This window comes from Nocardia sp. (assembly GCF_025465275.1).
GTDB lineage: Bacteria > Actinomycetota > Actinomycetes > Mycobacteriales > Mycobacteriaceae > Nocardia.
On record NZ_JAODNK010000190.1, the window covers coordinates 1 to 41,368 of the forward strand.

A 41,368-nucleotide genomic window follows, 5' to 3' on the forward strand; every position below is an offset into this window, starting at 1 on the left:
CTGCACCCGGAGCGAGGGCATCGGGAGCAGGTCGACGAGTCGCTGGAATGCGCGAGATAGCACGCGTCGATGGTAGCGGGAGCGTATTCGGGCCGATCACCGGCCCTACTACAACGCGTCGTTAGTCTGAGGAGCCGGTCAGTCGAAACGGAAGAAACGCGTCGCCAGCCAGCCGCTCACACTGCCCCAGGCGGCCAGCACGGCAATGCCGTACCAGTCGATGCTCTTGCGCAGCGCCTGATTCAGGCACTCCGACAGCGCACTGGAGGGAATGATCCGGGCAATCAAATTCACCACGTGCGGAATGTCATCGGACATGACCACCAGGCTCGCGGTGCCCAGCATGATGAACCAGAGAATATTCGCGAGCGCGAGCACGATCTCCGCCTTGAGCGTGCCGCCCAGCAGCAGGCCGAGCGCACCGAAAGCGACTGTGCCCAGCGCGATCACGACCGCGCCGAGCGCGAGACCGATGATCGAAGGCCGCCAGCCGAGCGCAACACCGATGGCGCCCAGCAGAATCGACTGCAATACCACCACGATGAGCACGGCCGCGCACTTGCCCGCAACGATGCCCCAGCGTGGCAAGGGTGTTGCCCCAAGGCGTTTCAGCGCACCGTAGCGGCGATCGAATCCGACGGCGATGGCCTGCCCGGTAAATGCGGTGGACATGACCGCCACCATCATGACCGCGGGCACGACCCGATCCACCCGATGCGCGCCGAGACCGCTCATCGGCAGCAGCGTGAGACCGATCAGCAGTGTGATCGGAATGAACATGGTGAGCAGCAGCTGTTCGCCATTGCGCAGCAACAGGATCAGTTCCATGCGCGTCTGCGAGATCAGCATCTTGGCGCGGGTGGTGGGCTGCGGCGCCGGCGTGAACGTGCCCGGTGCGAAGCGGTTCGTGGTCTCGGTCATCCGCGGATCTCCCGGCCGGTCAGTTCGAGGAAGACGTCTTCCAAGCGCCGCTGGTCGATGCGAATGTCGGTGGGCAGCACATTGATCTGTGCGCACCACGCCGTGACGGTCGCGAGCACCTGCGGGGTGATATCGCCGTGCAGCTGATAGGAGCCGGGCGTGGCCTCCTTGGGCGTGAAGCCTTCCGGCAGCGCCGCGGCCAGCAGCACGAGGTCGAGATTCGGTGGTGCGGTGAAGGCCAGCCGGCCCTCCGCACCGTGCGAGGTCACCTCGCTGGGCGTGCCCTGCGCGACAATGCGGCCGTGGTCGATGATGACCAGCTGATCGGCCAGCTGTTCGGCCTCGTCCATGAGATGCGTGGTGAGCAGCACGCTGACACCGTCGCGGCGCAGGGCGTCGATGAGCTCCCACACGAGATGCCTTGCCTGCGCATCCAATCCGGCGGTCGGCTCATCCAGGAAGACGATCTCGGGGCGGCCGACCAGCGCACAGGCCAGCGCCAGTCGTTGCTGCTGACCGCCGGAGAGCCGCCGGTAGGGTGTGCGGCGCGCATCCTGCAGGCCGAGCGTCTTCAACAGCCAGTTCGGATCGAGCGGATGGGCCGAGTACGAGGCGACCAGATCCAGCATCTCCCCGGCGCGCGAACCCGGATACGCCCCGCCGCCCTGCAGCATGACGCCGATGCGCGGGCGCAAGCGGTCGGAGTCGGCGATCGGGTCCAGGCCCAGCACCCGCACGGTCCCGGCATCGGGCGAGACGAAACCCTCGCACATCTCGGTGGTGGTGGTCTTGCCGGCGCCATTGGGGCCGAGCAGCGCCAGCACTTGCGCGCGTTCGAGTACGAAGCTGAGACCGTCGACTGCGGTGGTATCGCCGTAGCGTTTGACGACGCCGTCGACTCTGACGGCGGGTTCCGAAGCTGCGGTCACGAGGACACACCGTAGGCCGTGGGCTGCTGTGACGGAGCCGACACCCCCGGCTGATTGCGCCACGGCAGCACATTTCGGGTGAGGAAGATCAGCAGTACGCCCACGAGCACGGTGGCGATCGCCGACTCCACGATCTGGAAGACATAGAAGTCCGCGCCACGCGGCATGAGGATCACGCTCACCACCGCGGAGAACGCGACCGCGGGCACCCGGAAGGCGGGCCGGTTCGCCCAGGCGGCCAGCGGCACGATCGCCCACAGCAGGTACCAGGGCTGCACCACCGGGAACAGCAGCACGATCGCGCCGAGCGAGACGCCCATGGCGCCGACCGGGTGCAAGCGCCCGGTCCAGGCGGCGACGAGCATGCGGATCGTCACGAAGACGGCCACCGCCCCGGCGATCGGCCGGGTGATGCCGAGCAGCGCAGTGGTGTGGTCACCGAGGCCCAGCAGTACTCCGCCGAATCCGGTGACAATGCCCAGCGCGGTCGGCACCGACATCCAACTGCGCACCGTGGTGGCGGCATTGAGTGTGTGAATCCAGCCGAAACCGAGCCCGCTCGCAAAACTCACGAACAGCGTGGTGGCTATGGCCATCGCACCGAGCAGTGCTCCGGCTATGAGGACCGTGCGTAAACCGCCACGCCAGCGTTTGGCCAGGGCCATGGTCACGAAGCCGAGAGCGATAATCGAAGTGATCTTGATCGAGGACGACAGCGTGATGACCACGACGCCGAACACCAGCAGCGTCCACGCACGTCTGTCGAACGGATGCGTGTCCTCGATGGCGCGCAGGCAGAACTCCGTACCGGCCAGCATCAGCCCGAGCATGAGCGCGTCATTGTGCACGCCGCCGACCAGGTGGAACAGCACCAGCGGGTTCGCCGCACCCAGCCACAGCGCGCTCACCGGCGCGACACCGCAGCGCCGGGACAGTCGCGGCAGCGCCCAGACGATCAGCGCCACACCCGCGAGCGCCAGCAGCCGGTGCAGCCACACCCCGGCAATGATGTTGTCCCCGGCCAACTCCGAGATGCCGCGTCCCATCCACAGGAACAGCGGACCGTACGGCGCGGGCGTCTCGCGCCAGATATTCGGCACATTGTTGGTCAGGACATTATTGAGCCCCAGGCCATCCGCGGGCCCGACCGCATAAGGGTCCAGTCCACGCGCCGCGATCTCACTCTGCGCCAAATACGAGTACACGTCATTGCTGAACATGGGCGGCGCGACACTGAGCGGAATGATCCACAGCAGCAGCGTCCGATCCAGCTGCGACCGGGTGAGCCGGTGCCGTGGATGCCCGCCCCAGCCGCCGACCGCGAAGCGGCCGAGCAGCAGCCAGGCCATCACCACCAGCACCGTGCCGATCATGCACATGGCCAGCGTGGAGGTGTGCGCCCGCGCGAAGAATCCCAGCACCCGCATACCGGACGTCGGATTCTGATGCACCGGTTGTGCGCCGACTCCGAGCGCCGAAATCGCCATGATCACGGCCCCGGTCGCGCCCAGCATGCGGATCCGGCTCAGCTGCAGCGTTTCCCGCCGGTCCAGCCCCGGCACATCGGTTTCGATGCTGTGCAGCACGGCAATGGTGTGGTCGGCGGCCGGCACGTCGAGGCCGAGGGCCCGGCGACCCAGTTCTCTTACTCTGCGCCCCGCGCCGTCCGCTACTGCCACAGCCGCAAAGACTAGTAGGGAGTGCCGCCGCCGACTCCGATCGCCCGGCCGTACCGGGTGACGGTGTCGCAGACCGCGCCATATCGGGTTGATCCTGCGCTGTTCGGGCTGCCGGTGTCGGACCGCACTCATACGCTTGATGCATGGTTTCCGAGTCGAAGCGGCGAATCGAGGTGGCGGCGGCGGGGCTACTGGCCCGGCACGGCTATCACGGATTCGGCCTGAAGAAGCTGAGCGAAGCGGCCGGGCTGCCGTACGGATCTATCTACCACCACTTTCCGGGGGGAAAGGAGGAAATTGCCGTCTCTGCCATTACCGGTACCGGAGTGCTGGTGGGGCGCATGATCAGTGAGGCTCCGGCGGATGTGTTCGGCACGGCGGCAACCCTGTTCGACTTCATGGCCGCGAAACTCGCTGCGTCCGAATGGACAGACGGTTGTCCGGTCGGCACGCCCGCGCTGGACGGTGGCAGTGATGTGGAGGCGGTGCGCACCGCGTGCGTTGCTGCATTCGATGCCATGACAGCGGGTTTCACGCAGCTGCTCACCGATATGGGCCTGCCGCCGGGGGAGTCGTACGAGTTGGCCACCACGGTGGTCGCCGCCTACGAGGGCGCGACCCTGCTCGCCCGGGTCCGGCGCTCGGACGAGCCATTGCACACCGTGTCCGCCGCACTGGCCCGCTTGATCCGCCTGAGTCTCGCCGAAGTCGCCGTTGTCGAGCAGAAATCACCCTAGGAGGGGGTTGCCTAGAACGATCGTTCTAGCGATGATCGGTGTATGAAGCGACTCATGCTGGACGGTCCCGGCGCACTGCGCTGGGAAGACTGCCCCGAACCCACCCTCGATGCGCCCGATCAGGCCCTGGTCCGGCCGATCGCCGTGGCCACCTGCGATCTGGATCCCGCTGTCCTGCAAGGGCATTTCCCCCTCCCCGGCCCCTACCCCTTCGGTCATGAAGGGATCGCCGAGGTCATCGCCGTAGGCGAAGGCGTCCGCACCGTGACCCCCGGCGACAGAGTGGTCGTCCCGTTCCAAATCTCCTGCGGTGTCTGTGCGCCCTGCCTGCGCGGCCGCACCGGCAACTGCACCGCCCACACCCGCATGTCCAGCTATGGCCTCGGGTTGATGGGCGGCCTCGAATGGGGCGGTCTCTGGGCCGACCTCGCCCTGATTCCGCACGCCGACGCCATGCTCGTCCCGCTGCCCGCCGGCATCGACCCCGTCGCGGTGGCGAGTGCCAGCGACAATATCCCCGACGCCTATCGCGCTGTGGCCCCGCAACTTTCCGCCGATCCCGGCGCCGAAGTCCTCATTCTCGGCGGCTCCGCCGCCACCTCCATCGGCCTCTACGCCGCCGGTCTCGCGGTAGCCCTCGGCGCCTCCCGCACCGTCTACCTCGACACCGACCCCGAAAGACTGGAGATCGCAGCCGAACTCGGCGCCGAGTCGATCGAAGGCGACTCGACCACCCGAGTCGGCCGCTTCCTCATCACCGTCGAAGCCGCAGGCGGCGCCACCGCCCTCCGCGCCGCCATCAACGCCACCGCCGGCGACGGCTGGTGCACCAGCGTCAGCGTCCAAGCCCAGGACGTCCCGCTCCCACTCCTCGGAATGTATTCGCGCTGCTGCACCTTCCACACCGGCCGCGCCCACGTCCGCCCCGCAATCCCGCACGTGCTGGACCTGGTCGCCACCGGCCGCTTCGACCCATCCGTCGTCACCACCCGCACAGTGCCCTTCGAGGACTCCCTGGACGCACTCCTGGAAGCACCCAGGAAGCTGGTCGCCGTCCGCTGACCTGTGGAAGAAGTAGTCGCGCAACCCTTTTCGGCTACGAGGCCAGGCCGCTGATGCCGTCTCCCAGGGATTTGGCGCTGAGCAGGGCGAGTAGGACCGCCATGATGACGTATTGGTTGCGGACGGTCCAGGTCTTCCAGCGGTCGAGGGTGCCGGCGCCGGTGGTGTGGTTGAGGAAGTGCACTGCCAGTGGGATCAGTACGACCAGGGAGGCGATGGCGACGAAGATTGCCGCGGCGCCGATGCGGCCGCCGATATGTGAGGTGGAGGATGCGGTGGTTACGGCGCCGGCGGCGACCTGCATGACGTTCTTCGGATTGGCCACCACCAGCACGGCGCCCAGGATCAGGCAGTTGCGGGTGGTGAATTCTCGTACTCGCTGCAGCCGCGGGGGCAGCGAATCCGGGTCGGCGGCTCGGGACAGTCGCAGTTGCTGCAGTGCCATCAGAGCGATGAGCACGCCGAGGGTCAGCCGGAACCACGCCACCCAGGTTGCGGGCTGGCCATTGTGTTCGGCTCCGGCTCCGGCGCTGATCAGCAGCAGTGCCGTGAAGATGGCGGTGATGGCCAGCACCCAGCCCAGTACGAACGCCAGCGCGTTCTGCCGTCCCCGGGGGGCGGAGACGATGAGGATCACCGCGATCAGCGCCAGCGGACTGATGGCGACGCCGACCGCGTGACTGAGAAACTGACCGACCGCGTGTCCCATATGGAGTCTCCTGCTGTGCCGTACTGCTCGGAAGTCGAGCCCGAGCGTAGCTATATATTTGCTGATTCAGTTGAATGTCAGCAGGTTTCATCCGTTTCGGGTGAGCCCGTACGGATCGGTGTGTTTAATTCCGCGGCTGTGGCGAATTCCTCGCGAATTCCGTTACCACTTCGGAGGGGTCAGTGCCCGATTCAGTGGTGTGCAAAGCCTCACATCCCCAGGTCCAGCGAAGTCAGGTGACCCTTACTGGAACGTGGGATGGAATTCGGTCACACTGGTGTTGTGAAAACCGTGGGTTTGCGGAATGCGAAAGCAGAAACCGGGCGCCAGCTGGGCGCCCGGGCTGCTGTTGTGTCTGCACCGGCGGGCGAGGGCCACACCCGCGAGGCCGTGATCAAACTACTGCTCGAGGACGGTCCGATCACTGCGACCGCCATCGGCAAGCGTTTGGGCCTCAGCCCGGCGGGAGTGCGCCGGCATCTGGACGCTCTCATCGAATCCGGCGAAGCGCGGGCCGCCCGGTCGGCGGCCTGGCAGCAGCAGGGTCGCGGGCGTCCCGCCAAGCAGTATCAGTTGACGGCCACCGGCCGCGGCCGGCTGGGCCATGCCTACGATGACCTGGCCGGCGCCGCCATGCGTCAGCTGCGCGAGGTCGGCGGCGACACAGCCATCGTCGACTTCGCACGTAAGCGGGTCGCCACGATTGTCGCTGGAGTCGAGCAGCTCTCCCGGCACACACCCGAGGCGACGATCGACAAGGCGGAAGAGATCGCGGACGCGTTCTCCGAGGCCGGGTTCGCCGCTTCCACCCGGAAAGTCGGTGCGGGAGTACAGATCTGCCAGCACCACTGCCCGGTATCGCACGTCGCCGAGGAATTCCCGGAGTTGTGCGCCGCCGAGCTGGAGGCTTTCAAACAAATACTCGGCACGCATGTGCAGCGGCTGGCGACAATCGCCAACGGCGATTGCGCGTGCACGACACACGTCCCGCTGACGCTGCTGCCGACACAAAACTCGAATATCGCTGAAACCCCCGTTGCCCAGCCCGCAACGTCTTCTACACACGACTCCGGAAGGAGTGCCGAATGACGACAACGACCGATCAGGTGCAGCCGCTGTCCCAAGAGGAGACCATCGCCTCCATTGGGACGTACGGGTACGGCTGGGCCGACAAGGATGTCGCCGGTGCCAGTGCCAAGCGCGGCCTGTCCGAGGAGGTCGTGCGCGACATCTCGGCGAAGAAGAGCGAGCCCGAATGGATGCTCGACTTCCGGCTGAAGGCCCTGCGCATCTTCGACAAGAAGCCGATGCCGAGCTGGGGTTCGGACCTCGACGGCATCCACTTCGACAACATCAAGTACTTCGTGCGGTCGAGTGAGAAGCAGGCTGCCACGTGGGATGACCTGCCCGAGGACATCAAGAACACCTACGACAAGCTGGGCATCCCGGAGGCGGAGAAGCAGCGTCTGGTGTCCGGTGTCGCCGCGCAGTACGAGTCCGAGGTCGTCTACCACTCGATCCGCGAGGATCTCGAGAAGCTGGGCGTCATCTTCCTGGACACCGATACCGCGCTCAAGGAGCACCCGGAGCTGTTCCAGAAGTACTTCGGCTCGGTCATTCCGTCGGGCGACAATAAGTTCTCCGCGCTGAATTCGGCCACCTGGTCGGGTGGTTCGTTCATCTACGTCCCGCCGGGCGTGCACGTGGACATCCCGCTGCAGGCGTACTTCCGCATCAATACCGAGAACATGGGTCAGTTCGAGCGCACCCTGATCATCGTCGACGAGGGTGCCTACGTGCACTACGTCGAGGGTTGCACCGCGCCGATCTACTCCTCGGATTCGCTGCACTCCGCCGTCGTGGAGATCATCGTGAAGAAGGGTGGCCGCTGCCGGTACACCACGATTCAGAACTGGTCGAACAACGTCTACAACCTGGTCACCAAGCGGGCCAAGGCAGAGGCGGGCGCGACCATGGAATGGGTCGACGGCAATATCGGCTCCAAGGTCACCATGAAGTACCCGGCCGTGTGGATGACCGGTGAGTACGCCAAGGGTGAGGTGCTCTCCATCGCGTTCGCCGGCGCCGGCCAGCACCAGGACACCGGTGCGAAGATGCTGCACCTGGCGCCGCACACCTCGTCGAACATCATCTCGAAGTCGGTGGCGCGTGGTGGCGGTCGTGCGTCCTACCGTGGCCTGGTTCAGGTCAACAAGGGTGCGTACGGCTCGAAGTCGACCGTGAAGTGCGATGCGCTGCTGGTGGACAACATCTCTCGCTCGGATACCTACCCGTACGTCGATATCCGCGAGGACGACGTGACCATGGGCCACGAGGCGACTGTCTCCAAGGTGTCCGCGGACCAGCTGTTCTACCTGATGAGCCGCGGCCTCACCGAGGACGAGGCCATGGCCATGGTGGTGCGCGGCTTCGTGGAGCCGATCGCCAAGGAACTGCCCATGGAATACGCCCTCGAGCTGAACCGCCTGATCGAGCTGCAAATGGAAGGAGCCGTCGGCTGATGACGGTTGAGAATGTTGCCGTTGCTGCCGAGGCTCGTCCTCCGGCATTGAACAAGGGCGAGGTCTTCGCCTCGTTCGACGTGAACCAGTTCGAGGTGCCCTCGGCGCACGACGAGGCGTGGCGGTTCACCCCGCTGCGCCGGCTGCGTGGCCTGCACGACGGCAGTGCCGTTCGTGACGGCCAGGCCGTCGTGGAGGTGACGTCCATCGAGGGCATCACCGTCGAGACCGTCGATCGCACCGATGCGCGCCTCGGTGTCGCCGGTACGCCGACGGATCGTGTTGCCGCGCAGGCCTACTCGGGTTTCGAGCAGGCGACCGTGGTGTCCATCGCCGCGGAAACCGAAGTGGCTGATGCGGTTACGCTCACGGTCACCGGTCCGGGCGAGGGCAAGACTGCTTACGGGCACACCCAGGTCCGCCTGGGCAATTTCGCCGTCGCGAATGTGGTCATCGACCAGCGCGGCAGCGGAACCTACGCGGAGAACGTGGAATTCGTGCTCGGCGACAGCGCCAAGCTGAATGTCATCGTCATCCAGGACTGGGCCGACGACGCCGTGCACGCCACCGCGCACCACGCCAAGCTGGGTCGCGACGCAACGCTGCGGCACACCAATGTCACCCTCGGTGGCGATCTGGTGCGTCTCACCGCGACCGTCCGCTACGACGGCCCGGGCGGCGACGCCGAACTGCTCGGCGTGTACTTCGCCGATGACGGCCAGCACTTCGAACAGCGCCTGCTGATCGATCACGCGGTCCCGAACTGCAAGTCGAATGTGCTGTACAAGGGTGCGCTGCAGGGCGATCCGACCTCGCGCAAGCCCGACGCGCGCACCGTGTGGGTGGGCGATGTGCTCATTCGCGCCGCGGCCGAGGGCACCGACACCTACGAGGCCAATCGCAATCTGGTGCTCACCGATGGCGCCCGCGCCGATTCGGTGCCGAACCTGGAGATCGAGACCGGCGAGATCGTGGGCGCCGGACATGCCTCGGCCACCGGGCGTTTCGACGATGAGCAGCTGTTCTACCTGCGCTCGCGCGGTATTTCGGAGGAGGTGGCGCGACGGCTGGTCGTGCGCGGCTTCTTCTTCGAGATCATTCAGAAGATCGCGGTCCCCGAGGTCCGGGAGCGGCTCGAGAAGGCCATCGAGGCCGAGCTCGCCGCTGTCGGAGTTTGATACCAACTTTCCCTCCCTGCAAAGGAATTCGAATTCGATGACCACCCTGGAAATCAAAGACCTGCACGTAGAGGTCGCCAACCCGGACGAGTCCGGCGAGCCCATCAAGATCCTCAAGGGCGTCAACCTGACTGTGAAGTCGGGCGAGACCCACGCGATCATGGGCCCCAACGGCTCCGGCAAGTCGACCCTGTCCTACGCGATCGCCGGTCACCCCAAGTACACCGTGACCTCCGGCACCATCACCCTCGACGGTGAAGACGTGCTGGCGATGACGGTGGACGAGCGGGCGCGTGCGGGCCTGTTCCTGGCCATGCAGTACCCGGTCGAGGTTCCGGGCGTCTCGGTCTCGAACTTCCTGCGCACCGCCGCCACCGCCGTCCGCGGCGAGGCGCCCAAGCTGCGCACCTGGGTCAAGGAGCTCAAGGAGTCCATGGCCGAGCTCGAGATCGAGCCGACCTTCGTCGAGCGCTCGGTCAACGAGGGCTTCTCCGGCGGTGAGAAGAAGCGCCAGGAGATCCTGCAGCTGGGTCTGCTCAAGCCGAAGATCGCCATCCTCGACGAGACCGATTCCGGTTTGGACGTCGATGCGCTGCGCATCGTCTCCGAGGGCGTGAACAAGTACAAGGGGCGGCAGGACGGTGGCATTCTGCTGATCACCCACTACACCCGCATCCTGCGCTACATCGAGCCCGACTTCGTGCACGTGTTCGTGAACGGCCGCATTGTCGCCCAGGGCGGCAAGGAGCTGGCCGACGAGCTGGACGCGAATGGCTACGTGCGCTTCACCTCTGCCGCTGTAGGAGCTTAAAACTATGACCACCACGGTGCCCGCTCTGGACGTCGCCCGCATTCGCGCCGACTTCCCGATCCTCAGCCGCACGGTGCGAGACGGTAAACCCCTCGTCTATCTGGACTCGGGCGCCACCTCGCAGCGGCCTACGGCGGTGCTGGATGCGGAACACGAATTCCTCACTCAGCACAATGCGGCGGTGCACCGTGGTGCTCATCAGCTGGCCGAAGAGGCCACGGACGCTTACGAAGACGCGCGCGCCGATATCGCCCGCTTCGTCGGCGTGGACGCTCGCGAGATCGTCTTCACCAAGAACGCGACCGAATCGCTGAACCTGGTGACCTACGCGTTCTCCGACAGCCGGTTCCCGTACCACGTGGGTCCGGGTGACGAGATCGTTGTCACCGAGCTCGAGCATCACGCGAATCTTGTCCCGTGGCAGGAGCTTGCGCGCCGAACCGGTGCGACCCTGAAGTGGTACGGCATCACCGATGACGGTCGCATCGACCTCGATTCGCTCGAATTGTCGCCCGCCACCAAGGTTGTCGCGTTCACGCACCAGTCGAATGTGACCGGTGCGATCGCCGATGTTCCCGAAATGGTCCGCCGGGCAAAGGAAGTCGGCGCGCTGGTCGTGCTCGACGCCTGCCAGTCGGTGCCGCATATGCCGGTGAACTTCCGCGAACTGGGCGTCGACTTCGCCGCCTTCTCCGGGCACAAGATGCTCGGCCCCTCCGGCGTCGGCGTGCTCTACGGCCGCTACGCGCTGCTCGAGGAGACCCCGCCGTTCATCACCGGCGGCTCCATGATCGAGACGGTCACCATGGAGGCCACCACCTACGCCGCCCCGCCGCAGCGCTTCGAGGCCGGCGTGCCGATGACCTCGCAGGTCGTCGGACTGGGTGCGGCCGTGCGGTATCTGGAAGCTATCGGCATGGATGCGGTTGCGGCGCACGAGCATTCGCTCGTGAGCGCGACGCTCGAAGGGCTCGCCAAGATCGACGGTGTGCATATTGTCGGCCCGGTCGACAATGTGAACCGCGGCGGCGCAGTATCTTTCGTAGTGGACGGCATTCACGCCCACGATGTGGGCCAGATCCTCGATGACGAGGGCGTCGCCATTCGCGTCGGCCACCACTGCGCCTGGCCGCTCATGCGCCGCCTCGGCGTCCCGGCCACCGCGCGTGCCTCGTTCGCCGTCTACAACACCCTCGACGAGGTCGACGCACTGCTGGCCGCGGTGCGGAAGGCTCAGAGCTTCTTCGGAGTTGCATAGATCATGCGCATGGAGCAGATGTACCAGGAAGTGATCCTGGACCACTACAAGCACCCGCACCACCGGGGGCTCCGCGAGCCTTTCGGTGCGCAGGTGCATCACGTCAACCCGACCTGCGGTGACGAGATCACGCTGCGCGTACAGCTGGACGACAAGGGCGATGTCAGCGACGTCTCCTATGACGGCCAGGGTTGCTCGATCAGCCAGGCGTCCACCTCGGTGCTCGCCGACCAGGTCATCGGCCTGCCGGTCCAGCAGGCGCTGAAGGTGGTCGACTCGTTCAACGAGATGATCTCCAGTCGTGGCACGCTGGAGGGCGATGAGGACATGATCGGCGACGGCATCGCCTTCGCGGGTGTGTCCAAGTACCCGGCGCGCGTCAAATGCGCGCTGCTGGGCTGGATGGCGTTCAAGGACGCGGTGGTGCAGATAGCCTCCGCCGAGGAGACCAAGCTGCCGATGTCGAACGGGGAGAAGAAGAACGATGAGTGAGACTGAAACGTCGGCGGCCGAGACCGCCGTGACTGCGGCGACCGACACCGCTGTGGCGGAGACCGCCGACAACGCCGCACCGCAGGTAGAGCTGACCGAGGAAGAGATCAAATTCCTCGAAGACCTCGAAGAGGCCATGCGCGACGTGGTCGACCCCGAACTCGGCATCAACGTGGTCGACCTGGGGCTGGTCTACGGCATGTCGGTCACCGACGGCATCTGCAAGATGGACATGACCCTGACCTCGCCGGCCTGCCCCCTCACCGACGTGATCGAGGACCAGTCCCGCAACGCCCTGGTCCGCAGCGGCCTGGTCGACGAGCTGCAGATCAACTGGGTCTGGATGCCGCCGTGGGGCCCGGACAAGATCACCGACGACGGCCGCGAACAACTCCGCGCCCTCGGCTTCACCGTATAGAACTGCGTCAAGCGAAAGCCGCCCTTACCGGAAACGGTAAGGGCGGCTTCGTTTTTGCCGTACTAGACCTGGGTGCGCCGGGCCAGCCAGTCGTCGAATTCCGTCGCGATAATGCGCTCGTCGTGCACATCCTTCGCCGCCGCGGAGGCCAGCCAGACGATCGGCGGCCCCATGATCGACGAATCGAGCAGTCCCGCACGGACTTCAGGGGAGATGTGGCCGGGAACCATGCCGGTCGCGGTCGCACCGCCTGGGAGCAGCATATTGACGGTGACCGGGGTTCCGGCCAGATCGACCGCCATGATCCGGGACAGGGCCTCGACACCCGCACCCGCGGGGCCGTACGGGACGAACCCCGGCAGTGTCATGGTGCGCGTATTCATCGAGATATTGACGATCCGCCCCGACCCGGCATCGAGCATCAGCGGTGCGACCGCGCGCGCGACCAGGAAGACGCCCGTCATCTTCGTATCGATCACGTCCCGGAACCCGTGCGGCGGGACTTTCCAGAACGGCTGCGGTTCGGTGAGAAAATTGGGATTGACTGTGCGCATACCGATTCCGGCATTATTCACCAGCATGTCGATACAGCCGAACCGGTCGCAAACCGCATCGACAAGCACCGCGACGGACTGCTCATCACGCACATCCAGCCCGAGCCCGACCGCCGCTTGACCCAACTCCCGCGCTGTGGCCTCGGCCCGCTCTCGGTTGCGTCCGGTCACCACGACCCGCGCGCCCGCCGCGGTGAGCGCCGCTGCCATGGCCCGCCCGAGGCCGGTCGTCGCACCGGTGACAACAACCCGCATACCGTCCGCTGACTCCGAATTGCTCATGTCTCAGACGGTAATCTTTAGAGCGTGCTCGAAGTCAAGCAGCAGCCGGCGCCGACCGACGCCATACCGGATCAGGGCCTGAGTATTGCCGAGGCCGCGCGCCGCAGCGGTATCAGCGCTCACACCCTGCGCTACTACGAACGTGCGGGCCTGGTGGTCAGCGCCGTCGACCGCACCTCCGGCGGCCAGCGACGGTACCGCCAGTTGGATCTGACCTGGATCACCGTCTGCACCCGGCTGCGCGCCACCGGCATGCCCATCAAGACCATCCGCCGCTACGCCGAACTCGTCGCGGCGGGCCGCGGCAATGAGCAGGAACGCCTCGCCCTCATGGAGGCGCACCGCGCCGATGTAGCCGCCAAAATCGCTGAGCTGCAAGACAATCTCGAACTCATAGACCACAAGATCGACGTCTACCGCGGCCGCGTGGCCATCGGTGACGCCGACCAATTGTGGGCACCGCGGGCGTAGCTGCATCCCCGGTAGGGCCCTGCTCGGCATCAGCACGACTCCCGCACCGGCCGTGACTGCCACGTCTGCCTGCTGGTGGCGCCTTTGGGTGCCGCCCTGCCGTTCTCCGTCGAGATCGGCGACGACGATTCGGACGGAATCGTAATCTCCACACAATCGGGAACGAGCACCACAGCTGAGCCGCACCCGAGGCGGTAACCCCAGCGGTAGCCGACCGACGGCCTGTGCCCTGGGCTGGTTGGCAAGCGGGCGATTCACAGCGGTGGTAGAACTGCGGGGTTCGTGCGCAGCCCGCGCAGGAGGAAGGAGTCTCCACGTTGGTGCTGTCGATCATCAAGGCGCTCAATGCGACTGTCGCGTTCGCACTGGAACTGGCGACCCTAGTCGCGGTCGGCTACTGGCCTTTCACCTGGGAGCAGACTACAGCGATCCGGACGTTCTCGGCGCTGGGTCTTGTTGCCGTGATGGCGAGTGTGTGGGGCACATTCGGCTCGCCCGGCAGTTCGCTGACCGGCGTGACGCGGATCGTGTTCGAGGTGTTCTGGTTCGGTCTCGGCATTGCCGCCGTGTACACGACGCGGCGGCCTCGACTGGCGGCGGTGTTCGCGGTTGTCTTTGTCGTCAATGCCGTGCTTGCGCGTGTCCTGCACCAGATCAGCTGAGCGCTGAGATCGGACCGACCCGTCGTAGCGGGTCCGGCTGCTAGGGTGTCTCGGTCGTGCCGGAAGGGGAATTGTGTCGTACATTGTGAGCCCGTATGCCGTTGACCTGGAAGGGATCCGACTGATCGGTTCGTACAGCCAGGAGTTCGCCGATCATGTGGTGCGGTCGTCGCCGCGGCATGTGCTGGATCGGCTGGACGAGGCCGAGGAGCTCGGGCTGACGCCGCGGGATGTCATGCGGCAGTTGCTGCTCGGGGAACCCATGCACGAGGACTTCGGGCCCACGTACGGGCATGCGCTCGAGGTGCTGTGCCATCACGCCGGCACGCTGCTGAACAATGCGCACTGGGCGGGGATGCGGTTCCGCTACTTCTCGATGGTGGAGGAGGCGTTGTCGGAGCTGGGCGTGGACTTCGATCCGGCGGGGCTGGTGCTGGGCGGAGCGCCCATCGATCTGCCGCCGATCGATGATTTCCCGAGTATCGGGTACGTCGAGAGCCACCGAATCGGCGCCATGGCAGACACATTGGATGAGGTGGAGCTGGAGCGGCTCACCGATGATTCCATCCGCGGGTCGGTGGCGGAATTGCGCGATTGGGCGCGCACCTGCCAGACCGAGGGCGTCGGCCTGGTGTGCTTCTACTACTGAATCCGGCCGGATTCAGGGTCTCTTGGTCCAGAACAGTTTGTCGAGATTCTTGCGGCGATCGTCGGCCCAGTCCCAGATGTAGTCGGCGATCCGCAGCGGATTGTCGAGGGTGGTGCTGAGCATGTGGCCACCCTCCCGATACTCGAGCAGGTAGTCGTCGACGCCCTGGCGATAGGTCTGGATGAAGGTGTCCGGATCGTCCGGTTCCTGCACGATGAGGAACGGCGTCGGGGTCAGCTCCTGTAATTGCGGTATCCACGAGTGCAATTGGCGCTTGGTCAGCACATCGAAATATCTGGTGCCGCCGACATTCACCCGGAACTCCCGCATCTCGGGGCTCTCCAGTGACCGATCCCGCGGATCGTAGAGCGCGAATTCGGTTCCGGCGATGAGCTCTTCGATCCACAGCAGCACCCGCCAGGCCGCGTGCTCGGGCACCGTCACCCGCACGCACTCACCCACCGCGGCCAGCGTGATCCGCCCGTTCCACACCGGAATCTCGGTGTTCCAGCGCCATAGCCCGGCCAGAATCGGTCCGAGACTCACCGCCGGTACGCCGTCGCTGGACGCCACATAGGCTTCGACCGCATCGGCCGAAGCGACGGAATCAGCCGGTAGTACGACGAATTCGCAACTCACCCGGACCAACCTAATCTACGAGGCCGACACGATGGGCCGGAGCTCCTCACGCCGCGGTAACCCCGCGCCGACGCCGTAGGATGCCCGGGTGACCGGATACGACGACTTCGACGGGTTCGCCCACCTCGACACCTCGACCCTGGCGCCCCGCCAGCAGCAGATTCTGTGCACGATCCGCGATTGGGTGCAGCGCCACGGGTATTCGCCCAGCAGCCGCGAGATCGGTGACGCGGTCGGCTTGAAGTCCGGTTCGTCGGTATCGAAACATTTGAAGGCGCTGGAGGATCGCGGTTTCCTCGCGCGCGGCGAATCGGTCACCCGTCCGATGGATGTCCGCATGTTCCTGCGCGCCGCCGCCCCGCAGCAGCAGTCCGGCGATTCGGTCTCGGTGCCGGTGGTCGGCGATATCGCCGCCGGCGCCCCGATCCTCGCCGAGCAGCACACCGATGATGTGTTGTCGCTGCCGCGCGAATTGGTGGGGCGTGGCACCGTATTCGGTCTGCGGGTCCGCGGTGACTCCATGATCGACGCAGCCATCTGCGACGGCGATATCGTGGTGATTCGCCAGGAGGCCGAAGCGCACTCCGGTGAGATCGTCGCCGCCATGATCGACGGCGAAGCCACCGTCAAGGTCTATCGCCGTCGTAACGGCCACGTGTATCTCGAACCTCGCAACCCCGCATATGACGTTATCGACGGTGACAAGGCCGTGGTTCTGGGTAAAGTCGTCTCGGTAATGCGCCGAGTCTGAATTGGACTTTGGGGATGGGCTCGACGATGATTCGACCCGTTCTATCAAATCATCACGGGGAGTATCGAATGTCGTTGCTGCGCAAGGCTGGAATGGGCCTCGCCATCACCTCGATGGCCGCGATGGGCGCCATCGCTGCCGGTCCCGCCAACGCGGCGGGAATCGATGGTGGATTCAAGGCCGCCTCCGGTGATCTGTACGGTGCCCTGGCACTGTCGCGGAGCACCGGAAATGTCGCTTATGCGGTGAACTATGGCAACTGGGACGGCGCCGACGGCGCCGCCGTCAACAAATGTGGTGGTGGCGACTGCCAGGTCGTGGTCCACTTCGCCAATGCGTGCGGCTCTGTCGCGCAGGGCGCCGACTCCCGCTTCGGCTGGGCGTGGGCTGCCACCAAGGGGGACGCCGAGACCGCTGCGGTGAACGCACTGGGTACCAGCGCCCCCGCGTTCCCGGACACGGGTTCGGGTTCGCCGCGTGCGGCGAAGGTGGTCCTGTCGGCGTGCACCGACAACGCACACTGAGCACGCTCGGCGACTAGTGAACGCAGCAGTGCGCCGTGCCGGATTCGTCCGGTACGGCGCACTTTTGTTTGCTCGGCCCCATTCTCCAGCAAACCACCCATCGCGCCGGAGATGATTTCGAGGTGGACGACATCACCTACGAGGACACCCGGTTCGCACTGCACGCGGCGGCGGAACTGCTCATCGCGGGTCCGCAGTACCGGCGGTTCGGCAGCATCAGAATGCGAATCGTGTTGGGTGGCTTCACCGGCATGAAATGGCCGGTCTCGGTGACCGGCGCTGATCTGGTGTGGCCGCAGGGCCGTATCCGGTTGCACGGCACCTACAGCGACCTCGCGCTCGCCGCCGGTTTCGAGGCCGCCGGGCCGCCCGAGGGCCTCTACAGCGAAGGTACCGGCATGGATCCGGAAGAACCCTTCACCGTCGATACCGCGGCCGCGGTCTCCGTACACGATTGGTTCGCGCTGGGGGACACCGCATTACGGCGATTCGCCACCGAGCAGCCGATTCTCTGGCCGGAGCACTTCGACCTGTCGGTGGCGATCGACGAGGTGAATTACGGTGTCTCGCCGGGGGATTGGCAGAATCCGCAGCCGTACGCCTACGTGGGGCCGTGGACTCGCCGTCGCGGCGATTTCTGGAATGCCCCGTTCGGCGCCAAGCGATCCCGCTCCGAAGTCTCCACTGTCGAAAGCCTGCTGGAGTTTTTCCGGGAGGGCAGGGTGCGAGCGGCTGCGGACGCCTAGTGGTTGTTCAGTAGTCGATGCGGTCAGACTTGGCCAGCCACGCGTCGAACGGCGCCGTACGGTTCGGCAGGTCCAGCTGCTCGACCCGCGTCGGCCACATCGACTTCGGCTTCGTTTCGAACAGGTCGTAGAACACGCGGTCGTCGAAACCGGCGACCGCGGCATCATGCCGATCGGCGGCGTAGACGATGCGGTCGATGCGCGCCCACAGCGCGGAGGACAGGCACATCGGGCAGGGCTCGCACGAGGTGATCAGAACACAGCCCTTGAGCGTGAAGGTGTCCAGCTGTTTGCAGGCGGCCCGCATGGCGCTCACCTCGGCGTGCGCCATGGGGTCCAGGGTCGCGGTGACCTGGTTGTGCCCGATCGCGACGACCTCGCCATCCTTGGCGACCAGTGCGCCGAACGGACCGCCGCCCTCCGTCACGCTGGTCGTGGCCAACCTGATCGCCTCGTTCATCCAGGCGCGCTCGAGTTCCTGAATGTTCGTTTCTTGGATGTGCGCGGTCACGGTCACTCCTTTTTCGAAATACGGTGGGGATTACCCGGATGAAGTACATCGCACCCGGGCGGAGTCAGCTAGGGGTGGAAGACATGAAGACCTCCGCAGGCTGAGACCGGCTTTTCGTAGACTTTGCCAAGCGGCCGGCAGGCGCGCTGTCGGCCGTCCGGTCCTGTTCGAACGCCCGGAGCAGGTCTGCCGCAACGCTTACCGCGATCGTGGCAGGTTCCTTTCCGGTGATTCCGGTGATGCCGATCGGGGTCTTGATCCGGTCGATGGCGGCCGTGCCGAGGCCGCCCTCGGTGGCCAGGCGCTGCCGGAACCGCGCCCATTTGGCGGACGAGCCGATCAATCCGATCGAACCGAGATCGGTATTGCGCACGGCCGCGTCGCACAGCGCGGCGTCCTCGGCGTGATCGTGCGTCATGATCAGGACGTGGGTGCCGGGCGGTAGCTCCGCGAGCACCTCCTCCGGAAGCAGCGGGGTGTGGTGCACGTGGATCTGTGCCATCGCATCCGAGAGCACGCTGAGGCGTTCGTCGGTGAGTACGTCCGGGCGGGTATCGATCAGGTGCAGATCGAGGTTGTGCCGGGCCAGGATTCGGGCCAGCTCCAGCCCCACGTGCCCGACGCCGAAGATCGCCACCGCGGGGCCCACCGGCAGTGGTTCGAGCAGTACGGTGACCGCTCCGCCGCAGCACTGCACGCCGTGCCGGTTGGTGACCTTGTCGTTGAGTGCGAATTCCATCAGTTCCGGCTCCGGATCTCGCGTGCCCATCAGCTCGCGGGCCCGATCGATCGCGACGGCCTCGATATTGCCGCCCCCGATCGAACCCCACGTCTGCGTCTGTCCCACCACGAGTTTGGCGCCGGCCCGGCGTGGCGCGTGGCCGCGCACGGTCGCGACGGTCACCAGCGCGCCGGGCTCCCGGCGAGCTCGTAACTCCGCGACCGCGGCCACCCAGCCCATGTCAGACACGGCTCAAAACACTTGCATCGGTGGAGATCTCGTTGCCGGCGTGGCCGTTGCTATAGCCATTGCCGTTGGCGTGGCCATTGTGCTGCGCGTCGGTGCTGCGGGCTGTTTCGATCGCCCAGTAGACCGCTTCCGGAGTAGCGGGGCACCCGAGATCCACACTGGTTCCGGCGGGCCCGAACGCCGCGGCGGCCTGCCGCAATGCCTCGCGCACGGAGAAGGCCAGCATCAGCGGCGGTTCACCGACCGCCTTGGATCCGTACACCGCGCCTTCCTCGGTCGCGTTCTCCATCAGCGTGACATTGAATTCCTCGGGCATCTCCGAGAAGCTCGGCAGCTTGTAGGTGCTGGCCGCCTGCGTCAGGAACCGCCCGCGGTTGGGTCCGTCGCTGGTATCCCAGCGCAGGTCTTCCAGCGTCAGCCAGCCCGCGCCCTGTACGAATCCGCCCTCGACCTGACCGATGTCGATCAGCGGCGAGAGGCTGTCACCGACGTCGTGCACGATATCGACACGGCGGATGCGGTAGCCGCCGGTGAAGCCGTCCACCTCGACCTCGGTGGCGGCGGCGCCGTAGGAGAAGTACTTGAACGGCGAGCCCTGGAAGATCTTCGCATCCCAGTGCAGGCCCTCGGTGCGGTAGTAACCGGAGGCCGACAGCTGAACTCGCTGCATATAGGCGGTGCGGACCAGGGTGTCCCAGTCCAGCTCCTTATCGCTACCGAGGACCCGGGCGACACCCTCGACGATGCGGACATCCGCGGCGTTCGTGCCCAGCTGAGTTGCGGCGACCTCGACAAGCCGGGCGCGCAACTGCTCACAGGCATTCTTGATCGCGCCGCCGTTGAGGTCCGCTCCGGAGCTGGCCGCGGTGGCAGAGGTGTTGGGCACCTTGTCCGTTCGCGTCGGAGCCAAGCGCACCTTGTGCAGCGGAATGCCGAGCGTGGTCGCGGCGACCTGCATCATCTTGGTGTGCAGGCCCTGGCCCATTTCGGTGCCGCCGTGGTTGATCAGGACGGAGCCGTCCTTGTAGATCAGCACCAGCGAGCCGCCCTGGTTGAAGGCGGTGAGGTTGAACGAGATGCCGAACTTGATATTGGTGATCGCCAAGGCGCGCTTGGTATTCGGATGTGCGGCATTGAAGGCCGCGATCTCGCGCTGCCGCCCGGCCCAGTCGGCGCTGTCCTGCACCTCGTGCCAGATCTTGCCGATCCGGTCGGTCTGGCCGACCGGCTGCCCGTACGGCGTGGACTGACCCGGCTGGTAGAAGTTCCGCTCCCGCAATTCGGCCGGATCCAGACCCAGCAGCGGCGCGCACCTGCCCAGGATGTCCTCCATGACCAGCATGCCCTGCGGACCGCCGAAGCCCCGGAAAGCGGTGTTGGACACCGTGTTCGACTGGGCGATGCGACCGGCGACCTGCGCATTGGGAATCCAGTACGTGTTGTCGATATGGCACAGCGCGCGGGCCAGCACCGGTTCCGACAGATCCAGGCTCCAGCCGCCGTCCGCCGTCAGGGTCGCGTCCAGGGCCTGGATACGGCCGTCGGCGTCGAAGCCGATCTTCCAGGTGGAGTGGAAGCCGTGCCGCTTACCGGACATGGTCAGATCCTGAGTCCGGTTGAGCCGCAGCCGAACCGGCCGGCCGGTCAGCTTGGCGCCGAGTGCGGCGATGGCGGCGAACCCGTGCGGCTGCATCTCCTTACCGCCGAAACCGCCACCCATGCGCAGACACTGCACGGTCACCTCGTGGCTGTGCAGACCGAGTACGTGCGCGACGATTTCCTGGGTCTCGGAAGGATGCTGGGTGCTGCTCTGGATGAACATCTGACCGGACTCGTCGACCTGGGCCAGCGCGCAGTGCGTCTCCAGATAGAAGTGCTCCTGGCCCTTGAACTCGAACTCGCCGCTGAAGACATGCGCCGAATTGGCGAAGCCGTCCTCGATATCACCGCGAATCATCATGGGCCGGGCGCCATGGAAACTGTCGGCCTCGATCGCTTCCCGGACCGAGACGATCGCTGGCAGTTCCTCGAGTTCGACCTCGACGGCCGCCGCGCCCAGCCGGGCCGCTTCCAGCGTGTCGCCCAGCACCCAGGCCACCGCGTGGCCGTGGAACATGACCTCTGTCGGGAACAGCGGCTCGTCGTGCTTCATACCGGCATCGTTGACGCCGGGCACATCGTCGATGGTGAGTACGCGCACCACGCCGGGCACCGCGAGCGCGGCCTCGGTGCGCAGGGCGGTGATCCGGCCGTGGGCCTTCATGACCTGAACCGGGAAGGCGTGCAGCACGTCCTTGGTGCGGTACACCAGGTCGTCGGTGTAGAGCGCGGTACCCGTGACGTGCAGCGACGCGCTCTCATGCGGCATAGGAACGCCGACTACAGGCTTCTCGGGGCGTTCGGAAAGATGACTCATGACTCCGCCTCGCTGGCGCTCGGCTCCGTCAAGAGCCATGGACGCTGTGTTATCGATTCGCTCGCAAGCTCGCTCATGACAGCACCGCCTCGGTGGTTTGCGCGTACAGCTTTTCGAGACTCCGGCCCAGCATCGCGGACCGGTATTCGGCACTGGCGCGGTGATCGCTCATCGGTGTGCCCTCGGACTTCAAGATCGCGGCGGCCTCCGCAACGGTCTCCGCCGACCACGGTCGGCCTATGAGCGCGGCCTCGGTATCGCGGGCGCGGATCGGGGTGGCGGCGACGCCACCCAGGCCGATGCGCACCGAGCGAACAAGTCCGTCCTCGATATCCAGTGCGAAAGCGACTGCCACGCTGGAGATATCGTCGAAGCGGCGCTTGGCGATCTTGTGGAACACCGTCACCTGCGCCAGCGGCAGCGGGATGCGCACCGCACGGATCAGTTCGTCCGGCCGTCGCACGCTCTGTCGGTAGCCGGTGAAGTAGTCGGCCAACTCGATGACCCGCTCCCCGTCGGCGGAGGCGAGCACCACGGACGCACCGAGGGCGAGCAGTGCGGGCGGGCTGTCACCGATGGGCGAACCGGTACCCAGGTTGCCGCCGAAGGTGGCGTTATTGCGGATGAGCCGGGAGGCGAACTGCGGGAACAACTGTGCGAGCAAAGGCACGCTGCCGTCGAGGCGTCGTTCGATTTCGGTGAGCGGAACCGCGGCGCCGATTTCGATGTGATCCGATTCCACGCGCAGCTCCCGCAATTCCGGGAGACGATCGATCGCGATCACGTAATTCGCGCGCCGGGCACGGATATTCACCTCCACGCCCCAGTCGGTGGAGCCGGCGACGAGCACCGCATCGGGGCGCTCACGCAAGAGCTGTACCGCTTCGGCCAGGGTTTCCGGGCGCCGGAAGGTGCGATCGTCCACGGTGTACTCGGTGGCAACCGGTGCGGGCGCGGGCTGCTCACGGCGCTGCGCGAGCGGATCCTCGGGGCTCGGATCGGCGAGGGCGAATGCCGCATCGCGGATCGGGCGGTAGCCGGTGCAACGGCAGAGGTTTCCGCTCAGCGAGTGCAGGTCGAAGCCGTTGGGGCCGTGCTCGTGGTCGGACGCATCCTCGTGGCCGTGTGCATCAGCCTCGGTGCTGGTCGCAGCCGCGGAAGCGCAGCGGCCGGGGCGATAGTATTCGGAGGCCATACTGCAGACGAATCCCGGTGTGCAGTAACCGCATTGCGAGCCACCGCGGACGGCCATCTCCCGCTGCACCGGGTGCAGCTCGGTGGGTACGCCCGCGGCGTCGACCGTTCCGAGTCCTTCGGCGGTGACGATCTCCTGGCCGTCGAGGGAGGCGACGGGGACCAAACAGGCGTTGACCGCGACCCAGTCGGTGGGCTGGTTCACGCCCGGGCGGGCCACCATGATCGAACATGCACCGCATTCCCCCTCGGCGCAGCCTTCCTTGCTCCCGGTGAAACCACGGTCACGAAGGAAATCCAGGACCGTTGTGTGGGGTGCCGCCGGGGAAATCGGGGTGACCTCCCCATTGACCGTGATTCGCGCCGCTACCATGGCACATCCTCATTTCGGTGCGCGGTCGATCTGATAATCCTAGTCGCCATTTCAGTAGCTTTCTATTTTGTCGGCGCCGTCCGGAGAACCCGGAGCGCAAATCAGCACGCACAGAGGTGCCGCAGGCGGTGACAGAGATCGGAATGTGCCGGTGCCGTATTCGGGTACACCGGGAAGGGGCTGCTCAGCAGCCGTGCGCTACCCGACCCGGAACCCACACGGTGCGGTGAGCGAGGCGACGCAGGTCGGAGATGGTGAACATACGACTTCGTCTCCTTCCAGCAGCTCATGAGTCTGTTCAATCGAAACTACGTCGCTGTAGGACCATCGGTCAAGCTGACGTGCGGGGACCGGCGACGGTTTGTAAGAAGCTATGACAAACCGGCCGCTGACCTACAAATGTGTCGGCTTTTCACACAAATGAATATGGCGGCAGTGTTTCTCGCGGTAAACGCATCATTGCAATACAACCCGGCGGTGTCGAGGAGCTCAGCGCAGATGTGATGTGTCGTTCAGCAATCGCACGGACGCGTTCCCGTCCCCGTAATAAGCCACTTCCGACACCGAGGCCGCCGCCAGCTCCATCCGGAACAGCGACTCGTGCGGCGCGCCGAGTGCCAGCCGGACCAGCGTCCGCAGCGGGGCAACGTGCGAGACGACCAGCACCGTCCGCCCCGCGTACCTGGCCAGTAGCTTGTCCCGCGACAGGGTGACCCGGCGCGTCACTACCTCGAACGATTCACCTGTTCCGCCCGGAACCGCAGTCGGGGACTTCCGCCACGCGGCCAGCTCGTCCGGGTGGCGTTCGCGCGCTTCGGCGAAGGTAAGGCCTTCCCAGACGCCGAAATCCGCCTCGCGCAGCCCCTCGTCGATTTGGACCTCCAGGCCTAGTTGCCGCGCTGCGACTTCGGCAGTCTGGCGGCACCGGCGCAGCGGCGAGGACACCACCGCCCGCACTGTGCCGCGCGCCGCGAGCAGACCCGCGGCGGCTGCGGCCTGCCGTCGCCCGGCCTCGGACAACGCAGGGTCGGAGCCGCCGCTGCCGGAGAGCCGCTTTTCGGGCGTCAGTGGCGTCTCGCCGTGCCGCAGCAGCACAAGCGTCGTCGGCGACTCGAGGTCGAGTCCGAGTGTCATGCGGTGGGGGCGGCTTTCGTGACGAAGTGGTTGCCGATCACGAGATAGTCGATCTCGGTGCCGAGGAAGCAGTTCAGCGCGTCGGCGGGGGTGCAGACGATCGGCTCGCCCGCCACATTGAACGAGGTATTGATCAGACATGGAACGTCGGTCAATGCGGTGAACCGGCGCAGCAGAGCTGCCAGTCGCGGGGTGTCCTGATCGGTGATCGTCTGCACTCTGGACGTGCCGTCCACGTGGGTCGCACCCGGGATCACGTCGTGGAACTCGGGCCGCACCGGAAACACGAAAGTCATGTACGGCGAACGGGTTTTGCGGCCCATCTCGAAGACCTTCGGCGCGTCCGCCTCCAGCACCAGTGGTGCGAACGGACGGAACGGTTCCCGGTGCTTGACCCTGGTATTGATGACGTCCTTGATATCCGGGAACTTCGGGTTCGCCAGGATACTGCGGTGCCCCAATGCCCTTGGGCCATGCTCGATCCGGCCCTCGAACCAGCCGATGACCACCTTTTCGGTGAGCAGTTTCGACACCTGATCGACGATCTCGTCATCACTGAGCCTGGTCCAGCCCACTCGATCGCTGAACTCCCGCAGGGTCTGCTCGATCGTCGAGTCGTCGAATTCCGGTCCGAGATAAGGAGTTACACGCGGCGTGGGCTTTGCCTTGTCGGCGGTGTCCGGGTGATTGACCCAGACGTGGACCGCTGCGCCGATGACGATGCCCGTATCGCTGGCACCGAAACTCACCTCCATATCGTCGAACCGCGACCCCTCGAACAGCGGAGTGTTGTTGAGGCAGTTCAGTGCCACGCCGCCCTCGAACAGCAAGTGGTTCAGATCCGACTTGGCTTCCAGGGCGCGGAGCTGGTGGCTCGTGACGACTGTCAGCATCTCCTGCGCTGCGGCGGCCACCCGGGACTGGTACTCGACGGTGTCCTGGAACGGACCGAAATACTGCTCGAAGAGCGGCTCGAGGCTGCGCGGGTTGTCCGTCGCGAGTGGTTGGCGGAAGGTGTATCGCCCGTCCTCGTGCAGTTCGACGAGGTGCTCGACAAACGGGTTCGGCGACGGGGGATCGGCGTATCCGGACAGGCCCATGACCTTGTACTCGTCGTTATTGGGCACGAAGCCCAGGAATCGCGTGATCGCGCCGAACAGCAGGCCGATCGAATACTCCGCCCCGATGGTCGACTCGTCGAAGACGCGGATCCGGCCGTCGCGGACTTCGCCCATCAGCGCCGAAAACACCTCTGCGCGACCATCACTGATGAGGAACGCGCTGTCCTTCATCCCCGCCAGGTAGTAGCCGGTCATCGCGTGCGCGAGGTGATGCGGTACGAACACCACCTTGTCCGGATCGGGGGTGAAACCGGTGCGGGCGGCGAAGTCGGCCAGGATCGCCTCGTGGCTGACGACCTCGGTGAACAGCGTGCCGATATTGTCCAGCAGGGCCATTTTCGCCGAGGGCGGCATCGGCGCGGACGTGATGCCATGCACCATTTGGTCCAACACCTCGGTCGAGAAATTCCAGGGGATGGCGATCAGGTCGATGTCGGAGAATCGCAATCCCGTCTGGTCGAGACACCATTTCACCGATTTGAACGGGAAGTCGGTGGTCTTCTTCTCCCGGTTGAGCCGCTCTTCCTCCACGGCGGCGACCAGTTCGCCGTCCACCAGGAGCGCAGCACCGGCGTCGTGGCCGAGCAGGTAGTGCTTATCGGTGCCGACCGCGCCGAAATGATCGGCGAAGACTTCCGAGACTCGGGTGAAACCGTTGCAGCCCAAGACAATCATGACAATTTCCTTCTCTGCTACACGGCTTCGACAGGGCAGCGATCGGTAGCGAGGCCCGCCGTGTCGATCCAGGTTTGCTTGTCGGCCAGGAGATCTCGGACGATCTCGCCCGCCGCGGGTGCTTGGCACAGTCCCTGGCCGGAGAATCCTGCCGCGTAGAGGAAAGGCCGGGAAGGATCTCGGCCGATGAAGGCCGCCCCGTCCGGGCTGCCGTCGAAGTCGCCGCTCCAGCCGCGCTCGATGCGGACGCCCGCGAGGGCGGGGTAGGTGGTGCCGAGTTGCTGTGACAGTCGTTCGAGCCAGGTCTGCCGTGATTCGCCCGGGTCGGGGCGGCCCATTCCGATGAGAATGCGGTCCTGCCACGCGCGAATCCGCAGGCTGGAGGGATGCAGGGTCATCGGCAGTGTGGTGAGCGGGGCGGCGGGCGTGTCGGTGAGGAGCAATTCGATGGGATACGTGGTCACGGGGAGACGGACGCCGGCCATCTCGGCCACCGTTCGCGACCACGGCCCTGCCGCGCAGACGATGGTTTCGGCACGGATGGTGCCGGCAGGGGTGTGGACCTGCCAGTCGGGGTCGATGCCGGTGACGGGAGTCTCCGTGCGCAACAGCGCGCCGACATCCCGGGCGGCGGTGGCGTAGCCGTGCACAATCGCGGCGGGGTCGCAGGCGTAGGCCTCGGGGGCCCAGGCCGCCGCCACGATGGCGCGCTCGTCGAGCAGCGGATTGAGTTGCGCCGCTTCGGATGCGGTCACGAGCTCGACGTCCACTCCGGCGGCGTGCTGGGCGGCTCGGTCCCGCCGGAAGGCCGCCACCTGCTGGTTCTCGGTGAACAGCACCAAGAAACCGACACGCTGCAGGCCGAGCGTGGTTCCGGTCCGCTCGGCGAGGTCGTGATACGCCGCCAGGCTGCGGACGGCAAGGCTGCCGGTGCGGGCATCGCCGGGAAAATAGGTGCGCACCACGCCCGCGGTGGACCCGGATGCTCCCGATCCGAGACTGCCGCGCTCCAAAAGCACTGTGCGGACCCCTGATTCGGCGAGATGGCACGCTATCGAGGTGCCGATGACGCCGCCGCCGATGACGAGGGCATCGGTGCGTTCGGGCAGACCGCTCATGACTGCTGACCCACTTCGGCGGGGCGTTGCCGGCGCAGGTGGTCTCCGGCGTCCCACGGGAACAGGTGCAGATTCCAGCCGCCCAGGCAGTTGACGTAGAGGGCCATCTGACTCGCCACGGCGAGGAAGTCGTCACGGTCGAGGTCGTCGAGGCAGGCCAGGAAGCGCTGGGTGAAGGACCACAGCTTCTCCAGACCGCAGTAGCCCAGGAACTCGGCCGGGATACCGATCAACAGGCGTGCCATCTGGCGCAGCGAATCCATCGGCATATCCGTGACGGCGGCTCGGACCAGGCCGCCGTACGTGGCGTAGCCCAGCGGGCGGGTCTCACCGTTGACGAACAGCAGGGTGGGCAGCACCGTCTCGAAACTGCCTGCCCCGGAGGCGATTCGCCCTCGGTGCAGATCGGCGAGCTCGGGTGGTTCGGTCAGCCAGATCTGCCCGGTCTCGGTGTACACGTCGTGGATCAGGCGGTTCGCGTCAGGATCGGCGGCGGTCAAATGGGGAATGCGGTGGCCGCCTGCCGTGCCTGCCCTGCGGACCTCCGCCAGGATCGGCTTCTTCGTCGAATAGACCGAATCCCAGATAGCCTGACCGGCTTCGAGCAGAGCGGGCATATCCGCCGCACGGATCCGGCCGACCGGGGAGGCCGGCATCGGTTCGCTCAAGGGACCGTACTTGATGCCCACATGCTGTAGCGCGGAACAGAACACCGTTCCGTCGGGCGCCTCGCGCCGGTCAGCGATCCGAGTGGATGCGGGCAGATGGAGCAGGGAGGGTATCGGCGCCACGTGATACAGGTGACTGCCCGCAACCAGTGCGTGTCCCTGCAGACTTCGGTAGGGCAACGACTCCCAGAGCGCATCGGCCAGCTCGGCATTGCGACCGTCGAGTTCCGCGGTCACGGTGATATCCAGATCAGGCCAGGCGATTTCGAGCTGCCGACCGGACAACGTCTTAGTCAAGGGGTACTCCTTCGTTCGATGAGATGCTGTCGCGGCTACTGCTGCGCAAAGAAGTCCCGCACGGAGTCGGTCTGCCCGGCCATCATGGCGATGATCGTCTCGACGACCTCGGCCTCCGCGTCATCGGCGATCGTCAGCTCTCGTGTCCAATCGAAGAAGCTGCGGTTCGGATCATTGGTGATCGGCTGCACGTGAATAGTGGCGAGATAGCGGTCCACGCCCATCGTCGGCTCGATGGATCGGTAGGTCTGCGTTCGCTCCACCTCGTTGCGTCCGGCGACCTCCTGCTGAACAAGGCCGTCGCTGAATACCAGCGTGAAGTTGTACAGCGACGGAACTCGTTCGGGCGCACCGTCTTCGGCCCAATGCACGTCCTTCGCCGCATCTCCGGACACGATCGACACCACCTGCAGGGCATCGCGGACCACAGCCCAGACCGTGTCCGGATCGGCGTCGATGATCGTCGAGTGGTACATCGTGTGCTTGCGCTGGATCGCCACGAGAACTCCTTGTCGGACAAGGGAAATCCCTTGCTTCGTTGCCAGTTGTGTCAGCAGTACACAGGCAACCGAGGGGAGTCGGCCAGGCATGGAAGGCATGAAAACGTCCGCAGGCTGAGAGCGGAGGTTCGTAGACTCATACAAGAGTCCGCAATGTCGGCCATGGCTGGCCTGGCAGTTGTAGTGCGTTGTGTGACTTACGGTTTCGCTGGTCTATACGCCAGCGTGCTCAATTGAGCTGGAGCAGCTGTGCCGAGTACGCCTGTGCCGCAAAATCAATGCGTCGGTAGCCGATCGGTGGAGCCCTCCGCCAGCGCGGCTTCCACATGCGAGATTCCTGCTCCGACGCCACCGTCGAAAGCTCCTTCGTCGAGCGCGGCGAGCCGCTCTCGGGCCGCATCGAGATGGCTCCGGGCCGAAGCGAACGCGCCTAGTCGGCGGAGGTCGTCAGCCAGGTTGAGATGCATCGACGGATAGAAGCCGCGCACACTCAACGACGAATGTTCCTGCTGAGCGCGCTCGTCCGTGAGCACCTCGACCGCGTCCAGTGCCCGCACATCCCAGGTGAGGGCATCGGCCGCATGATCGAACAAATCAGCCAGATAGTGCGCGATGGTGCAGCGATGCAGCGGATCGCCGTCCACGCCCACCGAACTCCATAATTCGGCGAGAGATTCCCGAGCCTGATCGGTATTCCCTTGCCGCCCAAGGGTTACGGCGTCATTGATGGCGGTCATGGTGGCATCGGTCATGCGGCCACCGTAGCCGGGTGGTCCGACAGATTTGGCACTGCGTTTTTTCCGCCTAAAACAAACCAATTGGTCCTAATTGCTGCGCGGCTGGGAGCTGTCGAGTACCGTTTTTCCGGTATGCGCCGGATGAGCGCTACCGGCGTAACTCTCCGATGAAACCCGATCCCACCTCACCCGAAAAGGGGAAACACCGTGGTTGACACGTTGCGCGTAGGAGAAGAACTCGGAACAGGTAAGTCGCTCAATAGTGGTGCGTACTCGCTGACCCTGCAGGACGACGGCAATCTGGTGCTCGAAGAGCCGGGCAAGGTCATCTGGTCGAGCGGCACGAACGGCTCGGGCGTGACCCGGGGCATGTTGCAGCAGGACGGCAACTTCGTGCTCTATGCCGGGGAAGACGCCAAATGGTCGACCAAGACCGACGGCAAGAGCGCCGACCGGCTCACCCTGCAGCCCGATCGGAATCTGGTGCTCTACGGCGGTGATTCCGCCCTCTGGTCCTCCAGCACCGCGACCGACACCCCGATGGCCGCCGAACAGCCGGCGGCGGCCGCGGCGGCCCGCACGTACACGATGGCCGACGGTGACACGCTGTGGGCCGTCGCGGAACAGTTCTACGGCGACGGCAATCGCTTCCAGGAGATCGTCGCGGCCAGCGGTATCGCCGACCCGGACATGGTCAGCGCCGGGCAGGTCCTGACCATCCCGTAGACGCCACACGCCCGAACAGCAGGACCCCGGTCGCTCGCGACCGGGGTCCTGCTCTGAAAGGTGCTGAATACCAGGAACTTCGTTAGTCGTCCGGTAGCGCGTGCCGCAGCCGCATCGGCCGGGTACGCGGTCGCGGAATCCGAGCGGGACTTCTTCGGGCGTTCCGATGTGCTGTCGCTGCACATGCGCCTGGTGGACGCGACACGCGGTATCGTCAACGCTGACGACCTGGCGGCGATGAAACCTACTGCGCTACTGGTCAATACGAGCCGCTCCGGTCTCATCCGGCCGGGCGAGCTGGTGGCGGCCTTGCAACGGGGCCGTCCGGGGTTTGCCGCGCATGATCAACCCCGAGGCACTGGGCACACCGCGAACCGGCCACGCTCTGTGAGATTTCTGCGCGATAACAGGGTGCCGATTAACGGACGAATCGTGCGCCGTCATGATCGTATGGAGTGATCTCGAGTCGGACCTGCGTTGCCAGTCGTGACGCGGCGGGACGAAAGGACACCGCATGTCGATGGCGGAGTTGCGCAGTCAGATCCTGCGCCGCAAACCCCTGGGCGAGATCGAGGACGATACGCCCGCCGATCAACAGCTCGCCAAACACCTGGGCCTCTGGCAGCTGACCGCGATCGGCGTCGGCGGCATTATCGGGGCCGGGATCTTCTCGCTGGCCGGATCGGTGGCGAACAAGACCGCCGGACCCGCCGTATTGATCTCGTTCCTCATCGCCGGACTGGCCAGTGCGTGCGCCGCGCTGTGCTACGCCGAGTTCGCGGGCATGGTGCCCAAGGCCGGTTCGGCCTACACCTACGGCTATGTGGCACTGGGGGAGTTGGGCGGCTGGTTCATCGGATGGGATCTGCTGCTGGAGTACACGGCGGTATCAGCGGTGGTGGCCATCGGCGTCTCCGGCTACTTCAACTTCCTGCTCGATCAGATGGGACTTACGCTGCCGCACTGGATGCTCGGCGCGTCGGGGACCGGTGACGGGCATGTGGTGGATGTCTTCGCCGTGGTGTTCTGCCTGGGTACGGCCTGGGTACTCACGCGCGGCATCAAGAGCGTCGGCCGCTTCGAAACCTTCTTCGTGGCAATCAAGATCGCGGTGGTGCTGCTGATCATCGGACTCGGCGTATTCCATATCGACAGCGCCAATTACACCCCCTACTTCCCCTACGGTCATGCCGCGGTGTGGACAGGCGCGGCGACGGTGTTCTTCGCCGTCTTCGGCTACGACGCCATGAGCACCGCCGCCGAAGAATCCACCGAGGCGAAAAAGCAACTGCCCAAGGCGATTCTGTATTCGCTGGCCATTGCCATGGTGCTGTACGTGCTGGCGACGCTGGTCCTCACCGGCATGCAGAAGTACACCGAGATCAATCCGACGAGTGGCTTCTCCAGCGCCTTCAAATCCGTTGGGCTGCCGGGCATTGCGAATGTCATCGCCGTCGGCGCGATCATCGGCATCGCCACCGTGGTGCTGGCATTCATGCTGGCGACGACACGTGTCTGGTATGCCATGAGCCGCGACGGCCTGCTGCCCGCCTGGTTCGCCAAGACCCACCCGACGCGGCGCGTTCCGACCCGTGTGACCTGGATCGTGGGCGTCGGGTCGGCGATCCTCGCGGGCCTGCTGCCGATCAATACCGTTGCCGAGCTGACGAATATCGGCATTCTGATGGCCTTCATCGTGGTCAGCATTGCCGTGATGGTGCTGCGCTACACGCGTCCCGGGGAGCCGCGCGAATTCCGGCTGCCGCTCATGCCGGTGGTACCGGTCGTCGGGATCGGGTTCTCGATCTATCTGATCTGGTCGCTGCCGTGGGAGACGTGGGTGCGCTTCGTCGTGTGGCTCTTGGTCGGTCTGGTTGTGTACTTCGCCTACTCGCGAAAGCACTCGAAGCTGGAGCATTCCGGCGCCGTGCAGGCAGGGTGAGCAATACCAAACCTAGTGCCAGGACTGCCATTCCGGACCAGGACAGGGGTGAGAGTCGCTCGCCCACCACGGTCACGCCGAGTGCGGCGGCGACCGCGGCTTCGGTCAGGGTGAGGGTGGCGGCGGTGTCGACTGCGGTGTGCCGCAGGCCGTATCCGAACAGTCGATAGGCGAGGAAGGTCGTGAAGACCGCCAGGTACAGCGCGACGGTGAGGCCGCGTGGCGTTGCGAGCCAGTCGATTCCGAGGCTGAGCAGTACCGGCAGCACAAGTAGGGCGGCCATACCGAACATGGCTCCCATGACCGGGGACGATGGCTGCCCTCGGGCGATGAGCTCGCCACCGACCAGTAGATAGCTCGCGTAGGCCAAGCCCGCGCAGAGCGCGAGGGCGACGCCGAGGGGGTCGATCGGCGTGCTCGCTCCACCGAACTCGGACCCGAGAACGAGTGCGAGGCAACCGATCACGGCCACTCCGGTCGCGGCGAGCCATCGATTTTCTGGTCTGCCACGCCCGGTGATCCAGACCAGCAGCCCGGTGAATACAGGCGCACTGGCCAGCGTGGTCACGGTGGCCACGGCGACACCCGTGCGCGCCACCGCTGGGTAGAAGGTGAGCGGGTACGCGGCAACCGCGCACCCGCCCACTGTCAGCAGCCCGCACTCGAACCTGTTGCAGTGCAGGCGATTACCTCGCGAGGTGAGGAGGAGCAGCAACCCGCCGAACACCAGCCCGGCGGAACCCACCGCTGCTGCGGGCGTTCCGGTCGGGGCCAGTGATGCGGCGGTGCCGGTGCTGCCCCACAACACCGCTGCGGCAAGAATCGAAGAACTTTTCGGCACAGTCGTGTACTCCGTCGTCGAATGCTGTGAGCAAGAATTCGCAACGGGCGCACAAGAATTCCAGGCTGCCCAGTGGGGGTCAGCCGGAGCGTGCGGCGGATATCAGCCGGTGCGCCCGATCAGCAGATCGGGGGCGGCGTGACGCAGTGCCAGTAAGAACTCACTCGGCGATCGTATCAGCGGTTGATCCGCGCCCGTCCGCCTTCACCCGCGATGCGGCCCTTGCGGATCAGCTCGCGCTTGGTTCCGGGCATGAGCGTGACCTGGTCGCTATCGGTTTCAGCGGGGTCATCATCGGCGGTCGGTGTCGGATTCGGCCGCACGAACAGCGTGACGGTGGTGCCCTCGGCAAAACCATTGCGCTTCATCAGCGAGGCCGACGCGGTGTTGTGGATCTCCACATCGGTGACGATCCGGCGCGCACCGCTCTCGAACAGGGTGTCGCAGCAGGCGGACATGAGCCGGCCGGCAATCCCGCGGCCCTGCCTATCGGGAGCGACGGCGATCCACTCCAGATAGGCCCAGTCGTCGCGCAGCTCGAACTCCATCGAGCCGAGCACGAATCCCACCACTCGATCGGAGTCCACCGCGACCCAGCAGGAGCGGCCGGCGCTGTCGAGATGCTCGGCCACCGAGGTGAGCGACCAGGATGTGTAGGGCTTGGTGGAGGTGTCGAACACCTCGTAGCCCAGATCGAGTACCTGTCGAAGATGTCCGAGTCCCATGGGGACGATGGCTATGGCCGGTTCCATACCCGACAGTTTGCCAGGTAGATGCTGCGGTGACCCGTTCCGGTCCGGCCCGGTGGTTCCTAAGCGCCTTTACGGGCTTGCTTGGCAGGAGCCTTCTTCGCGGCCTTCTTGACCGGCTTCTTCTCCGGCGCGGCTGCCTTCGCGGCTTTGGGAGCTGTAGCGGGCGCGGCATCACCGCTCTTCGCACTACGCCGCCCGGACGCTTCCAGACTCCGCTGCAGCGCCGCGACCAGGTCCACGACCTCGGCATCCATCTCGGGTGCGGCCGATTCCGGTGCGCGCGTGACCTTGCTGCTCCCGCTGGCAATGGCCTCGTCGAGCAGCTTCTTCAGCTCGATCTGGTATTCGTCCACGTACAGGCCCGGATCGAAATCATCCGACAGCGTGTCGACGAGCGTCTCGGCCATCTGCAGTTCCTGCGGCCGCGGCTCCGCCACGCCGTCGAGCTTGTCGAAGGCCACCGACCGCACCTCATCGGGCCACAGCATGGCCTGCAATACGAGCACGCCGTCGCGCACCCGCAGCGCCCCCAGCCGAGTCTTCTGGCGCAGCGTGAAGTGCACCAGCGCGATCCGATCGGTCTGCTCGAGCGTTTTCGCCAGCAGCACATACGCTTTCGGTGTACTCGAATCGGGTTCCAGGAAGTAACTCTTATCGAAGAAGATCGGATCGATCTGGTCGGCGGGCACGAATTGCAACACCGGAATTTCATGCTTTTCCGCGGCAGGCAGCTTCGAGAAATCCTCATCGGTGAGGATCACCCGATCCCCCTCCGGCGATTCGTACGCCTTATCGATATCCGCGAACTGCACCGGCTGCCCATCCACCGTGCACACCCGCTCGTACCGAATCCGCCCCCCATCAGCAGCATGTACCTGATGGAACTTGATGTCGTGGTCCTCCGTGGCCGTATAAACCTTCACGGGAACATTGACCAACCCGAACGCGATGGAGCCCTTCCAAATGGACCGCATGGTCCGATCGTACTTCGGACGGGCGCTTCTAGCGGTTAACGCATCGCCGACCTGGGGTTTCGGGTGGCTGTCGGTGTCCGCACCCGTCGGCGCTTGTGTCCGGGCGTGAGCGCGGCGGCGTCTCGAAGGTCGTCCCTCCCAATGTTGGGATGGCCCTGGTTGAGGGAGCCTTAATCTCGTCACTATGCAAAGCAGTGTCGAGCAGCTCGAGCGGGTACTGCCTCCACCGCGGCGGTGACGATCCCGACCTGTGGACAACGGTAGTTCGGCCGCGCACAGGGCAGATGTACGATTTCGACCTCGGCATGGTCAATTTCCTGTTCCAGATGCTCAGCGGTCGTCTCGATCCGCCGGACGGTGTGGAATTCGCGGTTGACAGGCCGCACGTATTCGAGTCATGGCGCCACGATAGGCATTGTCATCGGTCATGACTCTCGGCCGAAGCAGCCGGAGTGAACATCCCATAATGCCGCATAGTGCGCGGTTCGAAACGGCCACGCGGCTCTCCCAAAAATCAACAGGGCGAGTTCATTTCGGGGGGCCGCACGACTGTCGGCCGAAGGCACGCCACTGCCGATTACGCGGCGTTAAGCACACGCTTCTCCGCAATCGATGCCCGACGCAGGCACCACCCACCGTAGAAGCCTGCCCACCAGGGCAGGCGCCCGATCACCGGCGCTGAGCCTCCCCGTCGTCCGACCAGGCCATGGCATCGATCTCCACCCGAAGCGCCGGAGAAGCCAGGCCGTTGACATACATCAACGTCATACACGGCGAATGCGAACCGAAGAACTCGGCGAACGCCGCACGCCGGGCCGCGCTGTCGATCTCGCCGACCAGATACACGGTCACCTTGACCAGATCCGCGACGTCCATCCCCGCCGCCGAAAGATTGTGCCGCACATTCTCGAATGCCACCGCGATCTGCTCGACCGGAGATTCGGGCACCGAGCCGTCCACCCGCATGCCGATCTGCCCCGACAGCACCAGCCACCGCCCTCCGGGCCCGACCTCCATCTGGTGCACATACGCCGCCACCGGCGCGTGCACTTCCTGCGGATTGCGCTCGATCTTCACAAAGCTCGACTCTAAAGCGTCCCGCGAAGCACGGCAGGACACGCACACTCCCGCCTCACCGGAATCCGGATGAACCCCACTGAGCGGCAGGTGGATTCATTATCGGCAACGTCCTACATGCTGACGATGCTGCGCAATAGTGAGCTCTCATGCCTCATCCCGCGCTGACCGAACTGGCCTGCGGCGCGCCGCGGCCGGTGAACGTCACCGCCGCCCAGCGCTACGCCACCGACGGGACCATCGGCCTCTTCGGGGGCGCCACGCCCGGAGTCGACTCTATGGAAGCCGCTCGCGGCGCATGAAGAAGCCACTATGACGCGCATGCGAAGCGCAGGGGCATATTGAAGTACGGGCTTTTCAATTTGTACACGCGGGGCCTCACTACGCGGTTACCGTCGGAGCGGCACTCAGGTGCCGGCAACGAGTACTCCAACGGGAAAGTACAGATGAGGCAAATGAGTTGGGCCGCCGTCACGGTGGCCATGCTGGCGATACCGGTCGTCGCGGCGGCATCGGCGTCGGCCACGGTCGACAATGTGAATCTGACACGGGTCTACACCGGCATCGGCGGATGTGAAGGGGCAGGCAATACCTGCACGATCTTGGTGACCACCAGCGGCGCGGACGCCCTGGCACCGGTCACGGTCACCCTGGACGGGCAGAACGTCGGCACCTTCACCCCGCAAGCCGGACCCACGGCCGGCACCGGGACCATCCAGTACGTCTATCACTCGAAGCTTGCCGAAGGCATCTACAGCCTCACCGCCACGCAGGGCTCGTCGACCAAGTCCATGACGGTGCAGAACTGCGGCAGCCAGCCGACCGGCAGCTCCAGTGCCTCGGCCCAGTGCACCGGAAACGATATTCTCGGCGCTCTGCTGATGCCGCTGATCCTCCTCACCGGCTCCGGGCACACACAACTCTGACCGACCAGTTGGGGCAGTGGACGGTACGGAGTGCAGTGGTCGACGGCCACCCAGGCACGCAAAGTGAATCGAACGCCGTTACGCAGCAATGGCTTTCGGCCCATCGGCGAGGTCGCTCTTCTTCATCGACTCCGGTGCGCACGCAAATGGCGCGAAAACGGCCGGTCATCGCAACACCTGCGATGACCGGCCGCTTCCTGTGGTTCTAGCTGGATCGAACCAGCGACCAGGTGACGGAGGTCGGATCTGGCCTTTTGCTTCACTTTCGGTGCTTCTGAGTCAGGAAACTGCTTGAAAGCACTCGAGAATGGAGCAACAGGCCAGTCCGCCGCCATAGGTCGACCGCAGGCAGCTCCCGAACGCGCCGTCATGCCGCGTGGCGTGCGGTTCGAACCAGGCGGTGCGGGCACGTAGAAGATTCACGGGCAGTAGAGATCTGGCGGCGGCCCCGAGGGAGGTCGAGTCCTGCTCGGATGCCGGACAGGGATTCGACGCAGGTTCGCCTCACCGCCACGCGCATCCACGGTGATCGCCGGGATCAGCGGGTGGCCTCACCAGTTCCCATTACCGAGTCATCGAAGTCGAACCGGTTGACGAATCCCGACACCGCCATGATACTTAGGTTTGTGCCTAAGTATCATGGCGAACTCGACGCGTTGCTCCGCGCTCTCGCGGATCCGACGCGTCGAGCCATCGTCGAGCGGTTGGCGAAGTCGCCGGCCGTCGTATCCGAGCTGGCGGCACCGTTCTCGATGGCGTTGCCGTCACTGATGCAGCATCTGCGCGTCCTCGAGGACGCCGGGCTGGTGACGTCACACAAGCTCGGACGCGTTCGCACTGTGAGCCTGCGACCGGGCGCGCTCGATGTCCTGCACCTGTGGCTCGGCGAGTTACGAACCCCCGCAGAACACCAAGCCGACCGGCTCGGAATCCACCTGACCCGCACCACTTCGAAGGAGACCTGATATGACCCGCGTTCGCATCAACTTGTTCGTCTCGCTGGACGGCTTCACCTCGGCGACCGACAACTCCCCCGAAAATCCGATGGGCGAGGACTTTGGCCGCCTCTCAGCAGGCCACCTCGCGACCCGCACGTTCCGCGAGCGCGTATTCGGCGACACCAGCGGCACCGGCACGACCGGCGTCGACGACCGCTACACCGCCGCGTTCTTCGAGGGAGTCGGGGCCGAGATCATGGGCGCGGCCATGTTCGGGCTGCACGCGTTCCCCGGCGACCCGGAATGGAAGGGCTGGTGGGGTGATAAGCCGCCGTTCGGCACGCCGGTCTACGTCCTCACTAACACACTGCGACGCCAAGATTCGTCAATACCGGCCGCGCCGGGTGGATACCCGTACCGCGTGGTCCCGCGGCCGTCGATCCCGATGGAGGGTGGGACGACGTTCCACTTCCGCAGCGGCGCAATCGAGGATGTGCTCGCCGAGGCGACTGCTGCCGCGGGTGGTCGGGACGTGCGCGTCAGCGGTGGCGTCGGCACCGCGCGCGCCTTCCTGCGCGCCGGCCTGGTCGATGACTTGCACCTCATGGTCGCGCCGATCGTCCTGGGCCGGGGAACTGGGCTGTGGGACGATCTGGGCGGTCTCGACCTCACCCACAAGGTGACGACGGAAGTGGCCGAGAGCGGCACGATCCACGTCACGTTCACCCGTTAGGACGCGCCCATGACGACCGAACGCCGACTCGCCCGCGCCGAGTTCACCCTGACTCGCAGCTACCCGGTTCCCGTTGAGCGCGTCTGGGGCGCGTTCGCCGAGGAGCAACAGAAGTTGACCTGGTGGGGTGCCGGCGACGCCATCGAGCCGGGCGAGTGGGCCTTCGACTTCCGGGTCGGCGGCCGCGATGTCGCCGAGGGGAAGTTCCACGACGGTCCGGTGTCGCGGTACGAGGCCACCTACACCGACATCGTCGAGCACATCCGCATCGTCACGACGTACGACATGTGGATCGACGGGGCTCACATGTCAACGTCGGTGGCCTCTCTGGAGTTCGAGCCGAGCGCGGAGGGCACTCGGTTCACCCACGCCGAGCACGGCGTCTTCTTCGACCAGTTCTGGGCCGACGGGCCGAACCGCGAGCAAGGCAGCCGGGGGCTGCTCGATGCTTTGGGCAACTACCTGCGATGACGACTCGGTGAGCTTCAGTCCAAATCCGCGAAACTCGCGCTTGCAGCAACGAGCATCCGCTCATGCCGAGACCTGCGCGTTGGTCGGCCACCCAAACTGGTTGGCCGACAGCTCTTCCTGGTGCGCGCTCATGCCGATGAGCGCTCACGAAATGTGGCCGATCATGAATGCCTACGGGTCTGCGCATGACTCGGCTGGTCAGCGTGCACTGCCTGAAACGGTCGCAATCGAAACATGCAGCTAGAAAGGCAATTCGGACCTGGGCTAGTCCTCGTAACCACCGTCGTCTGAATCTTTCGTCCACTCTCGGTAGAGCGGATTTGTCAACTGCAGGACGACGACCTCGTCACTAAGGAGAAGTGTTATCACAGCGTTTCCACTCGTCCAACTGACCTCCGGCGCTGAGTCGTCGGTCTCGCCCGCTGGGTCGTTGTCGGTCTCGTCATCAACCGGAGCGCCTAGCTCACTACAAATACGACCACGCAACTGCTCGAATGCCCGAACCAACTGCGCTCTGGACGCGATCGTCCCGGCGTCGTCTTCATCGTCGTCGGCAGTGTCCGCGACCCATACGCCTATCCACTTAACGGTTTCTCCAGCATCAGCCATGACGCGGACTACGCCGTCATCGACTTGAGCATGGGCCTTGGGGATTGACACCTTGAGATCTGTCTGGAACGACGTACCCAGTCGCCACGAGTCGATGACCTTCCAACCCGCTCGGTTGCAGAACCGTTCTAGATCTCCTTCAGACCATGTCCAGTGGAAATCTGCTGCGAGGCGGGCGATCCGGATGGCCCCGTCAAGATCGACTTGCATGGTCGGATGCTACTTCCTCCGAAGTCCGATTCCGCTGTCACCCCAATTGAGCACTTGGCTGAGTGCGGATGTTGACCGTGCATGCCACGCGCTGACAATGGCTAACCCGAGTGAGCTCGCATGCCGCATGCCGCGCTGTTCGATACGGCCAACGCGGCACCTCGGAAGATCAACCGGCAGCATCCATCTGGTGTCGGCCGAACGCACGCTTCTGCCGCATACTGAGTCGCCCCGGTGAGTCCAGGGACTTCGTCATCTGTGAAGGATGGAAGTCGTGTCGTCGAGGAAGAAGTACCCGGTCGAGCTGCGTGAGCGAGCGGTTCGGATGTTCGTGGAGATCCGGGATCAGCACGAGTCGGAGTGGGCCGCGATGAAAGCGGTCGCCGATCTACTCGGCGTAGGGACGCCGGAAACGGTCCGCAAGTGGGTGCGTCAGGGCGAGATCGACGGGGGAACCCGTCCCGGCGTGAGCACCGACGAGTCCGCGGAGCTGAAGCGGTTGCGGCGCGAGAACGCAGAACTCAAGCGCACCAACGGAATTCTGAAAGCCGCATCGGTTTTCTTCGCGGCCGAACCCGGCCGGCCCCAGCGCTGACCGTCGCCTTCATCAGCGAACATCAAGGCCGCCGCGCGAGCGGCGGCCTGCGATGGGGTGTCGAGTCGATCTGCGCCGCGCTCGAAGAGCTCGGCGTGAAGATCGCCCCATCGACCTATTACGAACACCGCAACCGGCCCCCGACCCAGCGCGAAAAGCGTGACGAGGAACTGAACGTGCAGATCACGCGCGTGCACAACGAGAACTACAACGTCTACGGGGCCCGGAAAGTATGGCTGCAACTCAATCGTGAGGGCATCGGCGTGGCCCGTTGCCGGGTGGAACGGCTGATGCGCGGCCTCGGATTACGAGGTGCGGTGCGCGGCAAGGCAAAACGCACCACGATCGCTGACCCGGCTGCGGTGCGGCCGGCCGATCTGGTGCGGCGCAAATTCTCTCCACCGGCACCGAATCGGTTGTGGGTAGCCGATTTCACCTATGTCTCGACGTGGTCGGGGTGGGTGTATGTGGCGTTCGTTGTCGATGCCTACGCTCGCCGGATCATCGGCTGGCGCACCTCCACGTCGATGACGACCGGGTTGGTGCTCGATGCGATCGAGCATGCCATCTGGACTCGGAATCGTGGCGGCTGGAACGTGAAAGACGTTGTCCACCACAATGATAGAGGATCCCAATATACATCGATCGCGTTCACTGAACGACTTGCCGAGGCCGGGATCCAACCCTCGGTCGGGGCGGTCGGATCCTCCTATGACAACGCGCTCGCCGAAACGATCAACGGCCTCTACAAGACCGAGCTGATCAAACCGCGCGCTCCGTGGCGGACGGTCGATCATGTCGAGTTGGCCACCGCCGAATGGGTCGATTGGTTCAATCACCGTCGCCTCTACCGCAATTGCGGTGAC

At 65.2% G+C, this 41,368-nt stretch carries 44 protein-coding genes and 1 pseudogene; 24 read left to right on the forward strand and 21 right to left on the reverse strand.

Annotated features, from left to right (window positions below; all coding sequences use genetic code 11):
• Positions 1-138 precede the first annotated feature (138 nt).
• The 3 genes from JWN03_RS38820 to mptB are packed head-to-tail and all read right to left on the reverse strand — an operon-like array spanning position 139 to position 3,529.
• Positions 139-921, reverse strand: a complete 783-nt coding sequence (locus tag JWN03_RS38820) for an ABC transporter permease (RefSeq protein WP_297626265.1) — start codon at positions 919-921, stop codon at positions 139-141.
• Positions 918-1,850, reverse strand: coding sequence for an ABC transporter ATP-binding protein (locus tag JWN03_RS38825; protein ID WP_297626267.1), 933 nt, complete (start codon positions 1,848-1,850; stop codon positions 918-920). The genes JWN03_RS38820 and JWN03_RS38825 overlap by 4 nt, the downstream gene beginning before the upstream one ends.
• Positions 1,847-3,529 carry a polyprenol phosphomannose-dependent alpha 1,6 mannosyltransferase MptB gene (gene mptB, locus JWN03_RS38830; protein WP_297626269.1) on the reverse strand — a complete coding sequence of 561 codons (1,683 nt, stop codon included), beginning with the start codon at positions 3,527-3,529 and terminating at the stop codon, positions 1,847-1,849. The genes JWN03_RS38825 and mptB overlap by 4 nt, the downstream gene beginning before the upstream one ends.
• Positions 3,530-3,672: 143 nt before the next feature.
• Here mptB and JWN03_RS38835 point away from each other — a divergent pair, with 143 nt between their 5' ends.
• A complete protein-coding gene (locus JWN03_RS38835) occupies positions 3,673-4,266 on the forward strand; it encodes a TetR/AcrR family transcriptional regulator (RefSeq protein ID WP_297626272.1) in 594 nt (197 codons plus the stop codon).
• 42 nt (positions 4,267-4,308) lie between these two features.
• Positions 4,309-5,328: a zinc-dependent alcohol dehydrogenase gene (locus JWN03_RS38840; protein ID WP_297626275.1), complete on the forward strand. Its 1,020-nt coding sequence runs from the start codon at positions 4,309-4,311 to the stop codon at positions 5,326-5,328.
• Positions 5,329-5,362: 34 nt separating this feature from the next.
• Here the strand turns inward: JWN03_RS38840 and JWN03_RS38845 are convergent, their stop codons facing one another.
• On the reverse strand, positions 5,363-6,037 hold the full coding sequence (locus tag JWN03_RS38845) for a GAP family protein (RefSeq protein WP_297626278.1): 675 nt from the start codon (positions 6,035-6,037) through the stop codon (positions 5,363-5,365).
• 246 nt (positions 6,038-6,283) lie between these two features.
• Between JWN03_RS38845 and JWN03_RS38850 the strand changes: the two genes are divergently transcribed.
• Genes JWN03_RS38850 through JWN03_RS38880 form a run of 7 tightly spaced genes read left to right on the forward strand, consistent with a single transcriptional unit; the run spans position 6,284 to position 12,716 of the window.
• On the forward strand, positions 6,284-7,126 hold the full coding sequence (locus JWN03_RS38850) for a helix-turn-helix transcriptional regulator (protein WP_297626379.1): 843 nt from the start codon (positions 6,284-6,286) through the stop codon (positions 7,124-7,126).
• Entirely contained in the window at positions 7,123-8,559 is a 1,437-nt protein-coding gene (gene sufB, locus JWN03_RS38855; protein WP_297626282.1) for a Fe-S cluster assembly protein SufB, read from the forward strand. Before JWN03_RS38850 ends, sufB begins: the two co-directional genes overlap by 4 nt.
• On the forward strand, positions 8,559-9,737 hold the full coding sequence (sufD, locus tag JWN03_RS38860) for a Fe-S cluster assembly protein SufD (protein ID WP_297626285.1): 1,179 nt from the start codon (positions 8,559-8,561) through the stop codon (positions 9,735-9,737). The genes sufB and sufD overlap by 1 nt, the downstream gene beginning before the upstream one ends.
• A gap of 37 nt (positions 9,738-9,774) precedes the next feature.
• The gene (gene sufC / locus JWN03_RS38865) at positions 9,775-10,548 is read left to right on the forward strand and encodes a Fe-S cluster assembly ATPase SufC (protein WP_297626288.1); all 774 of its coding nucleotides are present in this window, start codon (positions 9,775-9,777) and stop codon (positions 10,546-10,548) included.
• Positions 10,549-10,552: 4 nt separating this feature from the next.
• Positions 10,553-11,806: a cysteine desulfurase gene (locus JWN03_RS38870; RefSeq protein ID WP_297626290.1), complete on the forward strand. Its 1,254-nt coding sequence runs from the start codon at positions 10,553-10,555 to the stop codon at positions 11,804-11,806.
• Between the two features lie 3 nt (positions 11,807-11,809).
• Complete coding sequence (gene sufU / locus JWN03_RS38875; RefSeq protein WP_297626291.1) at positions 11,810-12,298, forward strand: Fe-S cluster assembly sulfur transfer protein SufU; 489 nt, start codon at positions 11,810-11,812, stop codon at positions 12,296-12,298.
• Positions 12,291-12,716: a metal-sulfur cluster assembly factor gene (locus JWN03_RS38880; protein ID WP_297626293.1), complete on the forward strand. Its 426-nt coding sequence runs from the start codon at positions 12,291-12,293 to the stop codon at positions 12,714-12,716. Before sufU ends, JWN03_RS38880 begins: the two co-directional genes overlap by 8 nt.
• A gap of 62 nt (positions 12,717-12,778) precedes the next feature.
• On the opposite strand, the gene JWN03_RS38885 is transcribed toward JWN03_RS38880, so the two are convergent.
• Entirely contained in the window at positions 12,779-13,552 is a 774-nt protein-coding gene (locus JWN03_RS38885) for an SDR family NAD(P)-dependent oxidoreductase (protein WP_297626296.1), read from the reverse strand.
• A gap of 24 nt (positions 13,553-13,576) precedes the next feature.
• Here JWN03_RS38885 and JWN03_RS38890 point away from each other — a divergent pair, with 24 nt between their 5' ends.
• The 3 genes from JWN03_RS38890 (at position 13,577) to JWN03_RS38900 (ending at position 15,334) form a co-directional block, all read left to right on the forward strand.
• Positions 13,577-14,023, forward strand: coding sequence for a MerR family transcriptional regulator (locus JWN03_RS38890; RefSeq protein ID WP_297626300.1), 447 nt, complete (start codon positions 13,577-13,579; stop codon positions 14,021-14,023).
• 320 nt (positions 14,024-14,343) lie between these two features.
• Positions 14,344-14,685: a YrdB family protein gene (locus JWN03_RS38895; RefSeq protein WP_297626381.1), complete on the forward strand. Its 342-nt coding sequence runs from the start codon at positions 14,344-14,346 to the stop codon at positions 14,683-14,685.
• A gap of 73 nt (positions 14,686-14,758) precedes the next feature.
• A complete protein-coding gene (locus tag JWN03_RS38900; protein ID WP_297626303.1) occupies positions 14,759-15,334 on the forward strand; it encodes a DUF7691 family protein in 576 nt (191 codons plus the stop codon).
• A gap of 12 nt (positions 15,335-15,346) precedes the next feature.
• On the opposite strand, the gene JWN03_RS38905 is transcribed toward JWN03_RS38900, so the two are convergent.
• Positions 15,347-15,973, reverse strand: coding sequence for a hypothetical protein (locus JWN03_RS38905; protein WP_297626306.1), 627 nt, complete (start codon positions 15,971-15,973; stop codon positions 15,347-15,349).
• Between the two features lie 88 nt (positions 15,974-16,061).
• On the opposite strand from JWN03_RS38905, the gene lexA reads away from it, so the two are divergent.
• From lexA to JWN03_RS38920, 3 genes are all read left to right on the forward strand, one after another.
• Complete coding sequence (gene lexA / locus JWN03_RS38910; RefSeq protein WP_297626309.1) at positions 16,062-16,724, forward strand: transcriptional repressor LexA; 663 nt, start codon at positions 16,062-16,064, stop codon at positions 16,722-16,724.
• Between the two features lie 68 nt (positions 16,725-16,792).
• Entirely contained in the window at positions 16,793-17,248 is a 456-nt protein-coding gene (locus JWN03_RS38915; RefSeq protein WP_297626311.1) for a DUF4189 domain-containing protein, read from the forward strand.
• Positions 17,249-17,370: 122 nt separating this feature from the next.
• Positions 17,371-17,994 (forward strand): hypothetical protein, encoded by a 624-nt coding sequence (locus tag JWN03_RS38920; RefSeq protein WP_297626313.1) that lies wholly within the window; start codon positions 17,371-17,373, stop codon positions 17,992-17,994.
• 7 nt (positions 17,995-18,001) lie between these two features.
• Here the strand turns inward: JWN03_RS38920 and JWN03_RS38925 are convergent, their stop codons facing one another.
• From JWN03_RS38925 to JWN03_RS38970, 10 genes are all read right to left on the reverse strand, one after another.
• The gene (locus JWN03_RS38925) at positions 18,002-18,505 is read right to left on the reverse strand and encodes a nucleoside deaminase (protein WP_297626315.1); all 504 of its coding nucleotides are present in this window, start codon (positions 18,503-18,505) and stop codon (positions 18,002-18,004) included.
• Between the two features lie 64 nt (positions 18,506-18,569).
• Positions 18,570-19,466, reverse strand: a complete 897-nt coding sequence (xdhC, locus tag JWN03_RS38930) for a xanthine dehydrogenase accessory protein XdhC (protein WP_297626384.1) — start codon at positions 19,464-19,466, stop codon at positions 18,570-18,572.
• 1 nt (position 19,467) lies between these two features.
• Positions 19,468-21,891 (reverse strand): xanthine dehydrogenase molybdopterin binding subunit, encoded by a 2,424-nt coding sequence (xdhB, locus tag JWN03_RS38935; RefSeq protein WP_297626317.1) that lies wholly within the window; start codon positions 21,889-21,891, stop codon positions 19,468-19,470.
• A gap of 73 nt (positions 21,892-21,964) precedes the next feature.
• Entirely contained in the window at positions 21,965-23,458 is a 1,494-nt protein-coding gene (locus JWN03_RS38940; RefSeq protein ID WP_297626320.1) for a xanthine dehydrogenase small subunit, read from the reverse strand.
• Between the two features lie 489 nt (positions 23,459-23,947).
• Entirely contained in the window at positions 23,948-24,592 is a 645-nt protein-coding gene (locus JWN03_RS38945) for a histidine phosphatase family protein (RefSeq protein ID WP_297626323.1), read from the reverse strand.
• The gene (locus JWN03_RS38950; RefSeq protein WP_297626326.1) at positions 24,589-26,388 is read right to left on the reverse strand and encodes a carbamoyltransferase family protein; all 1,800 of its coding nucleotides are present in this window, start codon (positions 26,386-26,388) and stop codon (positions 24,589-24,591) included. The genes JWN03_RS38945 and JWN03_RS38950 overlap by 4 nt, the downstream gene beginning before the upstream one ends.
• Positions 26,389-26,405: 17 nt before the next feature.
• Positions 26,406-27,506 carry an NAD(P)/FAD-dependent oxidoreductase gene (locus tag JWN03_RS38955; protein WP_297626329.1) on the reverse strand — a complete coding sequence of 367 codons (1,101 nt, stop codon included), beginning with the start codon at positions 27,504-27,506 and terminating at the stop codon, positions 26,406-26,408.
• The gene (locus JWN03_RS38960; RefSeq protein WP_297626332.1) at positions 27,503-28,471 is read right to left on the reverse strand and encodes a hypothetical protein; all 969 of its coding nucleotides are present in this window, start codon (positions 28,469-28,471) and stop codon (positions 27,503-27,505) included. Before JWN03_RS38960 ends, JWN03_RS38955 begins: the two co-directional genes overlap by 4 nt.
• A 35-nt stretch (positions 28,472-28,506) precedes the next feature.
• On the reverse strand, positions 28,507-28,971 hold the full coding sequence (locus JWN03_RS38965; RefSeq protein ID WP_297626334.1) for an SRPBCC family protein: 465 nt from the start codon (positions 28,969-28,971) through the stop codon (positions 28,507-28,509).
• A gap of 275 nt (positions 28,972-29,246) precedes the next feature.
• A complete protein-coding gene (locus JWN03_RS38970; protein ID WP_297626337.1) occupies positions 29,247-29,723 on the reverse strand; it encodes a hypothetical protein in 477 nt (158 codons plus the stop codon).
• A gap of 192 nt (positions 29,724-29,915) precedes the next feature.
• Here JWN03_RS38970 and JWN03_RS38975 point away from each other — a divergent pair, with 192 nt between their 5' ends.
• The 3 genes from JWN03_RS38975 to JWN03_RS38985 are packed head-to-tail and all read left to right on the forward strand — an operon-like array spanning position 29,916 to position 32,376.
• Positions 29,916-30,434, forward strand: a complete 519-nt coding sequence (locus JWN03_RS38975) for a LysM peptidoglycan-binding domain-containing protein (RefSeq protein ID WP_297626340.1) — start codon at positions 29,916-29,918, stop codon at positions 30,432-30,434.
• Between the two features lie 60 nt (positions 30,435-30,494).
• Positions 30,495-30,893 (forward strand): NAD(P)-dependent oxidoreductase, encoded by a 399-nt coding sequence (locus JWN03_RS38980; RefSeq protein WP_297626343.1) that lies wholly within the window; start codon positions 30,495-30,497, stop codon positions 30,891-30,893.
• 55 nt (positions 30,894-30,948) lie between these two features.
• Positions 30,949-32,376 carry an amino acid permease gene (locus JWN03_RS38985; protein WP_297626346.1) on the forward strand — a complete coding sequence of 476 codons (1,428 nt, stop codon included), beginning with the start codon at positions 30,949-30,951 and terminating at the stop codon, positions 32,374-32,376.
• Between the two features lie 55 nt (positions 32,377-32,431).
• Here JWN03_RS38985 and JWN03_RS38990 read toward each other — a convergent pair.
• The 4 genes and pseudogenes from JWN03_RS38990 to JWN03_RS39005 all read right to left on the reverse strand — a co-directional run.
• A pseudogene (locus JWN03_RS38990) lies at positions 32,432-33,217 on the reverse strand (EamA family transporter); the annotation flags it as partial.
• A gap of 176 nt (positions 33,218-33,393) precedes the next feature.
• Positions 33,394-33,969, reverse strand: a complete 576-nt coding sequence (locus JWN03_RS38995) for a GNAT family N-acetyltransferase (RefSeq protein WP_297626349.1) — start codon at positions 33,967-33,969, stop codon at positions 33,394-33,396.
• 59 nt (positions 33,970-34,028) lie between these two features.
• Positions 34,029-34,943, reverse strand: a complete 915-nt coding sequence (gene ku / locus JWN03_RS39000; RefSeq protein ID WP_297626352.1) for a non-homologous end joining protein Ku — start codon at positions 34,941-34,943, stop codon at positions 34,029-34,031.
• A gap of 669 nt (positions 34,944-35,612) precedes the next feature.
• The gene (locus tag JWN03_RS39005; protein WP_297626355.1) at positions 35,613-36,020 is read right to left on the reverse strand and encodes a RidA family protein; all 408 of its coding nucleotides are present in this window, start codon (positions 36,018-36,020) and stop codon (positions 35,613-35,615) included.
• Positions 36,021-36,169: 149 nt separating this feature from the next.
• On the opposite strand from JWN03_RS39005, the gene JWN03_RS39010 reads away from it, so the two are divergent.
• The 5 genes from JWN03_RS39010 (at position 36,170) to JWN03_RS39030 (ending at position 39,088) form a co-directional block, all read left to right on the forward strand.
• Entirely contained in the window at positions 36,170-36,322 is a 153-nt protein-coding gene (locus JWN03_RS39010) for a hypothetical protein (protein ID WP_297626360.1), read from the forward strand.
• A 153-nt stretch (positions 36,323-36,475) separates the two neighbouring features.
• Entirely contained in the window at positions 36,476-36,946 is a 471-nt protein-coding gene (locus JWN03_RS39015) for a hypothetical protein (protein ID WP_297626363.1), read from the forward strand.
• Between the two features lie 626 nt (positions 36,947-37,572).
• A complete protein-coding gene (locus JWN03_RS39020; RefSeq protein ID WP_297626366.1) occupies positions 37,573-37,911 on the forward strand; it encodes an ArsR/SmtB family transcription factor in 339 nt (112 codons plus the stop codon).
• Between the two features lies 1 nt (position 37,912).
• On the forward strand, positions 37,913-38,617 hold the full coding sequence (locus JWN03_RS39025) for a dihydrofolate reductase family protein (RefSeq protein ID WP_297626369.1): 705 nt from the start codon (positions 37,913-37,915) through the stop codon (positions 38,615-38,617).
• Between the two features lie 9 nt (positions 38,618-38,626).
• Positions 38,627-39,088 carry an SRPBCC domain-containing protein gene (locus JWN03_RS39030; RefSeq protein WP_297626371.1) on the forward strand — a complete coding sequence of 154 codons (462 nt, stop codon included), beginning with the start codon at positions 38,627-38,629 and terminating at the stop codon, positions 39,086-39,088.
• 264 nt (positions 39,089-39,352) lie between these two features.
• On the opposite strand, the gene JWN03_RS39035 is transcribed toward JWN03_RS39030, so the two are convergent.
• Positions 39,353-39,907: a DUF6301 family protein gene (locus JWN03_RS39035; RefSeq protein WP_297626374.1), complete on the reverse strand. Its 555-nt coding sequence runs from the start codon at positions 39,905-39,907 to the stop codon at positions 39,353-39,355.
• Positions 39,908-40,330: 423 nt separating this feature from the next.
• Between JWN03_RS39035 and JWN03_RS39040 the strand changes: the two genes are divergently transcribed.
• A partial coding sequence (locus JWN03_RS39040) for an IS3 family transposase (RefSeq protein WP_297626376.1) occupies positions 40,331-41,368 on the forward strand: 1,038 nt, incomplete at its 3' end.

Bases quoted from the DNA above. Each gene is read 5' to 3' on its own strand.
- JWN03_RS39010 (WP_297626360.1), top strand. From the start codon at position 36,170: ATGCCTCATCCCGCGCTGACCGAACTGGCCTGCGGCGCGCCGCGGCCG.
- JWN03_RS38840 (WP_297626275.1), top strand. From the start codon at position 4,309: ATGAAGCGACTCATGCTGGACGGTCCCGGCGCACTGCGCTGGGAAGAC.
- JWN03_RS38915 (WP_297626311.1), top strand. From the start codon at position 16,793: ATGTCGTTGCTGCGCAAGGCTGGAATGGGCCTCGCCATCACCTCGATG.
- xdhB (WP_297626317.1), bottom strand. From the start codon at position 21,891: ATGAGTCATCTTTCCGAACGCCCCGAGAAGCCTGTAGTCGGCGTTCCT.
- sufU (WP_297626291.1), top strand. From the start codon at position 11,810: ATGCGCATGGAGCAGATGTACCAGGAAGTGATCCTGGACCACTACAAG.
- JWN03_RS38995 (WP_297626349.1), bottom strand. From the start codon at position 33,969: ATGGAACCGGCCATAGCCATCGTCCCCATGGGACTCGGACATCTTCGA.
- JWN03_RS38885 (WP_297626296.1), bottom strand. From the start codon at position 13,552: ATGAGCAATTCGGAGTCAGCGGACGGTATGCGGGTTGTTGTCACCGGT.
- JWN03_RS38835 (WP_297626272.1), top strand. From the start codon at position 3,673: ATGGTTTCCGAGTCGAAGCGGCGAATCGAGGTGGCGGCGGCGGGGCTA.
- JWN03_RS39035 (WP_297626374.1), bottom strand. From the start codon at position 39,907: ATGCAAGTCGATCTTGACGGGGCCATCCGGATCGCCCGCCTCGCAGCA.
- JWN03_RS38845 (WP_297626278.1), bottom strand. From the start codon at position 6,037: ATGGGACACGCGGTCGGTCAGTTTCTCAGTCACGCGGTCGGCGTCGCC.
- JWN03_RS38955 (WP_297626329.1), bottom strand. From the start codon at position 27,506: ATGAGCGGTCTGCCCGAACGCACCGATGCCCTCGTCATCGGCGGCGGC.
- sufC (WP_297626288.1), top strand. From the start codon at position 9,775: ATGACCACCCTGGAAATCAAAGACCTGCACGTAGAGGTCGCCAACCCG.
- JWN03_RS38945 (WP_297626323.1), bottom strand. From the start codon at position 24,592: ATGACACTCGGACTCGACCTCGAGTCGCCGACGACGCTTGTGCTGCTG.
- sufD (WP_297626285.1), top strand. From the start codon at position 8,559: ATGACGGTTGAGAATGTTGCCGTTGCTGCCGAGGCTCGTCCTCCGGCA.
- JWN03_RS38950 (WP_297626326.1), bottom strand. From the start codon at position 26,388: ATGATTGTCTTGGGCTGCAACGGTTTCACCCGAGTCTCGGAAGTCTTC.
- JWN03_RS38970 (WP_297626337.1), bottom strand. From the start codon at position 29,723: ATGACCGATGCCACCATGACCGCCATCAATGACGCCGTAACCCTTGGG.
- ku (WP_297626352.1), bottom strand. From the start codon at position 34,943: ATGCGGTCCATTTGGAAGGGCTCCATCGCGTTCGGGTTGGTCAATGTT.
- xdhC (WP_297626384.1), bottom strand. From the start codon at position 19,466: ATGGGCTGGGTGGCCGCGGTCGCGGAGTTACGAGCTCGCCGGGAGCCC.
- JWN03_RS38940 (WP_297626320.1), bottom strand. From the start codon at position 23,458: ATGGTAGCGGCGCGAATCACGGTCAATGGGGAGGTCACCCCGATTTCC.
- JWN03_RS39015 (WP_297626363.1), top strand. From the start codon at position 36,476: ATGAGTTGGGCCGCCGTCACGGTGGCCATGCTGGCGATACCGGTCGTC.
- JWN03_RS39025 (WP_297626369.1), top strand. From the start codon at position 37,913: ATGACCCGCGTTCGCATCAACTTGTTCGTCTCGCTGGACGGCTTCACC.
- JWN03_RS38985 (WP_297626346.1), top strand. From the start codon at position 30,949: ATGTCGATGGCGGAGTTGCGCAGTCAGATCCTGCGCCGCAAACCCCTG.
- JWN03_RS38820 (WP_297626265.1), bottom strand. From the start codon at position 921: ATGACCGAGACCACGAACCGCTTCGCACCGGGCACGTTCACGCCGGCG.
- JWN03_RS38880 (WP_297626293.1), top strand. From the start codon at position 12,291: ATGAGTGAGACTGAAACGTCGGCGGCCGAGACCGCCGTGACTGCGGCG.
- sufB (WP_297626282.1), top strand. From the start codon at position 7,123: ATGACGACAACGACCGATCAGGTGCAGCCGCTGTCCCAAGAGGAGACC.
- JWN03_RS39030 (WP_297626371.1), top strand. From the start codon at position 38,627: ATGACGACCGAACGCCGACTCGCCCGCGCCGAGTTCACCCTGACTCGC.
- JWN03_RS38870 (WP_297626290.1), top strand. From the start codon at position 10,553: ATGACCACCACGGTGCCCGCTCTGGACGTCGCCCGCATTCGCGCCGAC.